General features: G+C 69.1%; 63 protein-coding genes (1 of these 63 only partly in view). 21 read left to right on the plus strand and 42 right to left on the minus strand.

From position 1 onward, the window contains the following. Positions 1 to 44 precede the first annotated feature (44 nt). On the minus strand, positions 45 to 932 hold the full coding sequence (locus LCL61_RS34905; RefSeq protein ID WP_340683691.1) for a glycoside hydrolase family 25 protein: 888 nt from the start codon (positions 930 to 932) through the stop codon (positions 45 to 47). A 201-nt stretch (positions 933 to 1,133) separates the two neighbouring features. On the opposite strand from LCL61_RS34905, the gene LCL61_RS34910 reads away from it, so the two are divergent. From LCL61_RS34910 to LCL61_RS34925, 4 genes are all read left to right on the plus strand, one after another. Further along, complete coding sequence (locus LCL61_RS34910) at positions 1,134 to 1,316, plus strand: hypothetical protein (protein ID WP_034308775.1); 183 nt, start codon at positions 1,134 to 1,136, stop codon at positions 1,314 to 1,316. A gap of 201 nt (positions 1,317 to 1,517) precedes the next feature. After that, entirely contained in the window at positions 1,518 to 2,063 is a 546-nt protein-coding gene (locus tag LCL61_RS34915) for a hypothetical protein (protein WP_340683692.1), read from the plus strand. 27 nt (positions 2,064 to 2,090) lie between these two features. After that, entirely contained in the window at positions 2,091 to 2,567 is a 477-nt protein-coding gene (bcp, locus tag LCL61_RS34920) for a thioredoxin-dependent thiol peroxidase (RefSeq protein WP_340683693.1), read from the plus strand. Between the two features lie 2 nt (positions 2,568 to 2,569). After that, the gene (locus tag LCL61_RS34925) at positions 2,570 to 5,746 is read left to right on the plus strand and encodes an NACHT domain-containing protein (protein ID WP_340683694.1); all 3,177 of its coding nucleotides are present in this window, start codon (positions 2,570 to 2,572) and stop codon (positions 5,744 to 5,746) included. Between the two features lie 3 nt (positions 5,747 to 5,749). On the opposite strand, the gene rdgB is transcribed toward LCL61_RS34925, so the two are convergent. The 5 genes from rdgB to LCL61_RS34950 are packed head-to-tail and all read right to left on the minus strand — an operon-like array spanning position 5,750 to position 9,417. Then, positions 5,750 to 6,355, minus strand: coding sequence for an RdgB/HAM1 family non-canonical purine NTP pyrophosphatase (gene rdgB / locus LCL61_RS34930; protein ID WP_340683695.1), 606 nt, complete (start codon positions 6,353 to 6,355; stop codon positions 5,750 to 5,752). After that, positions 6,352 to 7,128, minus strand: a complete 777-nt coding sequence (gene rph, locus LCL61_RS34935) for a ribonuclease PH (protein WP_340683696.1) — start codon at positions 7,126 to 7,128, stop codon at positions 6,352 to 6,354. The genes rdgB and rph overlap by 4 nt, the downstream gene beginning before the upstream one ends. A 23-nt stretch (positions 7,129 to 7,151) precedes the next feature. Continuing rightward, entirely contained in the window at positions 7,152 to 7,919 is a 768-nt protein-coding gene (locus tag LCL61_RS34940) for an MBL fold metallo-hydrolase (protein ID WP_340683697.1), read from the minus strand. A gap of 29 nt (positions 7,920 to 7,948) precedes the next feature. Next, entirely contained in the window at positions 7,949 to 8,755 is an 807-nt protein-coding gene (gene murI, locus LCL61_RS34945; RefSeq protein ID WP_340683698.1) for a glutamate racemase, read from the minus strand. Then, a complete protein-coding gene (locus tag LCL61_RS34950) occupies positions 8,752 to 9,417 on the minus strand; it encodes a rhomboid family intramembrane serine protease (RefSeq protein ID WP_425341951.1) in 666 nt (221 codons plus the stop codon). Before LCL61_RS34950 ends, murI begins: the two co-directional genes overlap by 4 nt. Before the next feature lie 82 nt (positions 9,418 to 9,499). Here LCL61_RS34950 and LCL61_RS34955 point away from each other — a divergent pair, with 82 nt between their 5' ends. Beyond that, complete coding sequence (locus LCL61_RS34955) at positions 9,500 to 10,372, plus strand: arylamine N-acetyltransferase family protein (RefSeq protein ID WP_340683699.1); 873 nt, start codon at positions 9,500 to 9,502, stop codon at positions 10,370 to 10,372. Here the strand turns inward: LCL61_RS34955 and LCL61_RS34960 are convergent. From LCL61_RS34960 to clpS, 7 genes are all read right to left on the minus strand, one after another. Then, positions 10,333 to 11,046, minus strand: a complete 714-nt coding sequence (locus tag LCL61_RS34960; RefSeq protein ID WP_340688747.1) for an aspartate/glutamate racemase family protein — start codon at positions 11,044 to 11,046, stop codon at positions 10,333 to 10,335. The two genes, LCL61_RS34955 and LCL61_RS34960, sit on opposite strands and share 40 nt — an antisense overlap. 401 nt (positions 11,047 to 11,447) lie before the next feature. Beyond that, positions 11,448 to 12,398, minus strand: a complete 951-nt coding sequence (locus LCL61_RS34965) for a cysteine synthase (protein ID WP_340683700.1) — start codon at positions 12,396 to 12,398, stop codon at positions 11,448 to 11,450. 3 nt (positions 12,399 to 12,401) lie between these two features. Beyond that, positions 12,402 to 12,674, minus strand: a complete 273-nt coding sequence (locus LCL61_RS34970) for a MoaD/ThiS family protein (RefSeq protein ID WP_340683701.1) — start codon at positions 12,672 to 12,674, stop codon at positions 12,402 to 12,404. 71 nt (positions 12,675 to 12,745) lie between these two features. Beyond that, complete coding sequence (locus LCL61_RS34975) at positions 12,746 to 13,162, minus strand: Mov34/MPN/PAD-1 family protein (RefSeq protein ID WP_016336788.1); 417 nt, start codon at positions 13,160 to 13,162, stop codon at positions 12,746 to 12,748. A 62-nt stretch (positions 13,163 to 13,224) separates the two neighbouring features. Continuing rightward, complete coding sequence (locus LCL61_RS34980; protein ID WP_340683702.1) at positions 13,225 to 14,217, minus strand: P1 family peptidase; 993 nt, start codon at positions 14,215 to 14,217, stop codon at positions 13,225 to 13,227. Further along, complete coding sequence (locus LCL61_RS34985; protein WP_034308812.1) at positions 14,214 to 14,771, minus strand: DUF2017 domain-containing protein; 558 nt, start codon at positions 14,769 to 14,771, stop codon at positions 14,214 to 14,216. Before LCL61_RS34985 ends, LCL61_RS34980 begins: the two co-directional genes overlap by 4 nt. Further along, complete coding sequence (gene clpS / locus LCL61_RS34990; protein ID WP_005165655.1) at positions 14,768 to 15,067, minus strand: ATP-dependent Clp protease adapter ClpS; 300 nt, start codon at positions 15,065 to 15,067, stop codon at positions 14,768 to 14,770. Before clpS ends, LCL61_RS34985 begins: the two co-directional genes overlap by 4 nt. A gap of 74 nt (positions 15,068 to 15,141) precedes the next feature. Between clpS and LCL61_RS34995 the strand changes: the two genes are divergently transcribed. The 3 genes from LCL61_RS34995 to LCL61_RS35005 are packed head-to-tail and all read left to right on the plus strand — an operon-like array spanning position 15,142 to position 17,692. Next, positions 15,142 to 16,446, plus strand: a complete 1,305-nt coding sequence (locus LCL61_RS34995; protein ID WP_340683703.1) for a nicotinate phosphoribosyltransferase — start codon at positions 15,142 to 15,144, stop codon at positions 16,444 to 16,446. A gap of 20 nt (positions 16,447 to 16,466) precedes the next feature. After that, the gene (locus tag LCL61_RS35000; RefSeq protein ID WP_007028267.1) at positions 16,467 to 17,042 is read left to right on the plus strand and encodes a nicotinamidase; all 576 of its coding nucleotides are present in this window, start codon (positions 16,467 to 16,469) and stop codon (positions 17,040 to 17,042) included. Continuing rightward, a complete protein-coding gene (locus LCL61_RS35005) occupies positions 17,039 to 17,692 on the plus strand; it encodes a bifunctional 4-hydroxy-2-oxoglutarate aldolase/2-dehydro-3-deoxy-phosphogluconate aldolase (protein ID WP_340683704.1) in 654 nt (217 codons plus the stop codon). Before LCL61_RS35000 ends, LCL61_RS35005 begins: the two co-directional genes overlap by 4 nt. Positions 17,693 to 17,696: 4 nt before the next feature. On the opposite strand, the gene LCL61_RS35010 is transcribed toward LCL61_RS35005, so the two are convergent. Beyond that, positions 17,697 to 18,362, minus strand: a complete 666-nt coding sequence (locus LCL61_RS35010) for a choice-of-anchor P family protein (RefSeq protein WP_340683705.1) — start codon at positions 18,360 to 18,362, stop codon at positions 17,697 to 17,699. 153 nt (positions 18,363 to 18,515) lie between these two features. On the opposite strand from LCL61_RS35010, the gene LCL61_RS35015 reads away from it, so the two are divergent. From LCL61_RS35015 to LCL61_RS35025, 3 genes are all read left to right on the plus strand, one after another. After that, positions 18,516 to 19,106: a biotin transporter BioY gene (locus LCL61_RS35015; protein WP_016336794.1), complete on the plus strand. Its 591-nt coding sequence runs from the start codon at positions 18,516 to 18,518 to the stop codon at positions 19,104 to 19,106. Between the two features lie 172 nt (positions 19,107 to 19,278). Next, positions 19,279 to 21,336, plus strand: a complete 2,058-nt coding sequence (locus tag LCL61_RS35020) for an ATP-dependent DNA helicase (protein ID WP_340683706.1) — start codon at positions 19,279 to 19,281, stop codon at positions 21,334 to 21,336. A 57-nt stretch (positions 21,337 to 21,393) separates the two neighbouring features. Further along, the gene (locus tag LCL61_RS35025; RefSeq protein ID WP_126732697.1) at positions 21,394 to 21,747 is read left to right on the plus strand and encodes a hypothetical protein; all 354 of its coding nucleotides are present in this window, start codon (positions 21,394 to 21,396) and stop codon (positions 21,745 to 21,747) included. Between the two features lie 19 nt (positions 21,748 to 21,766). Here the strand turns inward: LCL61_RS35025 and LCL61_RS35030 are convergent, their stop codons facing one another. From LCL61_RS35030 to ctaD, 5 genes are all read right to left on the minus strand, one after another. Continuing rightward, positions 21,767 to 22,171 carry an OsmC family protein gene (locus LCL61_RS35030; protein ID WP_340683707.1) on the minus strand — a complete coding sequence of 135 codons (405 nt, stop codon included), beginning with the start codon at positions 22,169 to 22,171 and terminating at the stop codon, positions 21,767 to 21,769. An 11-nt stretch (positions 22,172 to 22,182) separates the two neighbouring features. Then, complete coding sequence (locus LCL61_RS35035; protein ID WP_340683708.1) at positions 22,183 to 23,931, minus strand: serine/threonine-protein kinase; 1,749 nt, start codon at positions 23,929 to 23,931, stop codon at positions 22,183 to 22,185. A 17-nt stretch (positions 23,932 to 23,948) separates the two neighbouring features. Further along, a complete protein-coding gene (locus tag LCL61_RS35040) occupies positions 23,949 to 24,707 on the minus strand; it encodes a peptidyl-tRNA hydrolase (RefSeq protein ID WP_340683709.1) in 759 nt (252 codons plus the stop codon). Further along, positions 24,704 to 25,933 (minus strand): phosphoserine phosphatase SerB, encoded by a 1,230-nt coding sequence (gene serB / locus LCL61_RS35045; RefSeq protein ID WP_340683710.1) that lies wholly within the window; start codon positions 25,931 to 25,933, stop codon positions 24,704 to 24,706. The genes LCL61_RS35040 and serB overlap by 4 nt, the downstream gene beginning before the upstream one ends. A 193-nt stretch (positions 25,934 to 26,126) precedes the next feature. Beyond that, positions 26,127 to 27,905 carry a cytochrome c oxidase subunit I gene (gene ctaD / locus LCL61_RS35050; RefSeq protein WP_340683711.1) on the minus strand — a complete coding sequence of 593 codons (1,779 nt, stop codon included), beginning with the start codon at positions 27,903 to 27,905 and terminating at the stop codon, positions 26,127 to 26,129. A 135-nt stretch (positions 27,906 to 28,040) separates the two neighbouring features. On the opposite strand from ctaD, the gene LCL61_RS35055 reads away from it, so the two are divergent. Continuing rightward, complete coding sequence (locus LCL61_RS35055) at positions 28,041 to 28,877, plus strand: phosphotransferase (RefSeq protein ID WP_340683712.1); 837 nt, start codon at positions 28,041 to 28,043, stop codon at positions 28,875 to 28,877. Positions 28,878 to 28,895: 18 nt separating this feature from the next. Here LCL61_RS35055 and LCL61_RS35060 read toward each other — a convergent pair whose 3' ends face one another. Together LCL61_RS35060 and LCL61_RS35065 are read right to left on the minus strand one after the other, a co-directional pair. Next, on the minus strand, positions 28,896 to 30,104 hold the full coding sequence (locus LCL61_RS35060; RefSeq protein WP_340683713.1) for a glycosyltransferase: 1,209 nt from the start codon (positions 30,102 to 30,104) through the stop codon (positions 28,896 to 28,898). Between the two features lie 110 nt (positions 30,105 to 30,214). After that, the gene (locus tag LCL61_RS35065) at positions 30,215 to 30,952 is read right to left on the minus strand and encodes an alpha/beta hydrolase (protein WP_340683714.1); all 738 of its coding nucleotides are present in this window, start codon (positions 30,950 to 30,952) and stop codon (positions 30,215 to 30,217) included. Here LCL61_RS35065 and LCL61_RS35070 point away from each other — a divergent pair. Further along, complete coding sequence (locus tag LCL61_RS35070) at positions 30,951 to 31,493, plus strand: GNAT family N-acetyltransferase (RefSeq protein ID WP_425341952.1); 543 nt, start codon at positions 30,951 to 30,953, stop codon at positions 31,491 to 31,493. The two genes, LCL61_RS35065 and LCL61_RS35070, sit on opposite strands and share 2 nt — an antisense overlap. 1 nt (position 31,494) lies before the next feature. Here LCL61_RS35070 and LCL61_RS35075 read toward each other — a convergent pair whose 3' ends face one another. Both LCL61_RS35075 and LCL61_RS35080 read right to left on the minus strand, forming a co-directional pair. After that, positions 31,495 to 31,782, minus strand: a complete 288-nt coding sequence (locus LCL61_RS35075; protein ID WP_340683716.1) for a hypothetical protein — start codon at positions 31,780 to 31,782, stop codon at positions 31,495 to 31,497. A 205-nt stretch (positions 31,783 to 31,987) separates the two neighbouring features. Continuing rightward, positions 31,988 to 32,740 (minus strand): helix-turn-helix transcriptional regulator, encoded by a 753-nt coding sequence (locus LCL61_RS35080; RefSeq protein WP_340683717.1) that lies wholly within the window; start codon positions 32,738 to 32,740, stop codon positions 31,988 to 31,990. Positions 32,741 to 32,791: 51 nt separating this feature from the next. Between LCL61_RS35080 and LCL61_RS35085 the strand changes: the two genes are divergently transcribed. Beyond that, positions 32,792 to 33,355 (plus strand): class I SAM-dependent methyltransferase, encoded by a 564-nt coding sequence (locus LCL61_RS35085; RefSeq protein WP_340688748.1) that lies wholly within the window; start codon positions 32,792 to 32,794, stop codon positions 33,353 to 33,355. 24 nt (positions 33,356 to 33,379) lie between these two features. Here LCL61_RS35085 and LCL61_RS35090 read toward each other — a convergent pair whose 3' ends face one another. Then, positions 33,380 to 34,504: a nucleotide pyrophosphatase/phosphodiesterase family protein gene (locus LCL61_RS35090; protein WP_340683718.1), complete on the minus strand. Its 1,125-nt coding sequence runs from the start codon at positions 34,502 to 34,504 to the stop codon at positions 33,380 to 33,382. A gap of 50 nt (positions 34,505 to 34,554) precedes the next feature. Between LCL61_RS35090 and LCL61_RS35095 the strand changes: the two genes are divergently transcribed. Together LCL61_RS35095 and LCL61_RS35100 are read left to right on the plus strand one after the other, a co-directional pair. Continuing rightward, positions 34,555 to 34,767, plus strand: a complete 213-nt coding sequence (locus tag LCL61_RS35095; RefSeq protein WP_340683719.1) for a zinc ribbon domain-containing protein — start codon at positions 34,555 to 34,557, stop codon at positions 34,765 to 34,767. 98 nt (positions 34,768 to 34,865) lie between these two features. Continuing rightward, on the plus strand, positions 34,866 to 35,798 hold the full coding sequence (locus tag LCL61_RS35100; RefSeq protein WP_340683720.1) for a mechanosensitive ion channel family protein: 933 nt from the start codon (positions 34,866 to 34,868) through the stop codon (positions 35,796 to 35,798). Between the two features lie 34 nt (positions 35,799 to 35,832). Here LCL61_RS35100 and LCL61_RS35105 read toward each other — a convergent pair whose 3' ends face one another. Together LCL61_RS35105 and LCL61_RS35110 are read right to left on the minus strand one after the other, a co-directional pair. Further along, entirely contained in the window at positions 35,833 to 36,216 is a 384-nt protein-coding gene (locus LCL61_RS35105; RefSeq protein ID WP_340683721.1) for a DUF6401 family natural product biosynthesis protein, read from the minus strand. A gap of 60 nt (positions 36,217 to 36,276) precedes the next feature. Beyond that, entirely contained in the window at positions 36,277 to 37,395 is a 1,119-nt protein-coding gene (locus LCL61_RS35110) for a trans-sulfuration enzyme family protein (protein ID WP_340683722.1), read from the minus strand. A gap of 59 nt (positions 37,396 to 37,454) precedes the next feature. Between LCL61_RS35110 and LCL61_RS35115 the strand changes: the two genes are divergently transcribed. Then, the gene (locus LCL61_RS35115; protein ID WP_007028289.1) at positions 37,455 to 37,928 is read left to right on the plus strand and encodes an Lrp/AsnC family transcriptional regulator; all 474 of its coding nucleotides are present in this window, start codon (positions 37,455 to 37,457) and stop codon (positions 37,926 to 37,928) included. Here LCL61_RS35115 and LCL61_RS35120 read toward each other — a convergent pair. From LCL61_RS35120 to LCL61_RS35160, 9 genes are all read right to left on the minus strand, one after another. Continuing rightward, positions 37,925 to 38,758, minus strand: coding sequence for a hypothetical protein (locus LCL61_RS35120; protein WP_340683723.1), 834 nt, complete (start codon positions 38,756 to 38,758; stop codon positions 37,925 to 37,927). The genes LCL61_RS35115 and LCL61_RS35120 overlap by 4 nt on opposite strands. Positions 38,759 to 38,768: 10 nt before the next feature. Beyond that, entirely contained in the window at positions 38,769 to 39,134 is a 366-nt protein-coding gene (locus LCL61_RS35125; protein WP_340683724.1) for a hypothetical protein, read from the minus strand. A 9-nt stretch (positions 39,135 to 39,143) separates the two neighbouring features. Continuing rightward, complete coding sequence (locus LCL61_RS35130) at positions 39,144 to 40,928, minus strand: 3-hydroxybutyryl-CoA dehydrogenase (RefSeq protein ID WP_340683725.1); 1,785 nt, start codon at positions 40,926 to 40,928, stop codon at positions 39,144 to 39,146. 347 nt (positions 40,929 to 41,275) lie between these two features. Further along, positions 41,276 to 41,950, minus strand: coding sequence for a dihydroxyacetone kinase phosphoryl donor subunit DhaM (dhaM, locus tag LCL61_RS35135; RefSeq protein ID WP_340683726.1), 675 nt, complete (start codon positions 41,948 to 41,950; stop codon positions 41,276 to 41,278). Then, positions 41,947 to 42,570: a dihydroxyacetone kinase subunit DhaL gene (dhaL, locus tag LCL61_RS35140; protein ID WP_340683727.1), complete on the minus strand. Its 624-nt coding sequence runs from the start codon at positions 42,568 to 42,570 to the stop codon at positions 41,947 to 41,949. The genes dhaM and dhaL overlap by 4 nt, the downstream gene beginning before the upstream one ends. After that, the gene (gene dhaK, locus LCL61_RS35145) at positions 42,570 to 43,571 is read right to left on the minus strand and encodes a dihydroxyacetone kinase subunit DhaK (RefSeq protein ID WP_340683728.1); all 1,002 of its coding nucleotides are present in this window, start codon (positions 43,569 to 43,571) and stop codon (positions 42,570 to 42,572) included. The genes dhaL and dhaK overlap by 1 nt, the downstream gene beginning before the upstream one ends. A 68-nt stretch (positions 43,572 to 43,639) precedes the next feature. Continuing rightward, on the minus strand, positions 43,640 to 44,641 hold the full coding sequence (locus tag LCL61_RS35150; protein ID WP_340683729.1) for a DUF3558 domain-containing protein: 1,002 nt from the start codon (positions 44,639 to 44,641) through the stop codon (positions 43,640 to 43,642). 47 nt (positions 44,642 to 44,688) lie between these two features. Next, complete coding sequence (locus LCL61_RS35155; protein WP_340683730.1) at positions 44,689 to 44,946, minus strand: hypothetical protein; 258 nt, start codon at positions 44,944 to 44,946, stop codon at positions 44,689 to 44,691. 10 nt (positions 44,947 to 44,956) lie between these two features. Then, the gene (locus LCL61_RS35160; RefSeq protein WP_340688749.1) at positions 44,957 to 46,654 is read right to left on the minus strand and encodes a sodium:solute symporter family protein; all 1,698 of its coding nucleotides are present in this window, start codon (positions 46,652 to 46,654) and stop codon (positions 44,957 to 44,959) included. 357 nt (positions 46,655 to 47,011) lie between these two features. Here LCL61_RS35160 and LCL61_RS35165 point away from each other — a divergent pair, with 357 nt between their 5' ends. Further along, entirely contained in the window at positions 47,012 to 47,704 is a 693-nt protein-coding gene (locus LCL61_RS35165) for a hypothetical protein (protein WP_340683731.1), read from the plus strand. A gap of 59 nt (positions 47,705 to 47,763) precedes the next feature. On the opposite strand, the gene LCL61_RS35170 is transcribed toward LCL61_RS35165, so the two are convergent. Together LCL61_RS35170 and LCL61_RS35175 are read right to left on the minus strand one after the other, a co-directional pair. Continuing rightward, a complete protein-coding gene (locus LCL61_RS35170) occupies positions 47,764 to 48,540 on the minus strand; it encodes a hypothetical protein (RefSeq protein WP_340683732.1) in 777 nt (258 codons plus the stop codon). A 44-nt stretch (positions 48,541 to 48,584) separates the two neighbouring features. Then, entirely contained in the window at positions 48,585 to 49,547 is a 963-nt protein-coding gene (locus LCL61_RS35175) for a patatin-like phospholipase family protein (RefSeq protein WP_340683733.1), read from the minus strand. A gap of 350 nt (positions 49,548 to 49,897) precedes the next feature. On the opposite strand from LCL61_RS35175, the gene LCL61_RS35180 reads away from it, so the two are divergent. Continuing rightward, positions 49,898 to 50,164, plus strand: coding sequence for a hypothetical protein (locus LCL61_RS35180; protein ID WP_340683734.1), 267 nt, complete (start codon positions 49,898 to 49,900; stop codon positions 50,162 to 50,164). 38 nt (positions 50,165 to 50,202) lie between these two features. Here LCL61_RS35180 and nucS read toward each other — a convergent pair whose 3' ends face one another. Further along, positions 50,203 to 50,862: an endonuclease NucS gene (nucS, locus tag LCL61_RS35185; protein ID WP_340683735.1), complete on the minus strand. Its 660-nt coding sequence runs from the start codon at positions 50,860 to 50,862 to the stop codon at positions 50,203 to 50,205. A 37-nt stretch (positions 50,863 to 50,899) separates the two neighbouring features. Between nucS and LCL61_RS35190 the strand changes: the two genes are divergently transcribed. Beyond that, a complete protein-coding gene (locus tag LCL61_RS35190; RefSeq protein ID WP_340683736.1) occupies positions 50,900 to 51,442 on the plus strand; it encodes an NUDIX hydrolase in 543 nt (180 codons plus the stop codon). A 6-nt stretch (positions 51,443 to 51,448) separates the two neighbouring features. Here the strand turns inward: LCL61_RS35190 and LCL61_RS35195 are convergent, their stop codons facing one another. Both LCL61_RS35195 and LCL61_RS35200 read right to left on the minus strand, forming a co-directional pair. After that, the gene (locus tag LCL61_RS35195; RefSeq protein ID WP_340683737.1) at positions 51,449 to 52,222 is read right to left on the minus strand and encodes an enoyl-CoA hydratase-related protein; all 774 of its coding nucleotides are present in this window, start codon (positions 52,220 to 52,222) and stop codon (positions 51,449 to 51,451) included. Next, positions 52,195 to 53,181 carry a GlxA family transcriptional regulator gene (locus LCL61_RS35200; RefSeq protein WP_340683738.1) on the minus strand — a complete coding sequence of 329 codons (987 nt, stop codon included), beginning with the start codon at positions 53,179 to 53,181 and terminating at the stop codon, positions 52,195 to 52,197. Before LCL61_RS35200 ends, LCL61_RS35195 begins: the two co-directional genes overlap by 28 nt. Before the next feature lie 71 nt (positions 53,182 to 53,252). Here LCL61_RS35200 and LCL61_RS35205 point away from each other — a divergent pair, with 71 nt between their 5' ends. Next, on the plus strand, positions 53,253 to 53,813 hold the full coding sequence (locus tag LCL61_RS35205) for a cysteine hydrolase family protein (RefSeq protein WP_340683739.1): 561 nt from the start codon (positions 53,253 to 53,255) through the stop codon (positions 53,811 to 53,813). Between the two features lie 119 nt (positions 53,814 to 53,932). On the opposite strand, the gene ehuA is transcribed toward LCL61_RS35205, so the two are convergent. Then, entirely contained in the window at positions 53,933 to 54,697 is a 765-nt protein-coding gene (gene ehuA, locus LCL61_RS35210) for an ectoine/hydroxyectoine ABC transporter ATP-binding protein EhuA (RefSeq protein WP_340688750.1), read from the minus strand. A gap of 7 nt (positions 54,698 to 54,704) precedes the next feature. Further along, positions 54,705 to 54,936: the 3' portion of an ectoine/hydroxyectoine ABC transporter permease subunit EhuD gene (ehuD, locus tag LCL61_RS35215; protein ID WP_340683740.1), read on the minus strand. Its footprint extends 425 nt past the window's final position; the window shows 232 of its 657 coding nt (coding positions 426–657); its start codon lies beyond the right edge, outside the window — the gene reads right to left on this strand; it ends in the stop codon at positions 54,705 to 54,707.

Genomic DNA, 54,936 nt, shown 5'->3' on the forward strand with positions numbered 1-54,936 from the left:
CCTACCCTGAGGGTAGGCAAGGAGGCCTTCACGGACTTCCGGGCTCAGCCGACGATATCGATCTCGAAGTCCACGGCCGAGCTGTACTCGAAGTCGACCCAGACCGCGCCCGGCAAGTGGTAGCGCCGGTGCGAAGCGGTCTTCGGGTCGAATCCGGGTATCTGCGTGGGATTCCCGCCGACACCGACCTTGTCGCTGCCCCAGGCGTAGATGTTGCCCTGCCACACGGGTACTTCGGAGATGCCGTCGCCGTCGATACGCGGCCGCACGATGATCGCGGCCGTCTCGCTGCCCGAAAGCAGCAGCCGCACCGACGTGGTGTCCTTGCTGGCGGGAATGGTCCTGCGTTCCATGAGTTCTGTCGTCGCCTTCCGTTTCGGGGCGGCGCCGCCGCCGGTCAAGTGGGCGTTCGTGTAGGACTCGTTGAGGTCGACACTGCTCGCGCGAATGCCGGGGATCTGACCGGCGTCCGAGTACTGGTGCACGTCGTAGCGGCCCGCCGCGGCATCGGGTCTGGCGCCGTAGCGCGCGATCCAGATGACGAGGTCCCGTACGCCGAACTGGTCGGGGCGCAGCATCTTGGCGAGTGAGTTGTTCATGTAGATCCCGGGGCGGAACCCGTGTCCCGCCACGCGGTCGCAGAACCTGATCGAGAAATCCCGCTTGCGCCCGTCGGGGATGTTCGGTGCCCCCGAACCCGGCGGGTTGTCCTCGAGGTCGAGCATCGGGACGCAGCCGGTCGCCCCGAGCCGCCGGACCTCCGCGATGAACACGTCGGCCTGTGCCTCGGGCGAGGGGCTCGCCTGAGCGTAGTGATAGCCGCCCACCGGGATTCCCACGGATCTCGCGCCGGCCACCAGCGCGTCGCCGGTGTTGCGCCCGCCGTTCGGCAGGCCACCGCCGTCGGTGAGCTTGACGAAGACGAAGGTCACGCCGTGATCCTTGACGGCCTGCCAATTGGTAACGGATTGAAAGCGACTGTAGATATCTATTCCCAGCGCCATTGTTACAGCCTGACGGGTGATCCAGTTGGACAAAAGAGCCTAGTGGGCGATAGCTGGTACGCCCGATTCGCCCTTTTGGGCGGGCCCTCCCTGGCTGACGCGGCTCATCCGTACCCGTACTGTGACGACATGGCGTCTCGAAGCCCCATTCGCTGGCTGACCCGATGGGCCGACTGGTTCGAAGAGCGCGGCGTCTACGTTCCGGGCGAAGAAAGCCGGGCGGTCGATCCGATGCGCGATTTCGGCTGGCTGATCGTGGCTTGGGTGTCCGGACTGGCGATCTTCATCCTGTTCTTCGCCTTCGCCGTCTGACCCCTCGGCGATGTGCCACCGAGGTGACGACTGTCACTAGTCGTGTCCTTCCGGTCACGGATCGGCCACGGCTGTACACCAGGTGCGCGTCAACCCGGCCTCGCCGCTCCTCTCGGCTGCGGAAGACCGTCAGTCTGGACTCTTCGGCACTAATACCTACCTCGAACGGCCCACCCGCACCGCCGACTGGAGTAACCCCACATGGCGCCCCCGCGCACCCCGAAGCTCTTGATCGCCGCCTGCTCGTTGCTGCTGGCGGCCGCGTGCGGGGTTCCGGCACCGGAAAAAGGGGCCGCCGTACTCGGCGCGGACACTCCGGCGCAGGGCCTGGCCGCGACGCACGCGGAAGGCGACCTAGCCTTCGGTGCCCCGCACCGGTTCGCGACCGGGGTCACGATCTCCGTGTCCGCGCCGAAAGCGTTCCGTCCCAGCGCGTCCGCGTACCCGCAGAGCCCGCGCGCGGTGGCCTTCGGCATCGAGGTGACGAACGCGGGCGAGGGCACCTACCGGCTCTCCGGCCTGTCCGTCACGGGCGAGGTCGACGGAGAGACCGCCGCGGTCAAACAGGTCGTCGACCCCGTGCAGGGGTACAACGGCATCGCGGACGCGGGCAAGGACGTGGCGCCCGGCCGGTCGGTCCAGCTCAACCTCGCCTTCGCCGTTCCGGACAGGCCGGTGAGGCTGCGCCTTCAGGTGCGGCCCAGCCCTTCGGAGCCTGTCGCCGCGAAGTACTGCGGAAAGGTCTGACGCCGCCGATTCGCTACCGTGTGCGCCATGACCGAGCAGCGACTTTCCCCCGGCGACAAAGCGCCCGACTTCACCCTCCCCGACAGTGAGGGCAACGACGTCAAGCTCAGCGACTTCCGCGGCAAGTCGGTCGTCGTGTACTTCTACCCGAACGCCGGCACGCCGGGCTGCACGAAGCAGGCATGCGACTTCCGGGACAGCCTCGCGCAACTCAACGACGCCGGCTACCAGGTGCTCGGCATCTCGCCCGACAAGCCCGCGAAGCTCGCGAAGTTCGTCGAGGCGGAGGGGTTGACCTTCCCGCTGCTGTCCGACACGGAGAAGACCGTCCTCAAGGCGTACAGCGCCTTCGGCGAAAAGAAGAACTACGGCAGGGTCTACGAAGGCGTCATCCGCTCGACGTTCGTCGTCGACCCCGAGGGCAAGATCGCCGTGGCGCAGTACAACGTGCGCGCGACCGGCCACGTCGCGAAGCTGCTGCGGGACCTCTCCCTGGCGTCCTGACGATGACGGGGCTGGAGGGACCCGCACTCAAACTGGGCGGCAGTATCGCCACACACGCGGCGAAGTCGTGGCTGCAACGACGGCGGAAGAAGACCGAACGCGAGTCCGGCCTCGCCGAACTGGCGGCGGACGAACTCAAAGGGCCGCTGGAGAAACGCAAGCTCGAGAACCTGGTGGAGACGATCGGCCTGCAAGTGGCCGAAGAGTTGAAGCCCGTTCTCTCCGCACGGTTCTCGACGCTGCCCGAGAACGAGATAGCCGCGGCGTTCCTCGCGGTCGAGGACACGCTCGGCAAGGTCGATCTCTCCGATGAAGCCCTCCTGGCGGACGACGCCGACCCGGAACTCCTGGCCCGGCGCGTCCGCGAACAGTTCCCCGCTCGCTCGGCCCTGCTCGCCGGGCGGGCGGCGGATCTGTACGAGCTGGCACTGGATCAGTCTTGCCGCCACCTGGTGATGGTGGTGCGGCACCTGCCGACGTTCCAGCCGACGACGCTCGCCGAGATCTTGGGACGGCTGACCCGACAATCGGACCAGCTGGACCAACTCCTCGCGCGGATCCCGAAGACGAGCCTCACCGCTCCTGCGGGAACCGACCACGACGCGGAGTTCAGGGAGGAGTACCTGAGCCTGCTCGCACGGAAACTGGACAAGCTCGATCTGCTCGGGTTGACCAAGGACGACCAGCCGACGCTGCCGCTGACGGTCGCCTACCTCAGCCTTTCCGTGTCTTCGGAAAGATCGCGCGGCGACGACCGGCCGAAAGACTGGTTCGAGAAGCACCCCGCCCGCCGTGACGGGACGACCATGCGGGCGGAAAGCGCGATCGGTGAGGAGCATCGGACACTGGTCCGAGGCGAAGCGGGTTCCGGCAAGACCACTCTGCTGAACTGGCTCGCGATCAGTGCGGCGGGCGGCCGGTTCACCGGGAAACTGTCGTCGTGGAACGGATTCGTCCCGTTCCCGATCCGGCTGCGGAGCTTCGCCTCCGGCGAACTCCCCGGCGCCGAACACTTCGTGGCTCACGCCGCCCCCACGCTCGCCGGACGGGCGCCCGCGAACTGGGCGGACCGTGTGCTGCGAAGCGGCAAGGCGATGATCCTGGTCGACGGCGTCGACGAGGTCGAACCTCCCCGCCGCCGCAAGGTCAAGGACTGGCTCCACGAACTCGGGCTGACCTACCCTGAAGCACGTTTCGTCGTCACTTCCCGGAGCGCGGCGGCCGACCAGCGGTGGCTGTACCAGGAAGGCTTCGGTTCCGTTCTGCTGGAACCGATGAGCGCGACCGACATCCACGCGCTCGTCGACAAATGGCACGAGGCCGCGGTTTCGGTCCGCCCCGAAGACGATCTCGACGAGGCCCGACGACGGCTGCTGAATCAGCTGAACAACCGCCCGCATCTGCGCACGCTGGCGTCGAGCCCGTTGCTCTGCTCGATGCTGTGCGCGTTGAACTGGGCGCACCGTTCGGAACTGCCGCGTGACCGGATGGACCTGTACCGCAAGGCGTTGTCGATGCTGCTGCACCTGCGCGACACCGCGCGCAGCATCACCGTCCTGCTCACCGAGCAGCAGAAACAGATCCTTCTCGGGCATCTCGCCTGGCGGCTCACTTCCAGTGGCAAGGTCGAACTGCCGAAGGACGAAGTCCTGGAGCACATCGCCTATCGGCTGCGCTGGATTCCGCACGTCGACCACGCCGCCGAAGAAGTACTGAACCATCTCCTCGAACGCAGCGGTGTGCTGCGAGAGCCGGTGAGCGGCCGGGTGGACTTCGTGCACCGGACCTTCCAGGAGTTCCTCGCCGCGAGCGAAGCGACCGACGCACGCTATCTGGACACCCTGATCGCGAACGCGCATCGGGACACCTGGCGAGAGACCGTGATCATGGCGTGCGGTCACGCCAAACACCATCAGGCCGACAAGCTGCTCACCGAGATCCTCGATCGCGCCGACGCGGAACAGCGGCACACCCGTCGCTTGCGCCTGCTGGCAGCAGCCTGCCTGGAGACGGTCAGCAACGTCGATCCGGCCGTGATCGAACGGGTCGAACAGGTAATCAGGGAGCATCTCGTCCCGCCGCGAGACCTTCGGGAAACCCAGTCTCTCGCCTCTGTCGGCCCCCGGCTTTTGCGCTATCTCCCGGAAACCACCGACGGGCTCAGCGAGGCGGCCTCCGCTGCGACCGTCCGGGCGGCGACGCTCACCGCGGGCGACGACGCTCTGCCACTTCTGCGCAACTACGCCCAAGACGGTCGGGAGAAGGTCCAAAAGCAGCTCAGTGAGGCTTGGCAATACTTCGACCCGGAACGCTTCGCCGATGAAGTGCTGGCCGATTCCCCTTTGTGGGACGGCGAGTTCGAAGTCAATGCCGGCAGGCTGGTGCCGTACACGGGAAGGCTTCGCCATCTTGCCGCCTTGTCCGTAAGACTCCCCGGCTCCGAGAAACAGCCCGATCTCGGCCTGCTCGCGGACGTCCCCGCTCTTCGGGTAGTCGACCTGGACTTCAACGAAAACGCCGCTGTGGACGTGACCTCGTTGACCGACCACCCGGCACTGACGGCGGTCAGCTTGCACTTCGCCAAGAAGTACACCGGGCTGCAAGCCCTGAGTTCCTTGGCGGCACTCGAAGAGCTGACCCTCTTCCGGTCCACGCCGTGGCGCGGGCTGGAAGCATGCAGCCGCCTGACGCAGGTGCGTAGCCTGACGCTCGATCACCTGCAGTCAGTCGCAAGTCTCGAAGCCCTCACCGCGATGACCTCACTGACCACGCTCAGTCTGTGGGAGTGTTCTCGTCGCGCGCTCGCCGCCACACCGCCGATTCCCGGAATCGACATGTTGAGCCTGCACAGCGAAGTGAAGACCGGAATCACCGCACGGTTGATCGCCGAGACGTTCCCCGGCCTGACCTACCTGTCGGTGACCGCCGTCGACATGACGGATTTGGCCCCGCTGGCCGGAATTCCACTGACGTCGCTTCATCTCTCGTACTGCGCTCTGGGCGACCTCGGCCCACTCGCCTCGCACCCCACGCTGAAGGAGGTCCTCATCTACGCCGACGACAAGGGGGGCGCGGTGGACGTCAGGCCGTTGGCGGACCTCGACATCACTCTCGTCGCACGACCGAAAGCCCGCATAACCGGACTCGACGAACTCGGGCCCAACGTGCGGATCCTCTGACGGTCAGCCGGCCAGCTTCCGCAGCTCCCCCACCAACGCCCGCAACGCCTTCCCCCGGTGCGAAGCTTCGTCCTTTTCGGACGGTTCCAGCTCCGCGGAAGTCCGCGACTCGCCTTCCGGCACGAAGATCGGGTCGTAACCGAATCCGTTGGTACCACGGCGTTCCCGGATCAGCGAACCGCGCCATTCCCCGCGCACCACGGTCTCGTCGCCACCGGGGACGACCAACGCGGCCGCGCAGACGAAGGCCGCGCCCATGCGTTCGTCGGGGGTGTCGGACAGCTGCGCCAGCACGAGATCCAGGTTCGCCTCGTCGTCGCCGTGCTTTCCCGACCAGCGTGCCGAGAGGACGCCCGGCATGCCATTGAGCGCGTCGACGCTGATGCCCGAATCGTCGGCGATGGCCGGGAGACCGGTCGCGGCGGCCGCGTCCTGGGCCTTCGCGAGCGCGTTGCCTTCGAAGTCCGGCGCGGTTTCGGGCGCTTCGGGGAACTCGGGGACGTCAGCGAGGCCGATGACCTCGACGCCCTCTATCCCTTCGGCGACCAGGATGCGCCGGAGTTCACCCAGCTTCTTCGCGTTGCGGGTGGCGAGGAGCAGCTTGATCACTTCGCGCCCTTCTTCTTGTCCGGACGCGGCTCGGGCAGTTCGCCGGGGTACGGCAACGCGAGCGCCTCGGTCTGCAACCGGGTCAGCTCCCCGCAGCCCGCGAGCGCCACGTCCAGCATGGTGTCCAAAGTGGACCGCGCGAAGGTGGCACCCTCACCGGTGCCCTGCACCTCGATCAGGGTGCCCGTGTCGGTGGCGACGACGTTCATGTCGACCTCCGCGCGCGAGTCCTCTTCATAGGGCAGGTCGAGGCGCACCCGGCCGTCGACGACGCCGACGCTCACCGCGGCCACGGAAGACGAAAGCGGTTGCGGGTCGGCGAGGCGGCCGGCCGCGCCGAGCCAGGTGACAGCGTCGGCGAGCGCGACGTAACCGCCGGTCACCGCGGCCGTGCGGGTGCCGCCGTCGGCCTGGATGACGTCGCAGTCGATGACGATCGTGTTCTCCCCCAGCGCCGCCAGGTCGATGCAGGCGCGCAGGGACCGGCCGATCAGCCGGGAGATCTCGTGGGTGCGGCCGCCGACGCGGCCCTTGATGGATTCGCGGTCGCTGCGGGTGTTGGTCGCCGACGGCAGCATCGCGTACTCGGCGGTGACCCAGCCGAGGCCGGAACCGGCCCGCCAGCGGGGGACGCCTTCGGTGACGCTCGCCGCGCACAGCACCCGGGTGTCGCCGAATTCGATCAACACCGAACCCGCGGGCCACCGCTGGAAGCCGCGGGTGATCTTGATGTCGCGAAGCTGGTCGTCGTTCCTGCCGTCTTTTCTCGCCACGGCCGCCACTCTAGAACCCCGCGTCAGAGGTCGTAGACGGCGCCCTGCTCGACCAGCTCGGCCGAGGGGAACGCGACGGCCGCCTCGGCGAGGACCGCGTCGCGGTCGGTCCAGGGCGCGACGTGGGTGAGCAGCAGCCGCCCGACCCCGGCCTTGCGTCCCAGCTCCCCCGCTTCCTTGCCGGACAGGTGGACGCCGGCGGGCCGGTCGGGCGAGTCGGTCCACGACGCTTCGGACAGCAGGACGTCGACGCCGCCCGCGAGATCGGCCAGGGTGTCGCAGACGCCGGTGTCCCCGGTGTAGGCGAGGGTCTTGCCGCCGTGCGCGAACCGCAGGCCGAAGGCCGGGGTCGGATGGTCGACCGGGACCGCGGTGACCTCGAACGGCCCGATCTTCATGGGCTCGGCCCGCAGGACGTCGAAGGCGAAGACGTCCGAGAGATCGGTGGTCGCCCGCTCGTCCTCGTTCGCCGCGTACGCGTAGGTGAGCCGCTCCCGCACGTCCGACGGCCCGTACACCGGCAGCCGCCGCGGCCTAGCCGGGTACGGCAGCGCGGGGTGGTAGCGCCGCAGCACGGTGAGCGCGCTGACGTCGGCGCAGTGATCGGGGTGCAGGTGCGACAGGATCAGCGCGTCCAGGTCGAACGGGTCGCGCAGCGCCTGAAGCCTGGCGAGCGTCCCGTTGCCGAGTTCGAGCCCCAGGACGAACCCGTCCGCCTCGATCAGGTAGCCGGACGCGGCGGCGTTGGGCCCGGGGATGCTGCCGGAGCAGCCGAGGATCGTGAGACGCACTGTGACACCTTAAGCACGGAATCGGCGATTTAGGCGCTGGTGGGAGCCAGCACACCCGGAGCGAAGCCCATGAACCGCTGAGCGAGTCTGGTGAACGGCTCGGCGGATCCGGTGGCGACGAACTCGTGCCGCGGCGGGGTGTCGCGCTCGGCGAGGAGGTCGGCCTCGGTGAGGACGCGCACGAGGTCACGCGCGGTCTCCTCGGCGCTGGACACCAGCGTGACGTCCTGGCCCATGACGATCTGCAGCACCCCGGACAGCAACGGGTAGTGCGTGCAGCCCATGACCAGCGTGTCGACCTGCGCGTCCAGCAGCGGTTCGAGATAGCCCTGTGCGAGCCCGAGCACCTGGCGCCCGGTGGTGATCCCGCGTTCGACGAAGTCCACGAACCGCGGGCACGCGACGCTGGTGATCTCGACGTCCTGCGCGGCGGTGAAGGCGTCGTCGTAGGCGCGCGACCGCACGGTGCCCTCGGTGCCGATCACGCCGATGCGGCCGGAGCGCGTCGCGGACACGGCCCGGCGCGCGGCCGGGAGGACGACCTCGATCACGGGGACGTCGTAGCGCTCCCTCGCGTCGCGAAGGCAGGCGGCGGAGGCGGTGTTGCAGGCGATGACCAGTGCCTTCACCCCGCCTTCGACGATGTCGTCCAGCGCTTCCAGCGCGTACTGGCGCGCGGTGGCGATGGGAAGCGGACCGTACGGGTTGCGGGCGGTGTCGCCGACGTAGCGCAACTGCTCACCGGGCAGCTGTTCCAGGATCGCCCTGGCGACGGTGAGCCCGCCCACTCCGGAATCGAAGACGCCGATGGGGGCGTCGGCGCTCGGCTTGGTCACCCGGCGAGGCTACCGGGACCGGTCGCTTTCCTGGCTTGGGACCTGTCCATCCGCGCCATCAACCAGGCCGCGAAGACCCCGGACAGCGCACCGAACAGGTGGCCTTGCCACGAGACGTTCGGATCACCCGGCAGCAGTCCCCAGAGCATCCCGCTCCAGATGCCGAGCAGCACCACGGCCACCAGGATCTGCCCGACAGCGCGGTTGAAAATGCCTCGGACCAGCAGGAACGCGAGCCAGCCGAAGGCGACGCCGGACGCTCCGACGGTCACCGTGCCGCCCGGCGAGATCAGCCAGACACCGACGCCGGAGAGCACCCAGATGATCGCGGTGACCAGCACCCACCGGCCGATGCCCGCGGACATCGCGAGGAAGGCGAACACCAGCACCGGGACGGTGTTGGAGAACAGATGCCCCCAGCCCGCGTGCAGCAACGGCGCCCAGAGCACGCCGTCGAGCCCGGAGAGGTCACGGGCGAGGATGCCGCCCTGGTCGAGGTCGGCGGGCAGCACGACGTCGACCAGCTCGACCAGGTAGAGCAGCACGGTGAAGGCCAGTGCGACGATCGCCGCGGCCCTCGGGTTCGGCGGCAGGACGCGTTTGGCCGGATCCGTACCGGACGGCTCGCTCGCCGGGGCCGGCAGGGGAGGCAAAGTGGTCACCTCCACAGGCTACGACGGCGAACGGCGAGATCGCCTCCGTGAGAACCCTGATTTGTCGGTGGGTGCCGTTACGGTCGATCACATGGGGATTCCTTCTTCCGAGCACGTCGACGTGCCCGCCTACCTCGCGCGACTCGGCCTCGAGCACGAGCCGCCGAGCCGCGACGCGCTCTTCCGGCTGCACGCGGCCCATGTGGAGCGGGTGCCATACGAGGATTTCGAGGTCCAGCTGGGCCGGGTGACGTCCCTGGACCCGGCGGTGTCGTCCGGCCGGATCGCCGCCGGCCGCGGCGGCTACTGCTATCACCTCAACGGCGCGTTCTCGGCACTGCTGCGGGCGCTCGGCTACCAGGTCACCCGGCATCCGAGCGGGGCACACATGGCGGGCGCGCGGTCCGGGATCCACCTCAACCACCTGGCGCTGACGGTGACCGGGCTGCCGGAGGAACCCGACGCCGGCTGGCTGGTCGACGTCGGGCTCGGTGACGGCATCCACGAGCCGCTCCCGCTGCTTGAGGGCGAGTACAAACAGGGACCGCTGGTGTTCCGTATACGGCCCTCGGAGGTCACTCCCGGCGGCTGGCGGCTCGATCACGATCCGCAGGGCAGTTTCGTCGGGATGGATTTCGCGCCGGAGGCGGCCGTGATGGCCGACTTCGCCGAGAAGCACGTCGAGCTGTCCACGTCCGAGGATTCCGGTTTCGTCCGCACGCTGGTGGTGCAGCGGCGCGACGCGGAGGGAGTGGATTCGCTGCGCGCGCTGACCTTGAGCGGTCTGCCGGGCGGCAAGACCGTGCTGGAATCACCGGCCGAGTGGTGGGCGGCGATCGAGGACGTCTTCGGCGTGCCGCGCGGTGGTTTCACCGGTGAGGAACAGGACAGGCTGTGGCGGCAGGCCGTCGCCCAGCACGAACGTCACATCGCGGGAGGGAGTGAGGCCTTGCCCAGCGCGTAGTCCACGGCCGCTTCGGCATGCAGCCTGGTGGTGGGGAAGGTGGGCACCGGGCTGTCCTCGGGGCCGACGAGCAGCTCGATCTCCGTGCAGCCGTAGATGACGCCCTCCGCGCCCTCCTCGACGAGCCTCGCGATGACCTCGCGGTACCGCTCACGGGAGTGTTCGGTGACGACGCCGTGGACGAGCTCGTCGTAGATGACCCCGTGCACCGTCTTGCGGTCCTCTTCGCCGGGCACGAGCACGTCGAGGCCGTGCGCGGCGAGGCGTTCGCGGTAGAACGGCTGGGCCATGGTGAAACCGGTGCCCAGGAGCCCGACACGCTCGACGCCCGCGGCCTTGATCGCGGTCGCCGTGGTGTCGGCGAGGTGCAGGAGCGGCACGCCCAGGCCGTCGACGAGCTGGTCGGCGACCTTGTGCATCGTGTTGGTGCAGAGGACGACGAAGTCCGCTCCGGCGGCTTCGAGCGCGAGGGCGGCGCGGTTCAGTTCCCGCCCGGCGTCGTCCCAGCGGCCTTCGGCCTGCATCGCTTCGATCTCGGCGAAGTCCACGGAGTACAACACGGTGCGCGCGGAGTGATACCCGCCGCGCAGCTCGCGGACGCGTTCGTTGACCAGCCGGTAGTACTCGGCCGACGATTCCCAGCTCATCCCGCCCAGCAACCCGATGACCTTCATACCCGCCATCGTGCCAGCGTCGCCCTTGCGCTGGGTCTCGTGAGCGGTAAGGACGGTTCTAACCGTCCTTACCACTCACGAGACATGCCCCACCGCGCCACCGCCACCCTTGCTCGCCCCTGCACCCCCTTCATGTACTCGGGAAGGTGTGAAGGTCGAGTTTCCTCGGCTGAGCCGAGGGAAGGGGGCCTTCACGCGGCGCCGCTGTGACTGCTGAGGCTGCTGGTGTTGCTGGGGCTGCGGGTGGCGATCGCGTAGTCCGTGAAGGCCTCCTTCCTTACCTTCAGGGTAGGGAAGGAGGCCTTCACGGACTCACGACCAAGGCCGCCACATTCAAGAGGTGCCTGAGACACCGTTGGCCCCAACCGTCCTTACCACTCACGAGGCCAGGGTGACGCGGATCAGGCCCAGAGCTGCCCGTCGAGCCTTTCGGCCGCTTCGTCGAGCGAGCCGGAGTACGCGCCCGTCGAGAGGTACTTCCACCCCGCGTCAGCGACCACGAAGGCCACATCGGCGGGCTTCCCCGCGGCGGCGGCCTTCTCGGCGACGGCCAGCGCCGCGTGCAGCACGGCACCCGTCGAGATCCCCGCGAAGATGCCTTCGTGCTCCAGCAGCTCGCGGGTCCGGCGAAGCGCGTCGTACGCGCCGACGGAGTACCGGCCGTTGAGCACGCTCGCGTCGTAGAGCTCCGGCACGAAACCTTCGTCGAGGTTCCGCAGGCCGTACACCAGCTCGCCGTAGCGTGGTTCGGCCGCGATGATCTGCACGTCCGGCTTCACCTCGTGCAGGTAGCGCCCGACACCGACCAGGGTGCCGGTGGTGCCGAGACCGCCGACGAAATGCGTCAGGGTCGGCAGGTCCTTGAGCAGTTCGGGCCCGGTGCCGCGGTAGTGGGCGTCGGCGTTGGCCGGGTTGCCGTACTGGTAGAGCATCACCCAGTCCGGGTTGGCCTCGGCCAGTTCCTTCGCCCGGCGCACGGCCTCGTTGGACCCGCCGGCGGCCGGGGAGAAGACGATCCGCGCGCCGTACGCCTGCAGCAGCTGCTTGCGCTCGGTCGAGGTGTTCTCCGGCATCACGCACACCAGGCCGTAGCCCTTGAGCTTCGCGGCCATCGCCAGCGCGATGCCGGTGTTGCCCGACGTCGGCTCCAGGATCGTGGAGCCGCGCCGGAGCGTGCCTTCGCGCTCGGCGGCCTCGATCATCGCCAGCGCGGGGCGGTCCTTGATCGAACCGGTCGGGTTGCGGTCCTCCAGCTTCGCCCACAACCGCACGTCATGGGTGGGCGAAAGCCGGGGAAGGCCGACCAGCGGCGTGCCGCCGAGCGCGTCGAGCAGCGACTCGAAGCGAGCCATCGATCAGCCACCGGCCACGGCGGGCAGGATGGTCAGGGTGTCGCCGTCCTTGACCTCGGCCTCGAGCCCGCCGGAGAAACGGACGTCCTCGTCGTTGACGTAGACGTTGACGAAGCGGTGCAGCTTCTCTTCCTTGACCAGGCGGGCCTTGAGGCCGCCGTGGCGGGACTCGATGTCGTCGATCACCTCGAGCACGGTCTTGCCGGTCGCCTCGACGGACTTCTCGCCGTCGGTGTGCGTACGCAGGATGGTCGGGATGGACACGGTCACGGCCATGGTTTTCTACCTCCGGTGGGTTCTCTGCTACGCAGACGTTCTGTTCGGGCCGGGTTATTCCCCGGCCGGGTTCAGCCGATGATCTCGACGGGCTCCTCGGTGATCTCCCCGTCCACGATCCGGTACGACCGGAACTGGTGCGAATCGGGGTCCTTGGTGGAAACGAGCACGTAGTGCGCGTCGGGTTCCGAGGCGTACGAGACGTCGGTGCGTGACGGATAGGCGTCGGTCGCGGTGTGCGAGTGGTAGATGACGACGGGCACCTCGTCGTTGGCGTCCATCTCGCGGTAGAGCTTGAGCAGATCGCCCGAGTCGAATTCGTAGAACGTCGGCGAGCGCGCCGCGTTCAGCATGGGGATGTACCGCTCGGGGCTGTCCGATCCTTCGGGACCGGCGATCACCCCGCACGCCTCGTCGGGATGGTCACGACGGGCATGGGCGACGATCTCGTCGACGAGTTCACGGCGGATCCGGAGCACGTCGCCCATCTTAGGTGCTGGAAAGGGCCGGTCCACACTCTGAGATCGCCGCCACTCGGCACCTCGACCGGTCAGGAGAACGCTTCGGGCCAGACGTCACGGTACGCGCGCATGTCCCCCGCCGAAGTGGCGGAAAGCACACCGTGCACCATCGCGCGCCCGAAGACCCGCGCGGCCGCCGAGCACAGTGTGTCCAGCACCAACGCGCGCCGCGCCGCCGCGACGGGGCCCGCGCCGCCGGGAAGTTCCCGATCGCCGGTCGCCAGCGCGAACACCGTGTCGCCGTCGAACATCGTGTGCGCCGGCCGCACGGCCCTGGCGAGACCGTCTTGCGCGGCCACCGCGAGCCGCCGCGCCTCCGCCTTGGACAGCGCCGCGTCCACCGCGACCACGCCGATGGTCGTGTTGAGCCCCGCCGCCTTCGCCTCGACGTCACCAGGCCGATCGGGCCAGCGGACGCCGAACTCGCCGTCGACCTCGTGGTCCGCCGCGTACGCGCGCCCCGTCGAGAGATCCACGGCCTCGCCGGCGGCGTTCACGGCGGCGACGACGCCGACGGTGAACTCCCCGACCTTCTCCGAGGCCGTCCCGATCCCGCCTTTGAGTGATCCCGCCTTCGCCCCCGCGCCCGCACCGACGGTCCCGAGCGCGACCGGACCCCCGACGGCCGCTTCGCAGGCCGCATAACCGAAGGAGGCGTCCGGACGGTTGCCCCAGTCGCTGCGCGGCAGGTCGAACAGCACCGCGGCGGGCACGATCGGCACCACCTCGTGCGGTTCGGTTCCCACCGGGATGCCCAGGTTCCGCTCGGCGAGCCAGCGCATGACGCCGTCCGCGGCGGCCAGGCCGTACGCGCTCCCGCCGGACAGGCAGATCGCGTTGACGTGCTGGACCAGGTTCTCCGGCTCCAGCAGATTGGTCTCGCGCGTTCCGGGCGCGCCGCCGCGATGGTCGACGGCCCCTACCGCGCCGCCGGGGACCAGCACGACCGTCGTCCCGGTCGCCCAGCCGTCGCCGACCCGCTCGTGATGCCCGACCAGCACCCCCGGGACGTCGGTGATCATGACGTCAGCGACTGGATGAGGGTCTCCTGCACCCAGGTCAGCCAGTGGTAGACGCCGAGATGCGGCGCGCGGGGATCGTCCTCGGGCAACTCGTCGGGCATGTCCTCGGTGACGTCGAGCGCGGTGCCCAGCGCCAGCCGGACGTCGTTGAGCGCGCCCAGCCACGCGTCGGCCTGCTCGAAGGTCAGCCGCACGTTCCCGCCGTCACGCGGCAGGGTGTCCAGCACGATCTTGGCGACGCCGACCTTCTTGTCCAGCAGCTCGGGCTCGTGAATCGACCGCATCGCGGCGGCCGAGTCGATGTCCTCGCGGGTCGGGTTGTCCGGGTCCAGCTTGTGGAAGTCCGGCAGCAGCCGGGACAGGACCGGGTCGTCCGGCGATTCGGTCGGGCCCATGCGGATCCCGGTCAGCTCCGCCAGCTCGTCCTGGGGCGCCTCTTCGGCGCGCGCGGTGAGCATGTCCTCCAGCTGGCTGACCAGGCCGCGCAGCACCGCGGCCTCCTGCTGCTCGAACCCCGCGACGATGGTGTCGCCCTTGCGGCGCCATCCGTTCATGAAGGCTGCTCCATGGTGGCCCAGAGGCCGGCCGCGTGGAGTTTCGCGACGTCGGTCTCCACCTTCTCCTTGGAACCGGACGACACGATCGCCTTGCCCTTCTGGTGCACGTCGAGCATCAGCTTCGTCGCGTGGTCCCGGCTGTAACCGAACAGCTTCTGGAACACGTACGTCACGTACGACATGAGGTTCACCGGATCGTTCCAGACGACCGTCCGCCAGGGTTTGTCCTCAGAGACGACCTCTACTCCCTGTGGATCAACCTGCGTCTGCTCGGATGCGACAGGCGTGGACATGCACTCCATGGTGTCACGGGCCCGTTCCGGTATGGGCTGGCAGGTCCGGCCATGTGGGTGAATAGGCTGGTGCCATGGGTTTCCCCGAGGCGGCCACTGGCGCCAGCACCGCGCTGCTCACCGACCACTACGAGCTGACCATGCTGGCCAGCGCCCTGTCCGACGGGACGGCGGACCGGCCGTGCGTCTTCGAGGTCTTCGCACGTCGTCTGCCCGACGGCCGCCGCTACGGCGTCGTCGCGGGTACCGGGCGGGTCCTCGACGCGATCGCCGACTTCCGGTTCACCGACGCCGAGCTGAGCCAGCTGGAAGCGACGGCCGTCGTCGACGACGCCACCCTTTCGTGGCTCGCGGACTACTCCTTCTCGGGGAACATCGACGGTTACCCCGAGGGCGAGCTCTACTTCCCCGGTTCCCCGATCCTGACCGTCACCGGCTCCTTCGGCGAGGCCGTCGTGCTGGAGACGCTGATCCTCTCGATCCTCAACCACGACAGCGCGATCGCGTCCGCCGCGGCGCGGATGTCCGGTGCCGCGCACGGCAGGCCGATCATCGAGATGGGTGGCCGCCGCACGCACGAGTACGCCGCCGTCTCCGCCGCGCGGGCCGCGTACCTCGCCGGCTTCGCCACGACCTCCAACCTCGAAGCCGGCCGCCGCTACGGGATCCCGACGCGGGGCACCGTCGCGCACGCCTTCATGTTGCTGCACGACAGCGAGGAACAGGCGTTCCGCGCGCAGGTGGACAAGATGGGCACCGACACCACGCTCCTGGTGGACACCTACGACATCACCAAGGGCATCGAAACGGCCGTCCGGGTGGCCGGGACCGAACTGGGTGCGATCCGCATCGACTCCGGCGACGTGGGCCCGCTGGCCCGCAAAGCCCGCGAGCAACTGGACGCCCTCGGCGCCAAGGACACCCGCATCGTGGTGTCGGGCGACCTCGACGAGCACGCCATCGCGGCGCTGCGGGCGGAACCCGTCGACGCGTACGGCGTCGGGACCTCGGTCGTCACCGGTTCCGGCGCGCCGACCGCGGGGATGGTCTACAAGCTCGTCGAGGTGGACGGCAGGCCGGTCGCCAAGCGCAGCGCGCACAAGGAATCCCGCGGCGGCCGGAAGTCCGCGCTGCGACGGCACCGCGAGACCGGCACCGCCGTCGAAGAGGTGATCTGGACGGCCGCCTCGCAGGTCCCGGAACAGGGACCGAACGACCACGAATTGCAGATTCCGCTGGTCCGGGACGGCCGGACGGTGGATGATTTGCCCACGCTGGACGACGCGCGCCAGCGGCTTCGGCGGGCGCTGGTGAGCCTTCCGTGGGAAGGCCTCAAGCTCTCGCACGGGGAGCCCGCCATCCCGACCGTATTCGTCTAAAGAGAACTCAGGAGCAACACATGGGGACCGCCTTGATCGTGGTCGATGTGCAGAACGACTTCTGCGAAGGCGGGTCGCTCGGCCTGCCCGGCGGCGCCGCCGCCGCCGAAGCGATCTCCAAGCAGGCCGCGGAAGGCGGTTACGCGCACGTCGTCGCCACTCGCGACTACCACATCGACCCGGGCGATCACTTCAGCGAGACGCCGGACTTCAAGGACAGCTGGCCGCGCCACTGCGTCGCGGGCACTTCCGGCGCGTCGTTCCACCCCGCGCTCGACGTGGTCCCGATCAGCGAGGTCTTCTCCAAGGGCGAGTACACCGCCGCGTACTCCGGCTTCGAAGGCAACGCGCGCGACGGCAAGACGCTCGACGCGTGGCTGAAGGAGCACGACGTCACCGAGGTCGACGTCGTCGGCATCGCGACCGATTTCTGCGTCCGCGCGACGGCGCTCGACGCGGCGAAGGCCGGTTTCAAGGTCCGGGTGCTGCTTGACCTCACGGTCGGCGGCTCGCAGCCGACCGTCGACGCCGCGCTCAAGGACTTCGACGAGGCGGGCGTGACCTACACCGGGAAGGCGCCGGTCCCGGCCGCATGATCCAGCACGACCTCCAGGACACCCTGATCGAAAACCGGCTCGTCGCGATCTTGCGGGCCGCGGAAGCGAGCCGATTCGCCGACGCCGCCACGGTGCTGCACGCGGCGGGCGTGCGAGTGCTCGAAGCGGCGTTGACCACGCCGGGCGCCACGGACGCCATCGCGACCATCCGCAAGAAGCTCGGCGACGACGCGCATATCGGCGCCGGGAGCGTGCGCGAGGTGTCCGATGTGGACAAAGCGGCGGACGCCGGCGCGACCTTCCTGGTCACGCCGACGGTGAACCCGCTGGTCATGGAGCGCGCGCACGAACGCGGGCTGCCGGTGATCTGCGGCGCGCTGACCCCGACCGAGATCGACCAGGCGTGGCGTCTCGGCGCGGCGGCGGTGAAGGTCTTCCCGATCGCGGCCGTCGGCGGCATCGCCTACCTGCGGGCGGTCCGGGCGCCGATGCCGGACATCCCGCTCGTCCCGACGGGCGGCGTGCACCTGGCCGACGTCGCGAAGTACCTCGAGTCGGGCTCGATCGCCGTCGCGGCCGCCACACCGCTGGTCGGTGACGCGCTCACCTCGAAAGGGTCGCTGACGGATCTGGCGACCCGCGCGAGTGAGTTCGTCGCGGCGGCCGCGAAGTACGTCTCGCGCACCTGACGCATTAGGGCTTCTTCTTGCCGTACGGGTCGCAGCGCGCGGTCCCGAGGTAGATGTCGCCCTTCGCCGGTCCGCCGCCCTGCGGGAACAGCTTGATGTGCAGCATGTGTGTCACGAGGCTCCCGTCGGGCGGCGTCGGCGTGACGGTCTCGTTGACCGTGAGCGACGCCAGCGCCGTCCCGCCCTTGCCGCCCGCGATGGTCAGCCGGTAGTTCTGCGGGATGTTCTCCGGCAGCGTGAACCCGGTGACGTCGCCGAACTCGATGTAGCCGAGGCTGCCGTCCTCGGTGGTGCTGCACTTCGCCATGAACGTGCGGACCTTGATCACCGGACCGCCGAACCGCTTGAGCAGGGTGGTCTCGAACCGCCGCCCGGCCGCCTCGCCGACGGCCACCGCGCCGTTCCGGCCGCAGCGCGACTCACCCCCGCCGAACCGGGCGAAGTCGCCGACGACGCCGCCCTGGGTCTTCGCGGTCAAGGGACCGTCGACGTCGCACGGCGCGAGTTCGCCCGTGACCACGTGTTCGTCGCCGATCTCCACGTCGAGCGATCCGACCGACGCGGCCGCCGTCGCGGGGGCGGGCCCGGCCGACGCGACCGCCGGACCTCCCGCCACCAGCGCCCCGGTCAGCATCGTCACCGACAACAGCCTCGAAACGGGTTTCCTCATGTCCGGCAGCCTCCACCAACCACCGGTCCCGTGCAGGGTCATGCCACCCGGACGAGTGGACGCGCGATGACCGTGAGGTGGCCGACATTCGGTCCGCGACCCGTCTTCTGACGTTAACCTCGGTTCACATTCGTGTACTCATAGGAGGTCTGAGTGTCTTCGCTGTCTGTGACCGGCACCCGTCCGGTTCTCGCCGACCTCGTTCCCGGCGCACTGGTCCGTGACGCGGTCCTGGTCGCCGGTGGTGCCGCCCTGACCGGCGCGGCCGCGCAGATCCTGATCCCGGTGCCCGGCTCCCCGGTGCCGATGACCGGCCAGACGTTCGCCGCCCTGCTGGTCGGCGCCGCGCTCGGCTGGAAGCGCGGCGCGCTGTCGATGGCGCTGTACCTCGCCGTCGGCGCGGCCGGATTCGGCTGGTTCCAGAACGGTTCTTCCGGCCTGTTCGGCGCCAGCGCCGGCTACATCGTCGGCTTCGTGCTCGCGGGCGCGCTGGTCGGCGCGCTCGCCGGCCGCGGCGGGGACCGCACGCCGCTACGCACGGCGGGGACGATGGTGCTGGGCAACCTCGCCATCTACTCGGTCGGCGTGCCGTGGCTGATGGCGTCGACCGGCTTCGGCCTGTCGACCGCGCTCGAAAAGGGTGTCGTGCCGTTCCTGATCGGGGACGCGCTGAAGATCGCCGTCGCCGCGGCGCTGCTTCCGGGCACCTGGGCGCTGGTCTCCCGCTTCCGCAAGGAGTCGTGACCGGTCCTTTCATAGCCCCACGAGCTGCAATGAAGGGGCCTTTCATAGCGAAATTCGCTATGAAAGGCCCNTGCTCTTCCGATCTCCTTTCATAGCGAAATTCGCTATGAAAGGCCCCTTCATTGCACGGGGCGGACGATCTTGACGGTGGCCCCGGCTATCGTCTTGTCCCGTGCCCTCCCGTGCTGATTTCCCCGGTGTCCTCGAACTCCTGACGCACGCGGTCGAGTCCGTGGGCGGTGCCGAGCGCGAGGGCCAGGTCAAGATGGCGGACGCCGTGGGCCGCGCCATCCGCACCGGCGAGCACCTGGCCGTCCAGGCGGGCACGGGTACCGGGAAGTCGTTGGCCTATCTCGTTCCCGCGATCCGGCACGCGGTCGAGAAGGAGGCCACGGTCGTGGTCTCCACGGCCACCATCGCCCTGCAGCGCCAGCTGGTCGACAGGGACCTCCCCCGGCTGGCGAAGGCGCTGAAGAAGCCCCTCGGCCGCGAACCCACCTTCGCGATCCTCAAGGGCCGCCGTAACTACCTCTGCCTCCACCGGCTCGATTCCGGCGCCCCGGACGAGCCGGAAGACCAGCAGCTGTTCGACCCGTTCGCCGTCTCCCGGCTCGGCAAGGAGGTCACGCGGCTGCGGGAATGGTCGTCCGACACCGAAACCGGTGACCGCGACGAGCTGGTTCCCGGCGTCTCGGACCAGGCGTGGCGCCAGGTGTCCGTCACCGCGAAGGAATGCCTGGGCGCCTCGCGCTGCCCCATCGGCACGGACTGTTTCGCCGAGCGGTCCCGCGCGGAGGCGGGCAAAGCCGATGTCGTGGTCACCAACCACGCGCTGCTGGCGATCGACGCGCTGCAGGGCTACCAGGTGCTCCCCGAGCACGACCTGGTGATCATCGACGAGGCGCACGACCTCGTGGACCGCGTGACGTCCGTGGCGACCGGAGAGCTGACCAGCGGCATGGTCTCGGCGGCCGCCCGGCGCTGCGGGAAACTGGTCGACGACGAGGTGGCCGACCAGTTGCTGGAGGCGAGCGACGGGCTGGCCCTGATCCTCGACGACCTGCCGTCCGGCCGGATGGATTCGCTGCCCCAGGCCCTCACCGGCGCGATCCCCGCGGTCCGCGACGCCGCGCATCGCTGCCTCACCGCGCTCGGCAAGGACCGCAAGGAGGACGTCGACGAGGCCACGGCCCGCAAGCTGGCGCGGTCGCTGCTCGAAGAGGTCCACGACACCGCGGTCCGGCTGCTCGAGGCCTTCGACGACGACAAGGCGCATCAGCGCGACGTCGTCTGGCTGACCGGGGACCGCTTCTCCACGAACCCGCGCCCGCCCGCGCTGAAGGTCGCCCCGCTGGGTGTCGCCGGTCTGCTGCGCGAGCGTGTCTTCAACCAGCACACGACCGTCCTCACCTCGGCGACGCTGACCCTGGGCGGCACGTTCGACACCATGGCCCGCCAATGGGGTCTCCCGCCTGGCGGTGCGAGGGTCGAGAAGGCGCCTGGCGCGGCGACCGAAAAGGCCGCTCCGGCCGACAGCGACGACGCCGAAGGCCCCAAGTGGACCGGCCTCGACGTCGGCTCCCCGTTCGACCACAAACGCAACGGAATCCTCTATCTGGCCAAGCATCTGCCGCCGCCGGGACGGGACGGGTTGCAGCCCTCGACCATGGACGAGCTGGCCGAGCTGATCGAGGCCGCGGGCGGCCGCACGCTCGGCCTGTTCTCCTCGATGCGCGCGGCGAAGCAGGCCACCGAGGAGATGCGGGAGCGGCTCGACCTGCCGATCCTCTGCCAGGGGGACGACGCCACCGGCCTGCTGGTGCAGAAGTTCTCCGAAGACGCGCGCACCTGCCTGTTCGGCACGCTGTCGTTGTGGCAGGGCGTCGACGTGCCGGGTCCGTCGCTCCAGCTCGTGGTGGTCGACAGGATCCCGTTCCCCCGCCCGGACGACCCGGTCTCCTCGGCACGGCAACGCGCCGTGGAAGCCAGAGGCGGTAACGGTTTCCTCACCGTCGCGGCCACGCACGCGGCGCTGCTGCTCGCACAGGGCACCGGGCGGCTGCACCGTTCGGTCACCGATCGCGGCGTCGTCGCGATCCTGGACTCCCGGCTGGCCACCGCCCGCTACGGCGGATTCCTGCGCGCCTCGCTGCCGCCGTTCTGGCCGACCATGGATCCGCAGGTCGCCCGCGACGCGCTGCGCCGCCTCGACGCCGCCGCCCCGGCCTGAGTGGCCTGGAACACGGCCGAGTACCGTTAACGGAACGCCGAAGACAGGGAGAACCGGTTGTCCCACGAGTCGCCCAACGCACAATCCCGGACCGTCAGCGTCGATGACACCGGAGTGCGGCGCCAGCTCGCGGACGGAAGCGAGGAAGCCGTCACGTGGTCCGAGCTGTCCGCGGTGGTGGTCAGAGTGATCCCTGAAGGCCCGTGGAAGGAAGACGTCTTCTTCATGCTCGCCGGCGCCGACGGGAAGGGCACCGCGATCCCCAGCGGCGACCCGGCCGCCGACGCGCTGATCGAGCGGTTGCAGACGCTGCCCGGCTTCGACAACGAGAAGTTCATCGAGGCCATGACCACCGACGCCGACGAGGCGTACGTGGTCTGGAGCGCCGAAGGCCACCCGGCCAAGCACTGAGCCAAGCGCGAGGGAGGACCTACTCGCCAGGGAAGCTCTCCGTGACCGGGATGCCCTTCTTCAACGTCCGGCTCACCGTGCACAGCCTCTCGATGGCGCGGTCCACCGCTCCCGCCAGCGCCTCGCGCTCCTCAGCGGCGAGCGAGGACACGTCGACGTCGAAAGCCACGTGGACGGCATCGAGCTCCGAAGCGCCTTCGCGTTTGTCCGCGGTTACGCCGACCCGGAACTTCGAGTCCTCCCCGATCCGGCGCGTGATGAGGTTCTCGGCGGTGACGGCCGAGCAGCCCGCCGCCGCGATCTGCAGCAGTTCGGCGGGCGAGAAGGCGCCCTCGGCTCCCTTGCGGCCGATCACGACCTCGGCACCGCGTTCGTTGCGGCCGATGAAGCGGTGCTCACCGTCGCGCTGGACTTCCAAAGACACGGTTTTCCCTTTCAGAGTGGCGGCAGCCTGGGGGCGATCTCGCCGGCCAGCCGTTCCGCGGCCGGGCACATCTCCTGCGGCTGCTTGACCTTGTCCGCGACGTAGATCTCCACCGTCTCGATCATGGCACGACCGTTGCCGGCGAAGGTCCGGTGCGGAATCTCGGCCTGACAAGCCTTCCACTCGGCCGAGACTTCGACGAAGGCTTCCCGCGATCCGAGAGCGACCCGTCTGCCGTCGTCCTCCAACGGCGCCCGCTCCCGTTCGAACCGGATCGTCACCTCGGTCTCACGATGGTTCCAGGAGCACTCCCAGTTGCCGAACACCGGATTAGGCACGGCCGGACCGCCGACGATCGCCTGGGGCAGATCCCCGCCCAGCGCGCAGGCGTCGAGACTCCCGAGCGAACCGGCGGGAAAGGGAGCTGGACGCCGTTCGACCGGCTCCCGGTTCAGCACGCTCACCGCGTGCGTGGCCACCGGATCGACGTAGTCGCAGAGTTGCGCGTGCCAGTTCCGGATGTGCCGGGCGTGCACCCATACCTGGTTGCCGTCCGGCAGCGGGATACCCCGTGCGCACTTGTCTTCGGAGTCGCTCGGGATCTCGCGCACGATCAGCCGCCCTGGCATCGGCTTGTCCAGTAACGGCGACGTCGGCGTCGTCAGTTCGAGCCGGATGTCGACGATGTCCTCCTCGTCGGGACTCAGGCGCAGCCGGACACCGCAGGCGTTGAAGTTGCCGGTGGCGCTGTCCGGCTCGGGGGTCCCGAGGTGGTTCAGCACGGAGGGATCGACCAGCGAGCAAGGGTCCGCGGTCCGCCGGTCACCGATCGGTTCGGACGGCGGGCCCGCCGCGATCGACGCGGGTTCCTTCGTGGCGTAGAGCAGGCCCCCGGTCAGCATCAGGACCGCCGCGACGGCCGCGATCGCGATGGCGCGTTTGGTCACCCGAAAACGTCGTCTTCGCGAGAGAACGACGACGTCCGCGACCTCGGACAGCAGTTCGGCGGCGCGGACGGCGTCCGGCCGCCCGGCGGGTTTGCGCCGCAGCAGTTCCATCAGCGCGGGCGCCAGCGGTCCCGCCCGGCGGATCGGTTCCAGCGTGTACGACGTCGCCCGCCGGAGCTGGACGAACGGACCGACGTTCGCGTCTCCCCACACCGACGTGCCCTCGACGGCGGCGAACAGTGTCGCGCCCAGCGAGAACACGTCCGCCGCGGCACCCGCCTGCCGTCCTTCGGCCATCTCGGGCGCGACGTAACCGGGAGTCCCGACGTCGAGGCCGCCGCCGGTGCGGGTCACCTCCGCCCACTGCGCGATGCCGAGGTCGGTGAGTTTGGCCGTACCGTCGTCGGCCACCAGGACGTTGCCCGGTTTGAGGTCGCGGTGGACCATGCCCTTCTCGTGCATCGCCGCGAGCGCCGCGGCGAGCTGGACGCCGATCTTGGCCACCTTGCCGGGTGGCAGCGGCCCGTCGGCGTCGATGACGTCGGCGAGGCTGCGCGAGGGCAGGTATTCCATGACGAGCCAGCGATCGTCACCGTCGATCACGGCGTCGAAGACGGTGACGACGTTCGGGTGATGCAGGCCCGCGCCGATCCGTGCCTCGCGCCGGATCTGGCCGCTGTCCCCGGCCTGCGAGCGTTTGAGGGCGACGACCCGGCCGAGGTCCAGATCGGTGGCACGCCAGACCACACCCATGCCCCCGGCGCCGATCCGCTCCTCCAAGCGATAGCGCCCGGCGATCAGCCGGTCACCCATGCGGGGAGTATAGGAGGCTAAGCCCTTTGGGCTATGACCGTGACTGTTCCGGGATCGACTTCGGTGAACCCGGCGTCCCGGACCGCGACGACGCCGTCACGGCGCCACGAACCTTCGGGATCCTCGACCGGGCAAAGCGCCTTCCAGGTCGCGACCGGCGGGGTCCGCACCGAGCACCGGAACCCGGTCCCGGCCCAGGCCGCCCGTTCGGCCTCGTCCAGCAGTGACGCGAGAATCATCGTCGCGTGCCCGACCTGGGCCGAGCCCTTGCCGACGGTCATCGAGACCTCGGGGTTCAGCAGCAGCCGCGGGACACCGTCCGGCGCGGTCCCCGGCTCGTCGGCCGGGAGTTCGCTCCCGGAGATCTGCAACCGCGAGACCTCCTTCGGCGTCTCGACGACGCGGCAGGGAAGCAAGGCCCGCGCCTCGGCGCCGTCGACCTCGACCGTGATCCCCGGCAGTTCCTGGACCGCCCGCCAGTGCGCGCCGCGCGCCCGCCGGGCGACCTTGCGGATCCGGCCGTCGACCCACGCCTTGAGCTGGTCGTGCCATTCGCCCTCGGGCTCGGCACGTTCGTCGAGGCAGACCGCGACCGCGGCCGCCGCGGCGGCCTCCAGCAGGGCGGTCCGCGACGGCGGTTCTGCCCGTTCCATCCGCAGGATCACCGGCATGGCCCGGACCTCGGCGGGATCCTCGTCGGAGGTGTCCACCGTGTCCTCGGCGGGCAGCCCCAACCAGAACGCGTAGCGCGCGGCCAGCGGCTCCAGGACGCTCATGGCCGGGAAAGCTCGAGACCGTCGGCCGCGTCGGCCGCCTCGATCTCGGCCCTGGTGACCCCGAGCAGGAACAGCACGGCGTCGAGGTATGGGTGGGAAAGCGCGGTGTCGGCGACCTCGCGCAGCGCGGGCTTCGCGTTGAAGGCGACCCCCATCCCAGCGACCGAAAGCATGTCGATGTCGTTCGCCCCGTCACCGACGGCGACGCACTGCTCCAGCGAGATCTCGTACTCCTCGGCGAACCGGCGCAGCGCCGTCGCCTTGCCCGCGCGGTCGACGATGTCCCCGACCACCCGGCCGGTGAGCTTGCCGTCGACGACTTCCAGTTCGTTCGCGGCGGCGAAGTCGAGGCCGAGGTCGTCCACGAGGGACTGGATGATCTTGGTGAAACCACCCGAAACGACCCCGCAGCGGAAGCCCATCCGCTTCAACGTGCGGATGGTCGTGCGCGCGCCCGGGGTGAGCTCGATGGACGCGGCGACCTCGTCCAGCACCGTCTCCGGAAGCCCCTCCAGCAGCGCGACCCGGCGCTCCAGCGACTCCCCGAAGTTCAGCTCGCCGCGCATCGCGGCCTCGGTGATCTCGCGGACCTGCGGTTCGACGCCGGCGTGCGCGCCGAGCATCTCGATGACCTCGCCCTGGATGAGCGTGGAGTCGACGTCGAAGACGACCAGCCGCTTGGCGCGGCGCGCGAGCCCGGCCCGCTCGACCGAGATGTCGATTCCGGCCTCGACGGCGGCGTCCGCCAGCGCGGTGCGCAGCGCGGCGTCGGCCTCCGGGGTGTCCTGGGCGAGCGAGGCGTACAGCTCCAGCCCGGTCACCGGATAATCGGCGACGCTGCGGATCGAGTCGATGTTGACGTCCAGCGCGGCGAGGCGGCGCGCGACGTCGGAGAACGCCCGCGCGGTCACCGGGCGCCCGAGCATCAGCAGGACATGTGTCGAGTCCTTCTGGCCGATGGCGAACGGGTCGGCGCCGATGGCCGAGCCGATCTTCACGTCGACCTGCATCCCGACCGAGGCCATCGCCTGCTCGACGTACTCCTGCAGGCCCTCGGGGTCGCGGTACACGCCGGCGAGCACACCGAGCACCAGCTGGCCGCGGATGACGACCTGCTCGACGTCGAGGACGTCGACGTCGTGGCGCGACAGCACGGCGAACAGCACCGAGGACACACCCGGCTTGTCGGGACCGGTGGTGGTGATGAGAACTGGTGTCTGCGTCACGGGGGTCAGTCTCCCTCAGCCGGGTGTGAAAATGGCGCGTGCCGCTGATCGTCGAGGGCGAGACCGAGGCGGNGTTCCGTACACCGCCTGGCAAGCGGGGAGTAGCGGATGGACGCAGGCGCAGACCGTCCCCACGGCCCGTCGCGCCCTGCCCCTGTGTGAGGCAAGGCACGCGCCATTTCCGCTTATCGGGTCACTGCTCGCTGGAATTGTCCTTGGAGTGGTCACCCGGCATGGCCGCCTCGGTGAGCAGCTGGGACGGCGCCCGGTGAGTGTTGACCTTCTGCTTCCCGAAGAAGCCGATCTCACCCTCCTTGTGGATGCGCTCCACCATATGCGGGTAGTGCAGCTCGAACGCCGGCCGCTCGGACCGGATCCGCGGCAGTTCGGTGAAGTTGTGCCGCGGCGGCGGGCAGGACGTCGCCCATTCGAGCGAGTTGCCGTAGCCCCACGGGTCGTCCACCGTGACGATCTCGCCGTACCGGTAGCTCTTGAAGACGTTCCAGATGAACGGCAGCGTCGAGGCACCGAGGATGTACGCGCCGATCGTGGAGATCGTGTTCAGCGTGGTGAACCCGTCGGACTGAAGGTAGTCCGCGTACCGGCGCGGCATGCCTTCGGCGCCGAGCCAGTGCTGCACCAGGAACGTGGCGTGGAAGCCGATGAACGTGGTCCAGAAGTGCCACTTGCCGAGCTTCTCGTCCATCATGCGGCCGGTGATCTTCGGGAACCAGAAGTAGATCCCGGCGAACGTGGCGAACACGATCGTGCCGTAGAGCACGTAGTGGAAGTGCGCGACGACGAAGTAGCTGTCGGACACGTGGAAGTCGATCGCCGGCGCGGCCAGCATGATGCCGGTCAGACCGCCGAAGAGGAACGTGACGATGAAGCCCATCGAGAAGATCATCGGCGTCTCGAAGGACAGCTGGCCCTTCCACATCGTGCCGATCCAGTTGAAGAACTTCACGCCGGTCGGGACCGCGATCAGGAAGGTCATGAAGGAGAAGAACGGCAGCAGCACGGCGCCGGTCGCGTACATGTGGTGCGCCCACACGGCCACCGACAGCGCGGCGATCGCCAGCGTCGCCCAGACCAGGCCCTTGTACCCGAAGATCGGCTTGCGGCTGAAGACCGGGAAGATCTCCGACACGATCCCGAAGAACGGTAGCGCGACGATATAGACCTCTGGATGGCCGAAGAACCAGAACAAGTGCTGCCAGAGGATCACGCCGCCGTTCGCGGGGTCGAAAACGTGCGCCCCGAGATGCCGGTCCGCCAGCAGGCCCATCAGGGCCGCGGTCAGGATCGGGAACGCCAGCAGGATCAGGATGCTGGTGACCAGGATGTTCCAGGTGAAGATCGGCATCCGGTACATCGTCATGCCGGGGGCGCGCAGGCAGACCACCGTGGTGATCATGTTGACGCCACCGAGGATGGTGCCGAGACCGGACACGACCAGACCGGAGATCCACAGGTCGGCACCGACACCGGGCGAGTGGATGGCGTCCGACAGCGGGGTGTAGGCGAACCAGCCGAAGTCGGCGGCGCCACCCGGGGTCAGGAAGCCGGACATCACGATCAGGCCGCCGAAGAGGTACAGCCAGTACGAGAACGCGTTCAGCCGCGGGAAGGCGACGTCGGGCGAACCGATCTGCAGCGGCAGGATGAAGTTCGCGAAACCGAAGAGGATCGGCGTCGCGTACAGCAGCAGCATGATCGTGCCGTGCATGGTGAACAGCTGGTTGTACTGCTCCTGCGAAAGGAACTGCTGCCCGGGACGCGCCAGCTCGGAGCGGATCAGCATCGCCATCGCGCCGCCCACCATGAAGAAGGCGAACGACGTGACCAGGTACATGATGCCGATTTGCTTGTGGTCCGTCGTGCGGAACAACCGCAGCAGGTACGAACCCTTAACCGACTCGCGCGCGGGATACGGGCGCGTGGCGATCGGCTTGGGGGCTACGGCCGTCACTCCTGCCTCCAACACTCAAACCTTGTGGTGGTCAATTTGCGGTCGCCGGGCGGGTTCGGGACCCACTCCGGCGGCTAGTGGGGATCGTAGCCCTCACTACCGACAGTCGCGCGCACCGGCTGGCAAGATCGCGCCGTGACCGACGAACACACCCGCGCGGGAGTGGCCGCGGCGGTCGCCGTCGGTGCCCGGTACGGGCTCCCGACCGGCGCCCCCGATGTCCTGCATTTCAAGTCGAACGTGCTGGTGAGACTGGGTCCGGTGGTGGCGCGGGTACCCGGCACGACGCGCCTCGCGCGGTCCTCGCCCGAGGACTGGCTCAGGCGCGACGTCGAGCTGTCGAAGTACCTCACGGAACGTGGTGTGCTCGTCGTCTCACCCACCACGGATCCCCCGGCAGGACCGCATTTCGCCGACGGCCTCCCGGTCACTCTCTGGCACTACACGCCGCACGAGCCGGGGCACACGCTGTCGCCGCACGAGGTCGCGCTTTCGCTCGCCCGGGTGCACGACGCGCTCGCGGACTACCCCGGTGAACTGCCCGAACTCGGGCCCGTCCGCGAACTTCGGACGTTGCTCGACCGGCACGGCGCTCTTCTGGGCGATGCGACACCCCGGTTGTACGACGAACTCGAGCGGGTGGCGGCCGCGCTGCCGGACACCGAGCCGCGTCCGCTGCACGGTGACGCCCATCGGGGGAACGTCGTCGCGACGGCGGCCGGGCCGTGCTGGCTCGACTTCGAGGACACCTGGCGCGGGCCGCTCGGATGGGACCTCGGCGTGCTCTTCGCGGAGGCCGGGCACGCTACGTTGGACGCGTACCCGGCCGATGTGGCGCCCTCGTCGCTGGAGCCGTTCATCGCGTTGCGGCGGTTGTTCGAGGTCCCCTGGCGGTTCGTGATCGCGCGGCGGTTCCCGGAGCGGCTACCGGAGGCCGAAGCCGCCCTGGAGCGCTACTTCTCCCGCATTTAGTCCTCTGAATGCAGGGGGTCAGACGGCGTCCATCAGGAGTTCCGCCGCCACGTCGACGCCGTCCGTCCGCACCTCACCGCCGACCTGACGCGCCCGCGAGGCGACGCCGGGGCGCAGCACCTCGCCCAGAGCGAGGGTCAGCGCTTCGGCGGAGGGCTCCCCGGTGATCGACGTCCCCAGCCCGAGTTCCCCGACGCGCCGCGCGAAGTACGGCTGATCGAACATCTGCGGGACGAGCACCTGCGGCACCCCGGCCCGGGTCGCCGCCGTCGTCGTACCGGCACCGCCGTGATGCACGACCGCCGCGACCCGCGGGAAGAGCGCCTGCTGGTTGACGTCCCCGATGGCGAGGCAGTCGGGTTCGCCGTCGATCGGCGCCAGCTCGGTCCAGCCGCGGAACACGATCGCCCGCCGCCCGTGCGCCCTCGCCGATTCGATCATCGCCTTCGCGATCTCCTCAGGGGCGCGGATACTCCCGAACCCGAAGTAGACCGGGGGCTCGCCGTCGTCGAGGAACGCCTCCAGTTCCGGGGACAACGGACTGTGGTCCGGCAGGATCCAGGCGCCGGTCTGGTGCACGTCGAGCGCCGACGGTCCCCGCCACGGCGCCAGCACCGGATCGGCGGCCAGCCACGGACGCTCGGTGAAGATATGCCCGCGGACGTCGTCGACGGGCGGGAGACCGAGCTTTTTCCGCCGCGCGTTCAGCACGCCGCCCCAGTGCTCGTTCCATCGTCGCGCGTCGTCGGCCCACAAGGCCGGGATGGCGGCGTCGGGATTCTCCGGCGCCCATCCCGCGAAAACGGGCGGACGATGGTGCAGTGAAGGCAGCGTTATCGGGCAGTATGCGGTGAAGAAATAGGGAATTCCTTTTCGCTCGGCCACCGAATGGGCGGCGATGTTCAAGGCCATTCCCGCGACGACGGCGTCGCAGTCTTCGGCCACCTCCGGCATCGTCTCGAATTGGCCGACGACCATGGCCTCGGCCATCGCGCGCCGCCCCTCGGGTGTGGCCATCGCCTTGGTCATGGCGGAATCCGGCTTCGCGGTCGACCGGAGTTCCGGCCCCAGCGAAGCGAAAGAGATCCCGAGACCTTCGGCCCAGTCACGGAAATCGGGTGGTGCGCAAAGCCGGACTTCCTGGCCGAGTTCCCGCAATCGCACCGCCAAGGCCGCCAGTGGCTGCACCTCACCCCTCGTCCCGATAGTGGACAGGAGCACACGCATGGGAATCCCCCTTCGGCAAAACGTGAAGGCACGAATTGTGGACCGGGAATGGGGGCTTGCCGCAAGCCCCGGGGTCCGCTATACCTTGGAAGGGGCGAGGGAAACGTTTCTCAAACGGGGTACCAGCCCAAAATCGCTTCGACGACTCCGGCCGGATCCTCCAGCGGTGTCAGATGCCCGGCCTCGGGAAGCACGACCAAGGTCGCGTCCGGCAGCGTTTCCACCAGGATGTTCGCTTCCTCCAGCGGAGTCAGGCCGTCCTCTTCGCCGACCACGACCAGCGCCGGCACGTCCGCCGAGCGCAGCGTTTCGAGCGAATCGGGCCGCGCCGCCATCGCGCGCGCCGCCCACGCGACACCGGACGGCGGCTGCGTCGTGATCAGTTCGCGAAGTCGTTCTGCCACCTCCGGGCGGGCCTTTTCGGCGAGCAATCCGGATGTGACGGCTTCGGGCATCCAGCCGGTGCCTTCCGCTTCCACCCTGGCCGCGACATCGTGCCGGGTCCGCACGGCCTCGGGAGTGTCGGCCGTCGCCTTCGTGTCGATGAACACGAGGCCGCCCACCCGTTCCGGCGCCAGGCGCAGCACCGCCATCGTCAGGTAGCCGCCCATCGAGCAGCCGCCGAGGACGACCTTGTCGAGGCCGAGCCGGTCGAGCAGTGCCACGACGTCGCGCGCGGCGTCGGCCAGATCCGGCTCCCGGTCGGTCTCGGGCAGCGGACTGCGGCCGAGGCCGCGCTGGTCGGGCGTGATCAGTCGCAGGCGTTCCGAGAGCGGCGCGCGGACCGCGTCCCACATGCGGGCGTCGACGGGGAAGGCGTGCAGCAGGACCAGCGGGAGAGCGTTCATGGCGGCGATTCTGTCGCACCCTGGCGCTACCGTCAGATCCGTGCTGACAGAGATCAAGACGGAGAGGCTGCTGCTGCGGAGGCTGCGCGAGGCGGATCGCGAGAACATCGTCGCGCTGCAGGCCGATCCGGAGACGAACAGGTTCAACCCGGAGCCGCACACCGTCGACGGTGCGAACGAGCTTTACGACGCCTGGATGAAGCAATGGGCCGAGCACGGGTTCGGCTATCTCACGGTGTCCGCTTTGGACGATCCGGAGACGATCCTCGGCTTCGGCGGCGTCCGGTATCACGAATGGAACGGCGAGCGCGTGCTGAACCTCGCGTACCGCTTCTGGCCGTTCACCTGGGGCAAGGGCTACGCCACGGAGATGGCGGCCGCCGTCGTCGCATGGGCGGAGCGGGAGATCCCCGACGTGCCGGTGATCGCCAACATCATGGTGTCCAACAAACCTTCGATCCGGGTCGCCGAGCGGCTCGGTTTCACGATCCACACGGAGGAGGAATTCGCGGGCGAACCTTCACTGCACCTGCGGCGCTGAATCACCAGCGGCCCGGGCGGCGGCGGGACCGCGCGCCCCAGCACGCCTTGTGCCAATGGCGGCGGTCGGCGACCCCGCCGGTGTCGTCGGCGGGCCAGGCGACCACATGCGGGGTTCCCTGCCGGATCTCGTGATCGCAACCGGGACAGCGATAGTCCTTGGTGGCCTGCGCGCCGGGCACGGTGCGTACCAGCCAGTCGCCGTCGACGGCGGATTCGGAGCGCGCCCAGCCGGTCGACGCGCCGAGGTCGGGGCGTCCACCGCGTTCGGGCCGGTTACGTCGTGGCACGCCGAAACGGTATACGGCGAGGTGCCGTGTGATCCCGCTCGCTCGACGTCGGATACGGAGCGCGCGGCGGTTTCGCGTGATCAGCGGGACGCCGCGCGGAGATTCCGTGCTGCGGCTTGCCGTCCATCCGATCACGCGTGTCGTCCATCCGATCACGCGTGTTGTCCGCCGGATCATGCGTGACTGAAGGCGGATCACGCCACGGTCAGCCGCCGAAGTAAGCGCCCGGCGTCACACCGACCGCGCGGCGGAAGGCGGCGACGAACGCGCTCGGCGAGGAGTAGCCGATCCGGCGGGAGACCGCGGTCAGCGGCATGCCCTCGGCCAGCAGCGGCAAGGACGCGCGCAGCCGTGCCTGCACGCGCCACGCGCCGAACGTCGTGCGGCATTCGGTGAGGAACAGGCGCGCGAGCGTGCGTTCGCTCGCGCCCGCGTCGCGGGCGAAGTCCGCGAGGCCGCGGCGGTCCGCCGGATCGGCGATCACCGCTCGCGCGACGGTCAGCGCACGTCCGTCCGACGGCATCGGCACGGCGATCGGCACGACGTCCACCGGTTCGAGCAGATCGAAGGCGACGGCCTCGGCCCGGCGGCGCGCGTCGTCGCCGAGGCCGGCGGCGCCGAGGTGCTCCAGCAGTTCCCGCAGCAGCGGGCGGACGGCGACGAGCGTCGGTTCGGGCCAGCGCACCGGGCAGCGGTCCCGGGCGGCGTAGATCCCCCGCAGCACGGTTTGCGCGGTGGCGCCGGTTCGGTGGACGACACCTGCCGGGATCCAGAGCGCCCGTGTCGGCGGCAGCACCCAGTGCCGCTCACCGACGTTCACGCTCAAGATCCCCCGGGCCGCCCAGGCGAGCTGGTGGCCGTCGTGCTCGTGCCACGGGAGCCAGGTGCCCGCGGGCAGATCCATCTCGCCGAGCACCATCGCCGTCGACATCGGTGGCAGGAGTCCGATTTGCGACATCACTTGGCAGCCTATCGCCTGCCGGTCACGGCTAGCTTCGGGTTCATGCCGATGAACCTGGTGCACCGCAAACTCTGCAGTTCCGCGCTGTGGGCGAAGGCCGTCGCCCACGAGATGCCCGGCAACGTAGCCGGTTTCGACCTCGGCGACTCCGTACTGGAGATCGGCCCGGGCTTCGGCGCGACCACGCGCGCGCTCGTCGGGCTCGTTCCCCGGCTCACGGCCGTCGAGATCGACGAAGCGTCGGCGGACCTCCTCAAACGGGAGTTCGACGGCCGGGTGCGGATCGTCCAGGGCGACGGAGCGGCGTTGCCCTTCGAGGACGGCGAGTTCTCGGCGGTCGTCTGTTTCACGATGCTGCACCACGTGCCGACGACGGCGTTGCAGGACGCGATCTTCGCCGAGGCGTTCCGCGTGCTCCGCCCCGGCGGCGTTCTGCGCGCGATCGACAGCCTGGAGAGTCTGCCGTTCCGGCTGCTCCACATCGGCGACACGATGAACGCCCTCGACCCGGTTTCGCTCTGGCCCCGGCTCACCGACGCCGGGTTCACCGACATCGAGGTCGACCACGTGCCCAAGCGCTCCGTGAAGTTCTCGGCCAGGAAGCCCGCCTGACGCATTTGGTCCTCTGAATGCGGGTCAACCGCGCGCGAGGACCAACGGGACGAGTTGTTCGGCCGGGGTCAGCGAGCCGTGCTGGCCGACCAAGGAGGACTCGACGGCCTCGGCCAGTTCCCGCACGAGCCCGAACCGTCCCCTCGACGCCACGACCACGTCGCCGATACGCGGGCGCACCCGGTCGGAGACGGGCCCGAACCAGCCCGCCTCGATGGCCTCGTCGCGCCGGAGGATCCACGCCCGGTCACCGATGACCTCGCTCCAGGCGGCCAGGACGTCGGCCTCCGCACCCGGTTCGCTGTAGACGTGCCGTGCCCGGACCTCGCCCCCGATCGCCCGGACGCCGCCGAGCAGCGCGGGGGTCTCGTCGATGTCGAGCGCACCCTCGACCGTCACCATGCCGTGGTCGGCCACGACGGCGAGGAGCGCACCGGGCGACAATCCGTCCACAATGGACTCCACCAGCCTGTCGACCTGCCGCAGCTGCATCCGCCACGGCGCCGAACCCGGCCCGTAGATGTGGCCGAGCATGTCGAGTTCGCTGTGGTAGCCCCAGCAGAACGCCGGCCGCGTTTCGAGGCAGTGCAGGACACAGGCGGCGAGGTCGCCGAGCGCGTGGACACCCACGTACCGCGCACCGGACTGCGTCGCGCGGGTGAGCGCGGTGTCGGCGAACTTCGCCGAAGACACCACGCTCGTCGTGATCCCGGCGGCCGCCGCGCGTTCGAACGTCGTCGGCAGCGGCTGCACCTCGCGCGGCGGCAGCGCGCCGCGGAGATCGCCGCCGTCCACATGGCTGCTCCAGCGCAGCGCGTTCAGGACGCCGGTGCCCGGCACCTCGAAGCTGTAGCCGACCAGTCCGTGCTCCCCCGACGCCAGCCCGGTGCCGATCGCGCCGAGACCGGCCGCCGTCGTCGCCGGGAAACCGACCCGCAGCGGCGACTTCGCCAGCTGGGTGAGCACGGGCGCGTCGGCGGCGTGCTCGGCCAGCAGTTCCCAGCCGAGACCGTCGATGAGCAGGACGCAGGCACTGGACGCCTCCGCCAGGCTCAGCGAGTTCACGAACCCGTCGGCGCCGAGGGCGGAGAGCACGGATGGGACGACTTGGCCGAGGTGCGGCACACGCGCCGCGACAGGCAGTTCCACCCGGCCAGCTTGCCATCCCGGAGGCCGGAAGGGGATGGGATAATGCCGGCATGCCGACTTACGCCTACCGCTGCCGCGAATGCGCCGGAACCTTCGAACTGCTGCGGCCGATGAGCGAGTCCGGTGCGCCCGCGCCGTGCCCGGAGGGCCACCAGGACACCGTCAAACTGCTGACGACCGTCGCGCTGACCGGGTCGGCCTCCAGTCCCGCCCCTGTTCCCGCAGGTGGAGGCGGTTGCTGCGGAGGCGGCTGCTGCAGTTGACCCACCCGTTCGGGTGGCGCAACGTGTGACCGCCCGAATGGCGGGTACCCCCTTCCCACCAGTCTGGAAGCTCCAGTGGTGGGAAGGGAGAAAGTCCAGTGGCCACATCAGCACTGGCGGCCGTCGACTTCGGTCAGGGCGTGTCGAGCGCCTGGAGTTCGGTCGCCACCTTCGTCCCGAAACTGCTCGCGTTCCTGGTCATCCTGTTCATCGGCTGGCTGATCGCGAAGGCGCTCGCCAAGGCCGTGAGCATGGTGCTCGAGAAGGTCGGGTTCAACCGGCTCCTCGAACGCGGGGGCTTCAAGCAGATGCTCGCGCGCAGCCAGTTCGACGCGTCGAACATCATCAGCAAGATCGTCTACTACGCGATCCTGCTGATCGCGCTGCAGTTCGCGTTCGGCGTGTTCGGCCCGAACCCGGTGAGCGCGCTGCTCAACGACATCGTCGCCTGGCTGCCGCGCGCCATCGTCGCGATCGTCATCGTGGTGATCGCCGGCGCGATCGCCAAGGCGGTCAAGGACCTGGTCGCCAACGCCCTCGGCGGTGTTTCCTACGGCAAGGTGCTCGCCACCATCGCCTCGGTGTTCATCTGGGGTCTCGGCGCGATCGCCGCGCTGAACCAGATCGGTGTCGCCACCGCGGTCACGCTGCCGGTGCTGATCACCGTGCTCGCCACGGTCGGTGGGATCGCCGTCGTCGGTGTCGGCGGTGGCCTCATCAAGCCGATGCAGCAGCGCTGGGAGACCTGGCTCGGCCGGGCCGAGGCGGAAATCCCCGCCGCGAAGGCGCAGGCCGAGGCCTACCAGCGCGGACGTGAGGACGCCGGACGCTCGGGCGAGGTGCCGACCGAACGGACGACGGTCCACCAGCCGGTGTCCGCCGGGCACCACGCGGCCGACCCGAACCGGATGGGTCAGCAGCCGACGCAGCACCAGCAGTTCCCGCCCAGCCAGGGTCAGGTGCCCCCGCACCAGGATCCCGGCCAGCGGCCCCCCGGTGGAAACATGCCCCCTCCGCCGGAGTACCGCTGACCTTCCACGGGAACGGGTGGGGCGTCCGGCCGCCCTACCCGTTCCCGGTCGGCTGGGTCCGCCTGTCGTCCATCGAGGCGGCAAGCGAACACACGCCGACCAGCCGCGCGGTCATCCAGTCGCTGGTGGTCCAGGCGGACAGATCGGCCGGGATGCGGAACGTCCAGCCCTTGGCCTTCGCCTCGTCGAGCAGCCCTCGCGTGTAGCCGGCGAGAAGGACGACGCCGGCCACAGCCGCCGAACCTTCGACCCCCGCCGCGAGGATGTCCCGCACCGCGGCGGAGTGCTGATCGAAGACGGCCGACAGCCCGGGCACGGCCGCCGCGGCGGCCAGCCCGGCGACACCGATCTGCTGGTGCAGCCGGGAAAGCGTGCTACGAGCCGAAGATTCCACCCAGGACGAGACCAGATCTTTCACCCGACCAGGTTAGCCAGGCCGGACGATTTGTCGACATCCCGGTGATGACGATCGCAGAACTCAGCAAGCCTTGAGTGCCTGATCCAGGTCGTGCCACAGGTCCTCGACGTCCTCCAGTCCCACCGACATGCGGATGAGCCGGTCGGTGACCCCCGCGCCGCGCCGGTCGTCCTCGGCGACGATCCGGTGGCTGATCGAGGCGGGGTGCTGGATGAGCGAGTCCACGCTGCCGAGGCTGACGGCCGGGGTGATCAGCCGGACCGCGCCGATGAGCGCGTGCGGATCGCCCTCGACCTCGAACGCGATCAGCGGGCCGCCGACGGCCGGGTAGTGCACGGCGCTCACGTTCGCGTGACCGCGAAGCCGCTCGACGAGTTCGGCGGCCGTCGCGGACGCGGCGTTGACGCGCAACGGAAGTGTCGAAAGGCCGCGAAGCAGCATGTACCCGGCGAGCGGGTGCAGCACGCCTCCGGTGGCGAAGCGGATCTGCCGCAGCACCCCCGCGTCTTCGGCACTGCAAGCGACCACGCCACCCATGACGTCGCCGTGGCCGCCGAGGAACTTGGTCGCGCTGTGCAGGACGAACCGCGCGCCGTGCCGTCCCGGCCGCTGGAGCACCGGCGTCGCGAAGGTGTTGTCGACCAGCACCGGTACCTCGCCCGCGGCGCGCACGATCTCGGCGATGTCGACCTCGCGCAGGGTCGGGTTCGCGGGCGTTTCGAGCAGCACCAACCCGGTGTCGGGCCGCAGCGCCGACGCGACGCCTTCCGGATCGGCCCAGGTCACCTCGGTGCCGAGCAGACCGGACGTGAGCATGTGATCGGTGCAGCCGTAGACCGGCCGGACGGCGACGACATGCCGTTTGCCCTGCGCGACGGCGGCGAGCAGTGACGCCGAGACCGCGGCCATGCCGGTGGCGAACGCGACGGCGTCGTCGAATCCTTCGAGTTCGGCCAGCGCCTTCTCGAAGCGTTCGACGGTCGGGTTGCTCAGCCGCCCGTAGACCGGGAGCCCGGACAGTGAGCCCGAGGCGGCGAATTCGTCGATGCGGCCCGCCTCCTCGACGCTGTCCCGCGACGGGTAGGTCGTGGACAGGTCGAGCGGAGCGGCGTGGACGCCGAGGTCCGTGAGATCGTCACGGCCGGCGTGGACGGCTCGGGTGCGCAGCGTTGCGGTCATACCCCAGATGGTGCGTTTTTCTTCGGATCGTCCGCAATATCCTCGGATATCATTCGCCGATGTCGGATTCCGTCGAACTGAGCACGGTTGATCTTCGTATTCTGCGGCTCTTGCAGAACGACGCCCGGATCTCCAACAAGGATCTCGCGGCCGAGGTCGGCATCGCGCCCTCGACCTGTCTCGACCGCGTCAACCGGCTGCGCGAGCTCGGGGTGATCACCGGCCAGCGCGCCGAGGTGGACGCCGCCAAACTCGGCCGCCCGCTCGAAGCGCTCCTGTTCGTCCAGGTGCGGCCGCACCGGCGGGCGCTCGTCGACTCGTTCGTCGAACATCTGCTGGCCCTGCCCGAGGTCCGCGCCGTCTACCACCTGACCGGCCCGGACGACTTCCTCGCGCATGTCGCCACCGCGTCGGCGACCGAGCTGCAACGGCTGGTCCTCGACGAACTGACCGCCCGCGACGAGGTCGCCCGGGTGCACACGAACCTGGTCTTCCAGCACTGGAGCGGGGGACCTTTGCTACCGCCCGGCTAATCGATCCGGACCTTGAAGGGATGCGTGACGTCGGTCGGGCACGTGAAGACGTTCAGCACCCCCTGGCGGCGGAAGGACCAGCCCGCCGCCTCGCCCCCGGCGACCTCGCATCCGCAGCCGACCTCGTGCTCCTCCGAGGCCAGCGCGATCGTCTGGCGCAGGTCGGCGCCGCATTCCCGGCAGCCCAGCTCGTGCCGATCGGTCGCGTCCCAGGCGGTCCAGCCGCCGATCTTCGAGTACTGGTCCAGCTCCGGCCAGCCCTCCGGGTCTTCGCCCGCGCCTTCGGGGATGCCGAGCGCGGCGCGGGTCTCGGCCGGGAAGTCGCAGAGCCGGGGCAGTTCGTCGATCGAGCACGGTTCGAAAACGCAGGGATCCGGCACGTAGGCGGCTTCGGCGTTCTCGGGGGCCGGAGGCGGGTCCGCGATGTCCCGCACCTCGCCCGAATCACGCCAGACCAGCCGGACCGCGGGCCCCTGGTGATGCGGGCTGTCGTGCTCCATCGGGCAGAAAAGGATCTGCAGGACGTCGGTGTCCTCGGGGAACGGCAGCTCCGGGAAGTCGTCGCGGAAGAACTGCGCCGCGACGACCATCGCCGGGACGGGCTCGTCGAGCGGATGGCCGCCCGCCCACGCGTCGTCGGAGGCGTCCGGGTCGGGCGGCCAGGTCACCGGGCACTCCGGCCACGGCTCGTCCGACGGCCAGAGCAGCGGGCCGCCGAAGTGGCTTTCGTCCGGACCCGGCACTCCCGGCGCGGGATGCAGCCGGATGGCCGTCCGGACCAGATCGTTCAGACCGGGGATGGGCATCCCGTCGTAGGTGAGCTGGCGCACTCCCGGGAGCTTAGAGGTCCGGCAGCGGGTCTTCAGGTTTCGCACCGTCCCGCATGATCTCGGCGTCTGCGGCGTGGACGACCGATATGTACTCGTCGTCGATCTCGTAGTCGACGCCGTTGAACTTGAACCACGGGACGGTCGCCGTGTCGACCGGTCCGATCCGGTGGTTTCGCAGGGTCGTCGCGACGACCCGTTTCGGGGTCTTCCGGCTCAGGTACCCGGTGGTGAGGACCGTGATCGTCTTGCGGGTCACCGCGAAGAACACGCTGGGATTGGTACTGCCGAGGATGTCGGCCGGGAACACGTAGTGGATCTCGTCGTCCGGATCGAGGAGCTCCTTGATCCGCTTCCTGACCCCCGAGGAAACCGGCATGCCACCAAGTTACCGGGCCGAGTAGTCCTTGAACCCCTTTCCGGTCTTCCGGCCGAGCCGTCCGGCGGTCACGAGGTGTTCCAGCAGCGGCGCGGGCGCGAAGCCCTCTTCGCGGAACTCGTTGTACAGAGTCCGCTGGATCGCCAGGGAGACGTCCAGCCCGACGACGTCGAGCAGTTCGAACGGGCCCATCGGCAGGCCGCAACCCACCTTCATCGCGGTGTCGATGTCGTCGGCTTCCGCGTAGTGCGCCTCGAGCATCTTCACCGCGTCGTTCAGGTACGGGAACAGCAGCGCGTTGACGATGAACCCGGCACGGTCGCCACAGTGCACGGGATGCTTGCCCACGGCCGCGCAGACGGCGTCGACCGTCGCGATCACGTCGGGCGCGGTGGCGATGGTCGAGACGACCTCGACGAGTTTCATCACCGGCGCCGGATTGAAGAAGTGAACGCCGACCACGTCCGAAGGCCGCGAGGTGGCGGCCGCGCATTCGATGACCGGAAGGGACGACGTGGTCGTCGCCAGGACCGCGCCCGGCTTCACGACGTCGTCGAGCGCGGCGAAGACCGCCTGCTTGACGGCCAGGTCTTCGGCCACCGCCTCGACGACGAGGTCGACGTCGGCCAGTTCGTCGAACTCCACCGCCGGCGAGATCCGGCCGAGCGCGGCGGCGGCGTCCTCCTCGGACAGCTTGCCCTTGACGACGGCCTTGTCCAGCGACTTCTTCACCCGCGCGACCGACGCCGCGGCCTTCTCCGCGCTCCGCGCCCGCAGGATGACCTCGTAACCGCGTTTCGCGAACACCTCGACGATGCCCGTAGCCATGGTCCCGGTCCCGACGACGCCGACCTTGCGCACCTCACGAGGCGCCACGATGTCCGATTTGGACACTGTGGACTTCGTGACCGCGTCGGTCACCGTCGGCGAATCGGGCTCGTCGTAGGTGTAGAAACCCCGGCCCGTCTTCCGGCCGAGCAGTCCGGCGGTGATCATCTGCTTCAGCAGCGGCGCCGGCGCGTGCAGCCGGTTGCGCGACTGGTGGTACATCGTGTCGAGGATCTCGTACGCGGTGTCCAGCCCGATGAGGTCGAGCAAAGCCAAGGGCCCCATGGGATACCCGCAGCCGAACCGCATCGCCGCGTCGAGATCCTCGCGCGTGGCGTAGCGCTGCTCGTACATCCGCACGGCGTGGTTGAGGTACCCGAAGAGCAGGGCGTTGGCGATGAACCCGGCGCGGTCGCCGATCACCACCGGGGTCTTGCCGAGGCGTTCGGCGAACGCGACGACGTCGGTGACCACCTCGGGTTCGGTGACGACGGTGCGGACGATCTCGACCAGCTTGAGGATCGGCGCCGGGTTGAAGAAGTGCATCCCGACGACCTTGCCCGGCCGCGCGGTGTGCACGCCGATCTCGGTGATCGACAGGGAGGAGGTGTTCGAGACGAAGATCGTGTCCGGGCCGGTGATCTTGTCCAGCTGGGCGAACACGTCGGATTTCGCTTCGAGGTTCTCCGGGATCGCCTCGATCACCAGGTCCACATCGGACAGTTCGGTCAGCGACGTGGTGTACCGGATCCGGTCCAGCAGCGCGCTCCGGCCGTCGGCGTCGAGTTTGCCGCCGGTCACCGCCCGTTCGGTCGAATGCTCCAGATGGCCCCGGCCACGGTGGACGCCGTCGTCGTCGATCTCCACCGCGACGACGGATACGCCGCTCCGCGCGAGCACCTCGGCGATCCCGGCACCCATGGTGCCGAGACCGATGACTCCCACACTCGAGATTTCCCGCGCCACAACCGGCCTCCGGAGGTTACTCGCTGGTAGTTTCTCCGATCGTGCCATGCCGGGGCGGGGAAAGCAGCGGCTGTCACCCTCCGAATCGAGTAAGTGTCACTCGCGGACGAAGGCCGAAGGGGACTTTCCCCGCGTGCGACGAGGGGAAAGCGCCCTTCACCCCCGCGGATGCCAGGAACCAAGGGACCTTCGCTACCACCCGGACCGAGGCCCGAGTCCGTGAAGGCCTCCTTCCCTACCCTCAAGGTAGGCAAGGAGGCCTTCACGGCANGAGGCCCGAGTCCGTGAAGGCCTCCTTCCCTACCCTCAAGGTAGGCAAGGAGGCCTTCACGGCACGACGCCTCAGCTCACTCGCCGAAGTTCTGGTCGACGAGGTCTTTGACCTTGGCGAGTGCTTCCTCGGCCTGCGCCCCCTTCGCGCGGACCTCGATCCGGTCACCCTGACGAGCGCCGAGCGCCATCAGCGCGAGCACGCTGTTGGCGTCCGCGGTCTCGTCGCCGAGCCGCACGGTGACCTGCGCGTCCAGCCCCGCGATACTGCGGACCAGGACCGCGGCGGGCCGCGCGTGCAGCCCGACGTCGTTCCGCAGCGTGAGTTCGACACTGCTCTCGTCGTCCTGCGTACCTTCGTCGAACGTCAGGTCCGGTGGCGCGCCCGCCGCCGCGGCCGCTTCGGCGACGGCCTTGCGGTCCGCCCCGCCCTGCGCCGCGACGGCGGCGGCGATCGCGCCTTCGACCAGCGGCGCGTCCACGACGACCGCGGCGGACGGGTCGGCGAGCGATTCGACGGCCAGTTCCGCGGTCATCTGCGCGCTGCCCAGGTCGTACAGCAGGACGACGCCCGCGCCCGAATCGGCACGCTGGGTCGCGGCGACGACCTCGTCGTAATCCGTCCCGATCCCGCCGTCGGCCAGGCCGCCCGCCGCCGCGATGGTGACGTCCGGCGCCATCTGCGCGGCGAGTTCCGCGAGCCCTTCGGCGAGTTTGGCGCTGTGGGAGACGAGCACGATTCCGACGCTCACTTGGCGGCCTCCGCGAACGCGCGCAGCAGTAGCGCCGTCGAACGGGCACCGGGATCCATATGCCCGATCGCCCGATCGCCGAGGTACGAGGCCCGGCCCTTGCGCGGCACGAGCTCCACAGTGGACTCGGCGCCCTTGTCCGCGGCGTCCGCCGCCGCGGACAGGATCTCCGCGATGCCGGATCCGGAGGCTTCCTCGGCGGCGGAGACGGCGGGGATCAGGGCGTCGACCATGGTCGCGTCTCCCCCGACGGCCTTGCCTCGTGCCTGCACCCCTTCGAGTGCCGCGCGCAGGGCCTCGACGAGCAGCGGGCCGTCCACTTCGGCCGCGTCGCCCAGCTTGACCGACGCGCGCAGGAAAGCCGTGCCGTACAACGGGCCCGCCGCGCCGCCGACCTTCGAGATCAAAGTCGTGGCGGCGAGCTTCATGACCGCGGCGGGGGTTTCGGGAGTCGCGGTGTCCAAAGCGGACACGATGGCACCGAACCCGCGGTCCATGTTCTCGCCGTGGTCGGCGTCGCCGATCGCGCGGTCGAGTTCGACCAGTTCGGCTCGATGCTCGGCGATCACCGCGGCCGCCGCCCGCAAGGCGGCGGCGAGCGTCTCGGCGGTGCAGGCCATCAGACTCCCCACCTCAGGGCCGGGGTGTTCACCGGCGCGTCCCACAACTCGGTCAGCTCGTCGTCCAGTTTCAGCAACGTCAGGCTCATCCCCTGCATCTCGAGGCTGGTGATGTACGGCCCCACCAGCCGCCGTTCGACCACGATGCCACGCTCGGCCAGCAGCCGCTCGGCGATCCCGTGCGCCAGGTACAGCTCGACCAGCGGGGTCCCGCCCATCGAGTTCGTGAACAGCAGGGCCTTGTCGCCCTCGGCGAAGGGCAGGTCCGTGACCACCGCTTCCACCATGCGCGCGACGAGTTCGTCGGCCGTCACCACCGCGGTCCGCTCGATACCGGGTTCGCCGTGGATGCCGATGCCGAACTCGATCTCGTCGTCGGCGAGGTCGAAACTCGGCTCGCCCGCGTGGGGCACGGTCGGCGCGGTGAGCGCGACGCCGATCGACCGCACCTGGCCGATCACCTTGCGCGCCAAGGCCTCCACCGCGTCGAGCGTGTCGCCTCGTTCGGCGGCGGCACCGGTGATCTTCTCCAGCAGTACCGTGCCGCCGACCCCGCGACGGCCGGCGGTGTAGGTGGAATCCTTGACGGCGACGTCGTCGTCGATCACCACGCTGCGCACGTCCAGCCCTTCGGCGGCGGCGAGTTCCGCGGCGGTCTCGAAGTTGAGCACGTCACCGGTGTAGTTCTTCACGATCAGCAACGCGCCCGCGTCCCCGGTGGTGGCCTTCACCGCGGCCTCCACGGCGTCCGGCGTCGGCGAGGTGAACACCGCGCCCGGGACGGCGGCCGCGAGCATGCCGTGCCCGACGAAGCCACCGTGCAGCGGTTCGTGCCCGGAGCCGCCGCCGGAGATCACCGCGACCTTGCCCGCCACGGGCGCGTCCACCCGCACCACGAGCGCCGGGTCGTCCTCCACGCGCAGGACGTCCGCGTGCGCCGCGGCGAGTCCGCGCAGGGATTCCGCGACCACCGTCTTCGGGTCGTTGATGATCTTCTTCAAGGGTGGCCTCCGGCCGTCGGCGGGTGGGGTGTCCCCTTCCTACCTCGCCCGGCCGGATGCCGCCAGCGTCAGGGCTTCGGCAGCTTGGAGATCACCGATTTGGCGACCTTGGCCGCCTTGCCGCACGACGCCGCTTCGTCGGACTTCTCGTCGTAGTTCTTGTAGCTGACGCTGACGATTTCGACCTCGTCGTCCGCCCACGGCTTGTGCTGCCACTCGATCTTGCACTCGGCGTCGCTGCCGCTGCCGGCCTTCTGGTACACGGCGACGCCGTCGATGTCGACCTTCTTGTTCCCGTCGCGTTCGGCCGGCGGCAGGGCGCGGCGGAAGCCGATCGAGATCCGCGGATTGGAGCCCGGGGTCCAGTCGCAGAAGTGGAAGGAGTTCAGCGTGGCGGCGCCGTGCGGCACCACCTCGTTGAGGACGGCGGTGTCGGCGGCGGTGCACGGATCGACACCGGTGAGCGTGCCCGCGACGGCCGGGTACTTCGCCGGTGACGCGTGCAGGCTCTTCACGGCCTTCGCGGCCACCGCACGGCCTGTCGCGCACGGGTCGCCGCCGTCGTAGGTGACCGAGAAGTTGATCCCGCGCTCGGGCTTGCGCAGAGTCATGATGCCGACGTCGCAGCTCTTGCCGTCCTTGTCCTTGCGCTCGATCTGCGGCAGCCCGTCGACCGCCGAAACGGTGACGCCGTTGATCGAGGAGTAGATCGACGCGCCGATTTCGACCCTGACCGTGAGTGCCTTGCCTCCGGCGTCCACGGCCTTCGCCCGGCAGGTGCCGAACGAGCTGAGGTTCGCCGTCGGGTCCTCCGGCGTGCCGAGGCCGCCCATCACTTCCTTGCTCACCAGCCCGCACGGGTCGATCGTGCGCAGCACCGCGGGGGTGACCGCCGGGTCGTTGATGTCCCCGTCGGGCACCGAGCCGTTGCCGGAGCCGGGTTCGGCGGCGACGGTGGTGCGGGCGAAGTTGGACTTGCCGAGGTTCTGACCGCAGGCCGACACCGCGCCGAGCGCGGCCACCAGGGCCAGCACGGACGCGATCCGGCGACGTCGAGCGTTGAACAGCACGAAGTGCACGGTAGCCGGAGCTCCCCGCCGGTGTCCGGACAACCCGGCTATTCCCCGTCGTCGGTGCTCGGCGGCACCACGATGGGCCGCAGCTTCGCCCACAGCACGAACAGCGCCGCGAACACCAGCATGCCGATACCCGCCCACAGGTTGATGTTGACGTCGGCGGCCTTGGTCAGCTCCTCGTCGGTGGTGAACCAGAGGCCCATGATCGTGAGCACCAGCCCGTAACCGCCGATGAGCAGCGCGATGATCAGCCGGATGTCGAAGACGCCGGCCTTCTTGGGAGCTTGCGACGCAGCCATCTCCGGCCTCCTAGAAGATGATGTTGAGCACGATGGTCAGGATCAGCACGATGCCCGCGAGCAGTCCCGGCTTGCGGTACCAGCCCGCGTCGTCGCCGGTCTCGTCGTGCTTCAGCGACTCCTTCGGGGTGAGGGAGTACACGAGGCCGACCAGCTGGGCCTCCGGCTTCGGCGCGGTGGCGAGCGAGACCCCGACGCTGACCGCGATGTCGACGACGAACGCGGTACCGGCGGCCACGAAGCTGATGCCCTGCCCGGTGAGCCCGAGGACCCCGGCCTGCGACAGCAGCCACACGGTGATCGCAGAGGCGGTACCGGACACCAGGCCGACCCAGCCCGCCGTCGGCGTCATCCGCTTCCAGAACATGCCGAGAATGAAGGTGGCGAACAGCGGCGCGTTGAAGAAGGAGAACAGGTCCTGCAGATAGGTCAGGATGTTCCCGGAGTTCGACGCGATGAACGCGGTGCCGATCGCGAGCACGGTGCCGATGGCGGTGACCAGGCGGCCGAGCCGGAGGTAGTAGCCGTCCGTCTCGTTCTTCTTCACGTACGACTGCCAGATGTCGTAGGTGAACACGGTGTTGAACGAGCTCAGGTTCGCGGCCATCCCGGCCATGAACGAGGCGAGCAGACCGGCGAGCGCGACCCCGAGCATGCCGTTGGGCAGCAGGTCGCGCATCAGCAGCAGGATGGCGTTGTTCGCGGTCACGCCGCTCGGCGCGTCGCCGCCGTCGAGCAGGACCTGCTTGTCCTGGACGTACTCGGAAACGGTGACCGCGGCGATCATGCCGGGGATGATCACGATGAACGGGACCAGCATCTTCGGAAAGGCGCCGATGATCGGCGTCCGCCGCGCGGCCGACATGCTCTTCGACGCCATCGCACGCTGGACCTCGACGAAGTTCGTGGTCCAGTAGCCGAAGGACAGCACGAAACCGAGACCGAAGACGAGACCGAGGATCGACAGGAAGCTGTTGCCGAAGCCGGTGAGGTTGTCACCCGGCCACGAGTGCAGCTGCGCGTCGCCGCCGGGGCTCGCGGTGACCTTGTCGACCAGGCCCTGCCAGCCGCCGACCTTCACCAGGCCGACGATGGTCAGCGGCAGCAGCGCCGCGACGATCACGAAGAACTGCAGGACCTCGTTGTAGATCGCGGCGGAGAGGCCGCCGAGCGCGGTGTAGGAGAGCACGACCGCGGCCGCGACGATGATCGACACCCACAGCGGCCAGCCGAGCAGGAGGTTCACCACGCTGGCGAGCAGGAACAGGTTCGCGCCCGCGATGAGGATCTGCGCGCTCGCGAAGCTGATGCCGTTGACCAGGTGGGCGGGTTTGCCGAACCGGCGGAGCATGAACTCCGGGACACTGCGGACCTTCGAGCCGTAGTAGAACGGCATCATCACGATGCCGAGGAACAGCATCGCCGGGATCGCGCCGATCCAGAAGTAGTGGACCGTCGGCAGGCCGTAGAGCACGCCGTTGGCCGACATGCCCATGATCTCGACCGCGCCGAGGTTCGCCGAGATGAAGGCGAGACCGGTGACCCAGGCGGGCAGCGAGCGGCCGGAGAGGAAGAAGTCGAGGCTGCTCGAGACCGACCTTCGCGCCATGTACCCGATGCCGAGCACCAGCGCGAAATAGAAGGCGAGCAGGACGTAGTCGATCGGACTTGCGTCGAGCCGCAGGTTCGCATCGGCCAGCACGTGCAACCGACTCACCTCCATAGTGAAAATGTCCACGAGAAACGCCGGTATCGCGTCAATCGCGGACCATACTGCATGGATTCAGGAGCGGCAGTGCGGGTGGGCGGCGACCGCCCTGACGTGTCTGAAATGGGGTTGTTCTTGACAATTCTTGTCCGGTTTCCGGCGGCGTTGCCAGAGGCGTGGTCGATGGATTCGACTCGTGATCGCCGTCGTCTGGCGAGATTCCCCGAAGTAGACGCCGAGCAGCGCGAACCAGTGTCTGACGCGAGTCAGCTCCGTGCCTGAGCAAGGTTCTCGCTCGGCCGATGACCGGCAGAACTGCCGTGTTCCGATCCCGGCTCGCCCCGCTTGACTGCGCGGGTGTCCTGGGAGTGGATCGAACGGTTGTCCTGGATCGCGGGCATCCTCAGCGCGCTGGTCGCGGTCGTGACGGCTTGGACGGCGTACCTTGCCGCCAAGGGGACGGCGCGCGATCTCGCGCTGCTCGTCTCGGCGGCCACGAACGATCCCGGGCTGCTGGACAAAGTGGAGGCGGCGGCGCGGAAGCGGGCCGAAACCGTGCGACGGCGAGTGCGCGCGGTCCTGGCGGCGGCGGTGAACGCCGTCGTGTTCATCGCCTTCGGCGGCGCGTTCAGCCTCCTGATTTCGCTGACATCGGACCACGTGAACACCGAAGCCGTCGGCGGCGACGCTCCCCTGACCTGGCGGGAATGCGCCAACGCGAGCGAGGCGACGGTTTGTGCCCCGGTCCACCGGTACGAATTGTTCCGGGGACAGAAGGTGGAGACCCTGTTCTCGGGTGTCCACCGGCCGTCGAAACGAGGAGTGGGCGGGCTTTCCGTCGAGCTGCCCGAGTGTGCGGCGGAGGTGCGGTGGCACGTCTCGGTCGGCGGCGCGGTGGTCGCCGAGGCCGTGTCCCGCGACAGGCTGGTGCGGGTCGAGTTCCCGGTGGCGAGCGACCAGGGGTACCTGTTCACCGCGGAACGCACGGCCGGCTCGGACTGTCCCAAAGCGGAGATGCGAGTGCGGACCGGGATCACCTTCGACCGCTAGGACCACCGGAAAAGGGCCGTCCCGGTCAGGAACGGCCCTTTCCCGTGACCGGTGGGGGTTTACCGGTCCGTGGGCAGGCCCACTTCGCCGTCCTCCTCGATCAACCGGGCGAGGACGTCGTCCGGCAGGTACGTGCGGTGCGGGTAGCCCGAGCCCCACGAGTTGAGGAACGGCACGGCGCCGAGTTCGTCGGCACGCGCGTTGCCGAGGACCTCGTGCACCTCGTCCACCGTCTTCGCCCAGCGGTAGGCCTGGATGCCGTTCTTCACGTCGGGCGTGTAGGCGGCCCGCTTGACGTGGTCGTCGTCGGCGTAGGTCTCCGCCCACGGGACGTGCCCCAGTTCGAGCAGGACCTCGGCCGCCGCACGGACGGACGTGCCGTTGTTGTCGCCGGGGTTGGTCTCGCCCCATTCGTCACGCAGCTTCGACTGGTCCCACAGCCACCGCGCGGCGTACAGGTCGCCGTTGAACATCGTCATGCAGCGCGACCAGCCGAAGCCGACGCAGGCGCCTTCCTTGCCCTGGTCGTAGAAGGTGTACTGGGTTTCGCCATCGGCCGATTCACCGGGTTCGAGGCAGACGCAGTGCCCGCCGCGGATCCGGGTGAGCGATTTCGCGCCGCCCTTCGCGACGAAGAACTCGCCGGACTTCTCGTCCTTCTCCGGTACGTCGAATTCCTTGTACCAGTTGACACCGATGACGACCGGCGACCGGGTGGGCCGGTCCTCGGTGGCCAGCGCGGTCAGCGGATAGCGCTCGACGTGGCGCCAGTCGTCCGGGACGAACCGGCCGAGGCGGCCGTCCGCCGGGTCACTGCCGATCGGGCGATAACGCATGGGATCCTCCTATCCCTCATCCCACCGGAATACCGCCGGCGAGTTCACTGCGGCACAATCTTTTCCAGAAACCGCCGCGCGGCCTCCCGCCCGCTTTCGAAGAGGCGCTTCTTCTCCTCTTCGCCGAGCCCGAAGTCGACGGCGGAAACCCCGGTCGTGTCGACGTACACCGTCCGCCGATTCACACCCTCCTCGTGCAACCGGTAACGATTCCAGTCCGACATCAGGGTTTCGAGCGAACCGATGGCGATTCGCAACGCGCTCTTCACCGGTTTGTCCCTGCCGCCCACTGGCTCCCCGGAAAGCTTCACGCCCCAGGTCGGCCACCGCGGCTTCTTCGTGTCGGTCCGGTCGAAGACGGTGATCGGGAAGTTCGACAGCAACCCTCCGTCGACCCAGGTGACGGTGCCCCCGGGGCGGACGTCGAACTGCACCGGCCGGAAGTACAGCGGGATCGACATGGACGCGCGGACCGCGTCGACGATCTTCTCCGCACCGGGATCACGGCCGTACTGGGAATAATCCCAAGGCAACCGGACGAGTACGCGGCGGGTCAGGTCGCTGACGTGGACGACAAGGGAATACCGTTGGTACGGAAGCAAAGTACTTTCCGGATCATCGATGGCGAGATCGGCGAAAGTGCGCACGCCGACCTCTTCCAGCAACGGCGTGAGCCATTCCGCGAGATAATCACCGGAGTGCATCCCGTAGTGCAGGAGCAGATCGATGCCGTCACCGACCGGGCCGGCGACCTTGTCGAGCAGGGACTGATCCTGGAAACGGCGGCAGTCCAGGTCGTTCATCACCGCTTCCAGGCCGCCGAGATCCTTCCCGGCCTTCTGATAAGCGGCGACCAGTGTCGCCACGATCGCACCGGCGCTCGTCCCGGCGATCCGGGGAAACGAATAACCGGCTTCGTGCAACTCCAGCACCGCGCCCAGCAACCCGATGCCTTTGACGCCGCCGCCTTCCAGCACCAGATCGACACACTTCGGAGAATCAGCCATGACACTTCACCTCTGCGCCCACGACCGCCGTATGTCGGCGGTACCCCTCGCGGAAATCGAGTGTGACACAGCGCGAGACCGGTCAATCCAGCATTCACCCGAATGACCCGGAAACAGCTGGTTCTTTTGCGGAAGAACGCGAGTTCGTTAATTTCCCGCCGCCCTTTCGGGCATTCCGTGTCGCGAGAAAGAATGCAGATACGAATCCGAGGACTCGATTCGATATCGGCTGTTCAGTGTCCGCAGTGGCAGCGAGTCAGGTAACACGCGGTGGACCGTGCCCGACTTCGCTCCATGAAGCGCGTCGCGATGATCTTCACAGTGGTTCTGCTCGGGGGGTTCTCGGCGGCATGCACGGAGAGCCCCACAGCCGCGACGGTGGCGACAAGCTCGCCGCCGTCATCGACGACAACCTCCATGGCGGCGACCCCGCCGACCAGCACAAGCACGAGTGCGTCGAGGGCGACAAGATGGTGATGCTTGCCCCCGGCGTCTATGCCGAACCTTCACCGGACGGAGTCCTCGGCAGTCTCGACGACTACAGCTCCTACTTAGGCAACTGCACAGCGATCAAGCGCTATTCCGAAACCCACCCTGGCGGGCACACCTGCTGGTGATCGCTGAGATCAGGCGGCGACCCCTGGTACATGAAGGCTCAGAAGAGGCGGAACTCGTCCGACTCGATGCCGCGCAACGCGTCGTAGTCCAGCGTGAGGCACCGGATCCCCCGGTCCTCGGCCAGCACTCGCGCCTGCGGCTTGATGATCTGCGCCGCGAAGACGCCCTGCACGGGCGCCAGCAGCGGGTCGCGGTTGAGCAGTTCGAGGTATCGCGTCAGCTGCTCGACACCGTCGATCTCGCCGCGCCGTTTGATCTCGACGGCGACACTGGCCCCGTCGGCGTCGCGGGCCATGATGTCGACCGGCCCGATCGCGGTCGGGAACTCCCGGCGCACCAGGGTGTAGCCCTCACCGAGGGTCTTGATGTGCTCGGCGAGCAGTTCCTGAAGGTGCGCCTCGACGCCGTCCTTCTGCAGTCCCGGTTCCGCGCCGAGTTCCTGGGGGTGGTCGTGGAAGATCTCGTCGATCGTGATGACGAGCTTCTCCCCCTGCTTGTTCTCGACGATCCACAGCTTGCCGTCCTCGATCAGCCAGCACGGCGGGCTCATCCAGTTCAGCGGCTTGTAGGCGCGGTCGTCCGAGTGCACGGACACCGAGCCGTCGGCCTTCACGAGCAGCAGCCGGGTGGCCATCGGCAGATGGGCGGTCAGACGGCCGGCGTAGTCGACCTGGCAGCGAGCGATCACAAGGCGCACCCCGCGAGGGTAGGACAAGCACGGCGATACTGTGCGCATGGACCCCGTTCAGCGTGTCAGCTCCCGCGAGGTGTACCGGAACAACTGGATGACCCTGCGCGAGGACGCCATCCGGCGGCTCGACGGTTCCGAGGGGATCTACGCCGTCGTCGACAAACCCGCCTGTGCCGTGGTGATCCCGTTCGACGGTGCCCGGTTTCACCTGGTCGAACAGTTCCGCTACCCGGTCGGGATGCGACGCTGGGAGTTCCCGATGGGCACCGCGCCCGAGCTGGCCGACGTCCCGCCGCTCGAACTCGCCGCCCGCGAACTGCGGGAGGAGACCGGGCTGATCGCGGGCTCGATGGCCGACCTCGGCCTGACCGACGTCGCGCCCGGGTTTTCGAGCCAGCGCGGGCACGTGTTCCTCGCCACCGATCTCACGCAGGGTGAAGCCCAGCGCGAGGTCGAGGAGCAGGACATGCGGACGGCATGGATCGAACGCGGGGAGTTCGAGAAGATGATCGCTTCGGGAGACATCACCGACGCACAGACGCTGGCCGCCTACACGCTTCTGCTCATGCGCGAACGCACGCTTTGAACCCGCTCAGTCGGGCCACACCGGGGAACGCTTCTCCAGGAAGGCCGCCATCCCCTCACGTGCGCCGGGCAGCTGCGAAGCCGAAGCCATCACCTCCAGCGCCAGCGCGTAGGCGTCGGCCTCGGGCCGGTCCAGCTGTGCGTAGAGGGTCTGCTTGCCCATCGCCTTGCCGGCCCGGCTCCCTCGCGTCGCACGACCGAGCAGCGAAGCGACGGCTTCGTCCAGCGAGTCGTCCGGCACGACGCGGTTCACCAGGCCCCAGTCCAGTGCGGTCGCGGCGTCGACGACGTCGCCGGTGAGCGCCAGCTCCATCAGGCGTTTCCGCCCGATCGCGCGCGCCACCGGTACCGCGGGCGTGTGGCAGAACCAGCCGCCCTTGCCACCGGGAAGGGCGAAACCGGCGGACTCCGCGGCGACGGCGAGGTCGCACGAGGCCACCAGCTGGCAGCCCGCCGCGGTCGCGAGCCCGTGCACCCGCGCGACGACGACCTGCGGGACGGACTGCATCGTGCCCATCAGCTCCGTGCACAGCCGCAGCAGCTCGCGCACGCCCATCAGGTCGCGCGCGGCGACGTCGCCGAAGTCGTGTCCCGCCGAGAACACCGGCCCGGCGCCCGCCAGGACGATCCCGGTGGCGTCGGTGTCCCCGGCCTCGCGGAACGCCGCGAGCAGCTCGGCGAGGTGGTCCGCCGACAGCGAGTTCCGCCGCGCGGCGCGGTTCATGGTGATCGTGACGGTGTCGCCGTCCCGCTTCACGAGGATGTGCTCGTACTCGGCCATGCTTCGACGGTAACCGACCGGAACGTCCGGCGATACGAATCGGGCCCGACACCGACGTCGGCACGGAGCCTTCGCCGCAGGTTGGCGGCGGTGCCGAGGCCGGAACGCTGCGCGACCCGCTCGACCGGGAGCTCGGTGGTCTCCAGCAGCCGCCGCGCGAGCCGCACCCGCTGCGCGCGCAGCCACCGGCCCGGTGTCACGCCGGTGGCCGCCGCGAACTCGCGGTGGAAGGTCCGCTCGCTCAGCCCGGCGTGACCGACGAGGTCGTCGACGCCGATGTCGTCGGCGATCCGCTCCAGCGCCCAGTCCATTGTGGACGACACGCTCGGCCTCGACGGCTTGGGCGGCAACGGGTTGTCGACGAACTGCCGCTGGCCGCCTTCCCTCGCGGGCGGCATCACCAGCCGCCGGGCGAGAGCGGCGGCGACCTCGGCGCCGTGCTCGCGGCGCACCAGATGCAGGCAGAGATCCAGCCCGCCGACCACCCCGGCGGAGGTCAGGACGTCGCCCTCGTCGGTGAACAGGACGTCCCGCTGGACGACGGCGTCGCGAGCGGCGGCTTCGAGGTCGTCCAGCAGCCGCCAGTGCGTGGTGACGGACCGGCCGTCGAGCAACCCGGCCGCGGCGAGCGTGAAGGCCCCGGAGCACAGCGACGCCACGGTGATCCCCGCCCGGTGCGCCTTGCGCAGCGAGGCGACGGCGGCCGCGGGCACCCCGGCGTGCGGATCCACCCGGCCGGGCACGAGGACGAGATCACAGCCCGCCAGCCCGCTCAGCCCATGGGTGGCCTCGATCCGGCCGAACGGATGGACGGCGATCGAGCCGCGGCCGGACGCGCAGAGCCGGACCTCGAAGGGACCGATACCGCTGTCGGTCCGGTCCACGCCCCAGACCTCGCCGATCACACCCAGATCGAAGGACCGGCTGCCCGGCAGGAGGAGCACACCCACGGTTCGCATGGCAGGAAAGTACCGCATCGCGCTTCTTCTGCCACTCCCCGGCGACGGCGGAACGCGTGAAACTCGAAGCCATGACTACTGAGAACAAGGCCTTGATCGTGATCGACGTCCAGCGCGGCTTCGACAAGCCCGTCTGGGGCCCGCGCAACAACCCCGGCGCGGAGGCCAACATCAAGGCGCTCGTCGACGCCTACCAGGAGCGCGGGCTGCCGATCGTGCTGGTGCACCACGACTCCGTGAAACCCGGCTCGTCGCTGCGGCCGGGGCAGGAGGGCAACCACTTCAAGCCCGAACTCGACGGCGTGCGCGCGGACCTGGTGTTCGGCAAGAAGGTCAACTCGGCCTTCCACGGCGACGTCGATCTCGACGGCTGGCTGAAGACTCGCGGCATCACGTCGTTCGTGCTCGCCGGGATCCAGACGAACTTCTGCTGCGAGACCACCGCGCGCGTCGGCGGGAACCTCGGCTACGACGTGACTTTCGCGCTCGACGCCACCTTCACCTTCGACCTCGCCGGGCCGGACGGCAGCGTCCTGACCGCGGACGAGCTCTCCAAGGCGACCGCGACGAACCTGCACGGGGGCGGGTTCGCCACGGTCACCTCGACGAAGGAGATCCTCGGGAGGCTTTGAGACCGGCGGACCGGGATGGGGCGGGGTGGTCGTGAGTGGTAAGTGTCGTTCTAACGACACTTACCACTCACGACCCCCTGTACCGAGGCCCTCCCGCAGCTGCCCCTCCCGGCCGCCCCTCACGCCCGGTCGATGACCGCCTTGAGGAACCGCCGCGTCCGGTCGTGCTCCGGGTCGTTGAACAGCTTGTCGGGCGTGGCGTCCTCCAGCACCTGCCCCTGGTCGAACATCATCACCCGATCCGAGACGTCCCGCGCGAACTGCATTTCGTGCGTGACACAGAGGATCGTGATGTCGGTGGACGTCGCGATCTCGCGTAGCACGCGCAGGACGTCGGCGACCAGTTCCGGGTCGAGCGCCGACGTCACCTCGTCCAGCAGCAGCACGTCCGGCCGCATCGCGAGCGCGCGGGCGATCGCGACGCGCTGCTGCTGGCCACCGGAAAGCCGGGTGGGGTGCGCGTCCTTCTTGTCCGTGAGCCCCACCATTTCCAGCAGTTCGGCGGCCCGCGCCTCGGCCTCGTCCCTGGCGACGCCGAGCGAATGGATCGGCGCCTCGGTGATGTTGCGCAGCACGTTCATGTTGGGGAACAGGTTGAACTGCTGGAACACCATGCCGATCCGCTTGCGCGCCTCCCGCAGGTACTTCTCGTCCGCGGGTACCAGTTTCTCGCCGCGCTTCATATGGCTCAGATAGTCGCCGCAGACCTCGATGGTGCCACCGTCGACCTTCTCCAGTGTCATCAGCAGCCGCAGGATCGTCGTCTTCCCGGACCCGCTCGGCCCGATCAGCGAGACGAACTCCCCCGGCGCGACGGTGAAATCGAGGTCGCGCAGCACGACGTGGTCTCCATAGGACTTGACCACCTGCGAGAACCTGATCATCGGGGAATCAACTGTGGGCGGCACGTCGCTCCAACCTTCTCACCAGAATCGAAGCCGGCAGGCTCACCAGCAGGAACAGCACCCCGGCCAGGGTGTACGGCTCGACGACGCGGAACGTGTCGGCGCCGACCTCCTTCGCCCTCGCCAGGACGTCGACGACGCCGATCGCCAGCAGCAACGGCGTTTCCTTGAACATCGAGATCGTGTAGTTGCCGAGCGCGGGCAGCACCCGCGGCACC

This window comes from Amycolatopsis coloradensis (genome assembly GCF_037997115.1).
GTDB classification, from domain to species: domain Bacteria; phylum Actinomycetota; class Actinomycetes; order Mycobacteriales; family Pseudonocardiaceae; genus Amycolatopsis; species Amycolatopsis coloradensis_A.

Coding starts and splice junctions, on each gene's coding strand:
- LCL61_RS34910 (WP_034308775.1), top strand. CDS start 1,134: ATGGCGTCTCGAAGCCCCATTCGCTGGCTGACCCGATGGGCCGACTGG.
- LCL61_RS34915 (WP_340683692.1), top strand. CDS start 1,518: ATGGCGCCCCCGCGCACCCCGAAGCTCTTGATCGCCGCCTGCTCGTTG.
- bcp (WP_340683693.1), top strand. CDS start 2,091: ATGACCGAGCAGCGACTTTCCCCCGGCGACAAAGCGCCCGACTTCACC.
- LCL61_RS34925 (WP_340683694.1), top strand. CDS start 2,570: ATGACGGGGCTGGAGGGACCCGCACTCAAACTGGGCGGCAGTATCGCC.
- LCL61_RS34955 (WP_340683699.1), top strand. CDS start 9,500: ATGGGGATTCCTTCTTCCGAGCACGTCGACGTGCCCGCCTACCTCGCG.
- LCL61_RS34960 (WP_340688747.1), bottom strand. CDS start 11,046: ATGAAGGTCATCGGGTTGCTGGGCGGGATGAGCTGGGAATCGTCGGCC.
- LCL61_RS34965 (WP_340683700.1), bottom strand. CDS start 12,398: ATGGCTCGCTTCGAGTCGCTGCTCGACGCGCTCGGCGGCACGCCGCTG.
- LCL61_RS34970 (WP_340683701.1), bottom strand. CDS start 12,674: ATGGCCGTGACCGTGTCCATCCCGACCATCCTGCGTACGCACACCGAC.
- LCL61_RS34975 (WP_016336788.1), bottom strand. CDS start 13,162: ATGGGCGACGTGCTCCGGATCCGCCGTGAACTCGTCGACGAGATCGTC.
- LCL61_RS34980 (WP_340683702.1), bottom strand. CDS start 14,217: ATGATCACCGACGTCCCGGGGGTGCTGGTCGGGCATCACGAGCGGGTC.
- LCL61_RS34985 (WP_034308812.1), bottom strand. CDS start 14,771: ATGAACGGATGGCGCCGCAAGGGCGACACCATCGTCGCGGGGTTCGAG.
- clpS (WP_005165655.1), bottom strand. CDS start 15,067: ATGTCCACGCCTGTCGCATCCGAGCAGACGCAGGTTGATCCACAGGGA.
- LCL61_RS34995 (WP_340683703.1), top strand. CDS start 15,142: ATGGGTTTCCCCGAGGCGGCCACTGGCGCCAGCACCGCGCTGCTCACC.
- LCL61_RS35000 (WP_007028267.1), top strand. CDS start 16,467: ATGGGGACCGCCTTGATCGTGGTCGATGTGCAGAACGACTTCTGCGAA.
- LCL61_RS35005 (WP_340683704.1), top strand. CDS start 17,039: ATGATCCAGCACGACCTCCAGGACACCCTGATCGAAAACCGGCTCGTC.
- LCL61_RS35010 (WP_340683705.1), bottom strand. CDS start 18,362: ATGAGGAAACCCGTTTCGAGGCTGTTGTCGGTGACGATGCTGACCGGG.
- LCL61_RS35035 (WP_340683708.1), bottom strand. CDS start 23,931: ATGGGTGACCGGCTGATCGCCGGGCGCTATCGCTTGGAGGAGCGGATC.
- LCL61_RS35040 (WP_340683709.1), bottom strand. CDS start 24,707: ATGAGCGTCCTGGAGCCGCTGGCCGCGCGCTACGCGTTCTGGTTGGGG.
- LCL61_RS35060 (WP_340683713.1), bottom strand. CDS start 30,104: ATGCGTGTGCTCCTGTCCACTATCGGGACGAGGGGTGAGGTGCAGCCA.
- LCL61_RS35070 (WP_425341952.1), top strand. CDS start 30,951: ATGGCGGCGATTCTGTCGCACCCTGGCGCTACCGTCAGATCCGTGCTG.
- LCL61_RS35065 (WP_340683714.1), bottom strand. CDS start 30,952: ATGAACGCTCTCCCGCTGGTCCTGCTGCACGCCTTCCCCGTCGACGCC.
- LCL61_RS35080 (WP_340683717.1), bottom strand. CDS start 32,740: ATGTCGCAAATCGGACTCCTGCCACCGATGTCGACGGCGATGGTGCTC.
- LCL61_RS35085 (WP_340688748.1), top strand. CDS start 32,792: ATGAACCTGGTGCACCGCAAACTCTGCAGTTCCGCGCTGTGGGCGAAG.
- LCL61_RS35095 (WP_340683719.1), top strand. CDS start 34,555: ATGCCGACTTACGCCTACCGCTGCCGCGAATGCGCCGGAACCTTCGAA.
- LCL61_RS35110 (WP_340683722.1), bottom strand. CDS start 37,395: ATGACCGCAACGCTGCGCACCCGAGCCGTCCACGCCGGCCGTGACGAT.
- LCL61_RS35115 (WP_007028289.1), top strand. CDS start 37,455: ATGTCGGATTCCGTCGAACTGAGCACGGTTGATCTTCGTATTCTGCGG.
- LCL61_RS35125 (WP_340683724.1), bottom strand. CDS start 39,134: ATGCCGGTTTCCTCGGGGGTCAGGAAGCGGATCAAGGAGCTCCTCGAT.
- dhaL (WP_340683727.1), bottom strand. CDS start 42,570: ATGGCCTGCACCGCCGAGACGCTCGCCGCCGCCTTGCGGGCGGCGGCC.
- LCL61_RS35155 (WP_340683730.1), bottom strand. CDS start 44,946: ATGGCTGCGTCGCAAGCTCCCAAGAAGGCCGGCGTCTTCGACATCCGG.
- LCL61_RS35170 (WP_340683732.1), bottom strand. CDS start 48,540: ATGCGTTATCGCCCGATCGGCAGTGACCCGGCGGACGGCCGCCTCGGC.
- LCL61_RS35175 (WP_340683733.1), bottom strand. CDS start 49,547: ATGGCTGATTCTCCGAAGTGTGTCGATCTGGTGCTGGAAGGCGGCGGC.
- LCL61_RS35180 (WP_340683734.1), top strand. CDS start 49,898: ATGCACGGAGAGCCCCACAGCCGCGACGGTGGCGACAAGCTCGCCGCC.
- LCL61_RS35190 (WP_340683736.1), top strand. CDS start 50,900: ATGGACCCCGTTCAGCGTGTCAGCTCCCGCGAGGTGTACCGGAACAAC.
- LCL61_RS35195 (WP_340683737.1), bottom strand. CDS start 52,222: ATGGCCGAGTACGAGCACATCCTCGTGAAGCGGGACGGCGACACCGTC.
- LCL61_RS35200 (WP_340683738.1), bottom strand. CDS start 53,181: ATGCGAACCGTGGGTGTGCTCCTCCTGCCGGGCAGCCGGTCCTTCGAT.
- LCL61_RS35205 (WP_340683739.1), top strand. CDS start 53,253: ATGACTACTGAGAACAAGGCCTTGATCGTGATCGACGTCCAGCGCGGC.
- ehuA (WP_340688750.1), bottom strand. CDS start 54,697: ATGATCAGGTTCTCGCAGGTGGTCAAGTCCTATGGAGACCACGTCGTG.